This window comes from Bradyrhizobium sp. BR14999, assembly GCF_056106085.1.
Window position 1 is genome coordinate 1,695,685 of the sequence record NZ_CM148536.1, and the last position, 55,515, is coordinate 1,751,199.

54 protein-coding genes (2 of these 54 cut by a window edge) are annotated in these 55,515 nt (G+C 64.9%); 38 read left to right on the top strand and 16 right to left on the bottom strand.

Features of this window, described 5'->3' with window-relative positions:
* A protein-coding gene (locus ACR9YP_RS07830) for an adenylate/guanylate cyclase domain-containing protein (protein ID WP_438103368.1) crosses the window boundary here: on the top strand, positions 1-1,530 show its 3' portion. Its footprint begins 450 nt before the window's first position; only the last 1,530 of its 1,980 coding nucleotides appear in the window; the start codon falls outside the window, past its left edge; it ends in the stop codon at positions 1,528-1,530.
* 216 nt (positions 1,531-1,746) lie between these two features.
* Here the strand turns inward: ACR9YP_RS07830 and ACR9YP_RS07835 are convergent, their stop codons facing one another.
* Entirely contained in the window at positions 1,747-3,768 is a 2,022-nt protein-coding gene (locus ACR9YP_RS07835) for a YgiQ family radical SAM protein (protein ID WP_474219320.1), read from the bottom strand.
* A gap of 283 nt (positions 3,769-4,051) precedes the next feature.
* Here ACR9YP_RS07835 and ACR9YP_RS07840 point away from each other — a divergent pair, with 283 nt between their 5' ends.
* A complete protein-coding gene (locus ACR9YP_RS07840; RefSeq protein WP_164934848.1) occupies positions 4,052-4,189 on the top strand; it encodes a hypothetical protein in 138 nt (45 codons plus the stop codon).
* Positions 4,190-4,195: 6 nt separating this feature from the next.
* Here the strand turns inward: ACR9YP_RS07840 and ACR9YP_RS07845 are convergent, their stop codons facing one another.
* Both ACR9YP_RS07845 and ACR9YP_RS07850 read right to left on the bottom strand, forming a co-directional pair.
* On the bottom strand, positions 4,196-4,906 hold the full coding sequence (locus ACR9YP_RS07845) for a GntR family transcriptional regulator (protein WP_474219321.1): 711 nt from the start codon (positions 4,904-4,906) through the stop codon (positions 4,196-4,198).
* 11 nt (positions 4,907-4,917) lie between these two features.
* A complete protein-coding gene (locus tag ACR9YP_RS07850) occupies positions 4,918-6,330 on the bottom strand; it encodes an FAD-binding oxidoreductase (protein ID WP_438103364.1) in 1,413 nt (470 codons plus the stop codon).
* A gap of 180 nt (positions 6,331-6,510) precedes the next feature.
* Here ACR9YP_RS07850 and ACR9YP_RS07855 point away from each other — a divergent pair, with 180 nt between their 5' ends.
* From ACR9YP_RS07855 to ACR9YP_RS07875, 5 genes are all read left to right on the top strand, one after another.
* Positions 6,511-7,395 (top strand): dihydrodipicolinate synthase family protein, encoded by an 885-nt coding sequence (locus tag ACR9YP_RS07855; RefSeq protein WP_438103362.1) that lies wholly within the window; start codon positions 6,511-6,513, stop codon positions 7,393-7,395.
* 415 nt (positions 7,396-7,810) lie between these two features.
* Positions 7,811-8,995: a PepSY-associated TM helix domain-containing protein gene (locus ACR9YP_RS07860; RefSeq protein ID WP_438103360.1), complete on the top strand. Its 1,185-nt coding sequence runs from the start codon at positions 7,811-7,813 to the stop codon at positions 8,993-8,995.
* A gap of 75 nt (positions 8,996-9,070) precedes the next feature.
* Entirely contained in the window at positions 9,071-10,303 is a 1,233-nt protein-coding gene (locus ACR9YP_RS07865; protein WP_438103358.1) for a rhodanese-like domain-containing protein, read from the top strand.
* A gap of 323 nt (positions 10,304-10,626) precedes the next feature.
* A complete protein-coding gene (gene serA, locus ACR9YP_RS07870; RefSeq protein WP_438103357.1) occupies positions 10,627-11,871 on the top strand; it encodes a phosphoglycerate dehydrogenase in 1,245 nt (414 codons plus the stop codon).
* Positions 11,872-11,952: 81 nt separating this feature from the next.
* A complete protein-coding gene (locus tag ACR9YP_RS07875; protein ID WP_438103355.1) occupies positions 11,953-13,611 on the top strand; it encodes a tannase/feruloyl esterase family alpha/beta hydrolase in 1,659 nt (552 codons plus the stop codon).
* 33 nt (positions 13,612-13,644) lie between these two features.
* Here the strand turns inward: ACR9YP_RS07875 and ACR9YP_RS07880 are convergent, their stop codons facing one another.
* The gene (locus tag ACR9YP_RS07880; RefSeq protein WP_438103353.1) at positions 13,645-14,169 is read right to left on the bottom strand and encodes an AAA family ATPase; all 525 of its coding nucleotides are present in this window, start codon (positions 14,167-14,169) and stop codon (positions 13,645-13,647) included.
* Positions 14,170-14,207: 38 nt separating this feature from the next.
* Positions 14,208-15,359, bottom strand: a complete 1,152-nt coding sequence (locus ACR9YP_RS07885; RefSeq protein ID WP_474219323.1) for an ATP-dependent Clp protease adaptor ClpS — start codon at positions 15,357-15,359, stop codon at positions 14,208-14,210.
* A 139-nt stretch (positions 15,360-15,498) separates the two neighbouring features.
* On the opposite strand from ACR9YP_RS07885, the gene ACR9YP_RS07890 reads away from it, so the two are divergent.
* The 6 genes from ACR9YP_RS07890 (at position 15,499) to ACR9YP_RS07915 (ending at position 22,456) form a co-directional block, all read left to right on the top strand.
* Positions 15,499-15,939, top strand: a complete 441-nt coding sequence (locus tag ACR9YP_RS07890; protein ID WP_438103349.1) for a MarR family winged helix-turn-helix transcriptional regulator — start codon at positions 15,499-15,501, stop codon at positions 15,937-15,939.
* Positions 15,936-16,706: an enoyl-CoA hydratase gene (locus ACR9YP_RS07895; protein WP_438103347.1), complete on the top strand. Its 771-nt coding sequence runs from the start codon at positions 15,936-15,938 to the stop codon at positions 16,704-16,706. Before ACR9YP_RS07890 ends, ACR9YP_RS07895 begins: the two co-directional genes overlap by 4 nt.
* A 113-nt stretch (positions 16,707-16,819) precedes the next feature.
* On the top strand, positions 16,820-18,901 hold the full coding sequence (locus ACR9YP_RS07900; protein ID WP_438103345.1) for a methyl-accepting chemotaxis protein: 2,082 nt from the start codon (positions 16,820-16,822) through the stop codon (positions 18,899-18,901).
* A 138-nt stretch (positions 18,902-19,039) separates the two neighbouring features.
* Positions 19,040-19,981, top strand: a complete 942-nt coding sequence (locus ACR9YP_RS07905; protein ID WP_438103343.1) for a dihydrodipicolinate synthase family protein — start codon at positions 19,040-19,042, stop codon at positions 19,979-19,981.
* Positions 19,982-20,363: 382 nt separating this feature from the next.
* Positions 20,364-21,764: a selenium-binding protein SBP56-related protein gene (locus ACR9YP_RS07910; RefSeq protein ID WP_474219325.1), complete on the top strand. Its 1,401-nt coding sequence runs from the start codon at positions 20,364-20,366 to the stop codon at positions 21,762-21,764.
* Between the two features lie 83 nt (positions 21,765-21,847).
* Positions 21,848-22,456: a hypothetical protein gene (locus ACR9YP_RS07915; protein ID WP_438110439.1), complete on the top strand. Its 609-nt coding sequence runs from the start codon at positions 21,848-21,850 to the stop codon at positions 22,454-22,456.
* 3 nt (positions 22,457-22,459) lie between these two features.
* Here the strand turns inward: ACR9YP_RS07915 and ACR9YP_RS07920 are convergent, their stop codons facing one another.
* From ACR9YP_RS07920 to ACR9YP_RS07930, 3 genes are read right to left on the bottom strand one after another with little or no spacing between them, the layout of a single operon-like run.
* Positions 22,460-23,158, bottom strand: coding sequence for a DUF1045 domain-containing protein (locus ACR9YP_RS07920; protein ID WP_438103341.1), 699 nt, complete (start codon positions 23,156-23,158; stop codon positions 22,460-22,462).
* Between the two features lie 18 nt (positions 23,159-23,176).
* Entirely contained in the window at positions 23,177-24,370 is a 1,194-nt protein-coding gene (locus tag ACR9YP_RS07925) for an alpha-D-ribose 1-methylphosphonate 5-triphosphate diphosphatase (RefSeq protein WP_438103339.1), read from the bottom strand.
* Positions 24,367-25,038 carry a transferase hexapeptide repeat family protein gene (locus ACR9YP_RS07930; RefSeq protein ID WP_438103337.1) on the bottom strand — a complete coding sequence of 224 codons (672 nt, stop codon included), beginning with the start codon at positions 25,036-25,038 and terminating at the stop codon, positions 24,367-24,369. The genes ACR9YP_RS07925 and ACR9YP_RS07930 overlap by 4 nt, the downstream gene beginning before the upstream one ends.
* Before the next feature lie 174 nt (positions 25,039-25,212).
* On the opposite strand from ACR9YP_RS07930, the gene phnC reads away from it, so the two are divergent.
* The 5 genes from phnC (at position 25,213) to phnE (ACR9YP_RS07955) (ending at position 30,675) form a co-directional block, all read left to right on the top strand.
* Complete coding sequence (gene phnC, locus ACR9YP_RS07935) at positions 25,213-26,022, top strand: phosphonate ABC transporter ATP-binding protein (RefSeq protein ID WP_474219326.1); 810 nt, start codon at positions 25,213-25,215, stop codon at positions 26,020-26,022.
* A 60-nt stretch (positions 26,023-26,082) separates the two neighbouring features.
* Positions 26,083-27,018 carry a phosphonate ABC transporter substrate-binding protein gene (gene phnD / locus ACR9YP_RS07940; RefSeq protein ID WP_438103336.1) on the top strand — a complete coding sequence of 312 codons (936 nt, stop codon included), beginning with the start codon at positions 26,083-26,085 and terminating at the stop codon, positions 27,016-27,018.
* A 453-nt stretch (positions 27,019-27,471) separates the two neighbouring features.
* Positions 27,472-28,833 carry a group II intron reverse transcriptase/maturase gene (ltrA, locus tag ACR9YP_RS07945; RefSeq protein WP_474221005.1) on the top strand — a complete coding sequence of 454 codons (1,362 nt, stop codon included), beginning with the start codon at positions 27,472-27,474 and terminating at the stop codon, positions 28,831-28,833.
* 112 nt (positions 28,834-28,945) lie between these two features.
* Complete coding sequence (phnE, locus tag ACR9YP_RS07950; protein WP_438103334.1) at positions 28,946-29,830, top strand: phosphonate ABC transporter, permease protein PhnE; 885 nt, start codon at positions 28,946-28,948, stop codon at positions 29,828-29,830.
* Positions 29,827-30,675, top strand: coding sequence for a phosphonate ABC transporter, permease protein PhnE (gene phnE, locus ACR9YP_RS07955; RefSeq protein ID WP_474219327.1), 849 nt, complete (start codon positions 29,827-29,829; stop codon positions 30,673-30,675). Before phnE (ACR9YP_RS07950) ends, phnE (ACR9YP_RS07955) begins: the two co-directional genes overlap by 4 nt.
* 161 nt (positions 30,676-30,836) lie before the next feature.
* On the opposite strand, the gene phnF is transcribed toward phnE (ACR9YP_RS07955), so the two are convergent.
* Positions 30,837-31,565, bottom strand: a complete 729-nt coding sequence (gene phnF / locus ACR9YP_RS07960; protein WP_128931091.1) for a phosphonate metabolism transcriptional regulator PhnF — start codon at positions 31,563-31,565, stop codon at positions 30,837-30,839.
* A gap of 157 nt (positions 31,566-31,722) precedes the next feature.
* Between phnF and phnG the strand changes: the two genes are divergently transcribed.
* Genes phnG through ACR9YP_RS08005 form a run of 9 tightly spaced genes read left to right on the top strand, consistent with a single transcriptional unit; the run spans position 31,723 to position 38,649 of the window.
* Complete coding sequence (phnG, locus tag ACR9YP_RS07965; RefSeq protein ID WP_474221006.1) at positions 31,723-32,136, top strand: phosphonate C-P lyase system protein PhnG; 414 nt, start codon at positions 31,723-31,725, stop codon at positions 32,134-32,136.
* Between the two features lie 4 nt (positions 32,137-32,140).
* Positions 32,141-32,749, top strand: a complete 609-nt coding sequence (phnH, locus tag ACR9YP_RS07970) for a phosphonate C-P lyase system protein PhnH (protein ID WP_438103332.1) — start codon at positions 32,141-32,143, stop codon at positions 32,747-32,749.
* Positions 32,750-32,752: 3 nt separating this feature from the next.
* Positions 32,753-33,853 (top strand): carbon-phosphorus lyase complex subunit, encoded by a 1,101-nt coding sequence (locus ACR9YP_RS07975; RefSeq protein WP_438103330.1) that lies wholly within the window; start codon positions 32,753-32,755, stop codon positions 33,851-33,853.
* Positions 33,850-34,740: an alpha-D-ribose 1-methylphosphonate 5-phosphate C-P-lyase PhnJ gene (locus tag ACR9YP_RS07980; protein ID WP_438103328.1), complete on the top strand. Its 891-nt coding sequence runs from the start codon at positions 33,850-33,852 to the stop codon at positions 34,738-34,740. The genes ACR9YP_RS07975 and ACR9YP_RS07980 overlap by 4 nt, the downstream gene beginning before the upstream one ends.
* A complete protein-coding gene (phnK, locus tag ACR9YP_RS07985) occupies positions 34,733-35,545 on the top strand; it encodes a phosphonate C-P lyase system protein PhnK (RefSeq protein WP_474219328.1) in 813 nt (270 codons plus the stop codon). The genes ACR9YP_RS07980 and phnK overlap by 8 nt, the downstream gene beginning before the upstream one ends.
* An 8-nt stretch (positions 35,546-35,553) precedes the next feature.
* The gene (gene phnL / locus ACR9YP_RS07990) at positions 35,554-36,252 is read left to right on the top strand and encodes a phosphonate C-P lyase system protein PhnL (protein WP_474219329.1); all 699 of its coding nucleotides are present in this window, start codon (positions 35,554-35,556) and stop codon (positions 36,250-36,252) included.
* A gap of 12 nt (positions 36,253-36,264) precedes the next feature.
* The gene (locus ACR9YP_RS07995) at positions 36,265-37,422 is read left to right on the top strand and encodes an alpha-D-ribose 1-methylphosphonate 5-triphosphate diphosphatase (RefSeq protein ID WP_474219330.1); all 1,158 of its coding nucleotides are present in this window, start codon (positions 36,265-36,267) and stop codon (positions 37,420-37,422) included.
* Entirely contained in the window at positions 37,419-38,015 is a 597-nt protein-coding gene (gene phnN / locus ACR9YP_RS08000) for a phosphonate metabolism protein/1,5-bisphosphokinase (PRPP-forming) PhnN (protein ID WP_438103324.1), read from the top strand. The genes ACR9YP_RS07995 and phnN overlap by 4 nt, the downstream gene beginning before the upstream one ends.
* Before the next feature lie 22 nt (positions 38,016-38,037).
* Positions 38,038-38,649, top strand: coding sequence for a pyridoxamine 5'-phosphate oxidase family protein (locus ACR9YP_RS08005; RefSeq protein ID WP_474219331.1), 612 nt, complete (start codon positions 38,038-38,040; stop codon positions 38,647-38,649).
* 179 nt (positions 38,650-38,828) lie between these two features.
* On the opposite strand, the gene ACR9YP_RS08010 is transcribed toward ACR9YP_RS08005, so the two are convergent.
* Positions 38,829-39,560: an SDR family NAD(P)-dependent oxidoreductase gene (locus ACR9YP_RS08010; protein WP_438103323.1), complete on the bottom strand. Its 732-nt coding sequence runs from the start codon at positions 39,558-39,560 to the stop codon at positions 38,829-38,831.
* Between the two features lie 45 nt (positions 39,561-39,605).
* Between ACR9YP_RS08010 and ACR9YP_RS08015 the strand changes: the two genes are divergently transcribed.
* Positions 39,606-39,770, top strand: coding sequence for a hypothetical protein (locus ACR9YP_RS08015; RefSeq protein ID WP_438103321.1), 165 nt, complete (start codon positions 39,606-39,608; stop codon positions 39,768-39,770).
* Between the two features lie 181 nt (positions 39,771-39,951).
* Positions 39,952-40,155: a hypothetical protein gene (locus ACR9YP_RS08020; protein WP_128942870.1), complete on the top strand. Its 204-nt coding sequence runs from the start codon at positions 39,952-39,954 to the stop codon at positions 40,153-40,155.
* Here the strand turns inward: ACR9YP_RS08020 and ACR9YP_RS08025 are convergent, their stop codons facing one another.
* From ACR9YP_RS08025 to ACR9YP_RS08040, 4 genes are all read right to left on the bottom strand, one after another.
* Entirely contained in the window at positions 40,156-40,656 is a 501-nt protein-coding gene (locus ACR9YP_RS08025) for a DUF6496 domain-containing protein (protein WP_438103319.1), read from the bottom strand.
* 61 nt (positions 40,657-40,717) lie between these two features.
* The gene (locus ACR9YP_RS08030) at positions 40,718-41,500 is read right to left on the bottom strand and encodes an alpha/beta fold hydrolase (RefSeq protein ID WP_474219332.1); all 783 of its coding nucleotides are present in this window, start codon (positions 41,498-41,500) and stop codon (positions 40,718-40,720) included.
* A 4-nt stretch (positions 41,501-41,504) separates the two neighbouring features.
* Complete coding sequence (locus tag ACR9YP_RS08035) at positions 41,505-42,800, bottom strand: O-acetylhomoserine aminocarboxypropyltransferase (RefSeq protein ID WP_474219335.1); 1,296 nt, start codon at positions 42,798-42,800, stop codon at positions 41,505-41,507.
* 294 nt (positions 42,801-43,094) lie between these two features.
* Entirely contained in the window at positions 43,095-43,886 is a 792-nt protein-coding gene (locus tag ACR9YP_RS08040; RefSeq protein ID WP_438103317.1) for an IclR family transcriptional regulator, read from the bottom strand.
* Positions 43,887-44,028: 142 nt separating this feature from the next.
* Between ACR9YP_RS08040 and ACR9YP_RS08045 the strand changes: the two genes are divergently transcribed.
* The 7 genes from ACR9YP_RS08045 to ACR9YP_RS08075 all read left to right on the top strand — a co-directional run bounded on the left by ACR9YP_RS08045 (position 44,029) and on the right by ACR9YP_RS08075 (position 50,352).
* Entirely contained in the window at positions 44,029-44,994 is a 966-nt protein-coding gene (locus ACR9YP_RS08045; RefSeq protein ID WP_438103315.1) for a Bug family tripartite tricarboxylate transporter substrate binding protein, read from the top strand.
* Between the two features lie 3 nt (positions 44,995-44,997).
* Positions 44,998-45,615: a flavin reductase family protein gene (locus tag ACR9YP_RS08050; RefSeq protein ID WP_474219337.1), complete on the top strand. Its 618-nt coding sequence runs from the start codon at positions 44,998-45,000 to the stop codon at positions 45,613-45,615.
* 31 nt (positions 45,616-45,646) lie between these two features.
* On the top strand, positions 45,647-46,522 hold the full coding sequence (locus ACR9YP_RS08055; RefSeq protein ID WP_474221007.1) for a fumarylacetoacetate hydrolase family protein: 876 nt from the start codon (positions 45,647-45,649) through the stop codon (positions 46,520-46,522).
* A 3-nt stretch (positions 46,523-46,525) separates the two neighbouring features.
* Positions 46,526-47,329: a 2-oxo-hept-4-ene-1,7-dioate hydratase gene (gene hpaH / locus ACR9YP_RS08060; RefSeq protein WP_438103313.1), complete on the top strand. Its 804-nt coding sequence runs from the start codon at positions 46,526-46,528 to the stop codon at positions 47,327-47,329.
* 25 nt (positions 47,330-47,354) lie between these two features.
* Positions 47,355-47,747 carry a RidA family protein gene (locus ACR9YP_RS08065; protein ID WP_128931108.1) on the top strand — a complete coding sequence of 131 codons (393 nt, stop codon included), beginning with the start codon at positions 47,355-47,357 and terminating at the stop codon, positions 47,745-47,747.
* A 13-nt stretch (positions 47,748-47,760) separates the two neighbouring features.
* Positions 47,761-48,636: an amidohydrolase family protein gene (locus ACR9YP_RS08070; protein ID WP_474219339.1), complete on the top strand. Its 876-nt coding sequence runs from the start codon at positions 47,761-47,763 to the stop codon at positions 48,634-48,636.
* Between the two features lie 192 nt (positions 48,637-48,828).
* A complete protein-coding gene (locus ACR9YP_RS08075) occupies positions 48,829-50,352 on the top strand; it encodes a tannase/feruloyl esterase family alpha/beta hydrolase (protein ID WP_474219340.1) in 1,524 nt (507 codons plus the stop codon).
* 216 nt (positions 50,353-50,568) lie between these two features.
* Here ACR9YP_RS08075 and ACR9YP_RS08080 read toward each other — a convergent pair whose 3' ends face one another.
* Positions 50,569-51,576: an LLM class flavin-dependent oxidoreductase gene (locus ACR9YP_RS08080; protein WP_474219342.1), complete on the bottom strand. Its 1,008-nt coding sequence runs from the start codon at positions 51,574-51,576 to the stop codon at positions 50,569-50,571.
* Between the two features lie 199 nt (positions 51,577-51,775).
* Here ACR9YP_RS08080 and ACR9YP_RS08085 point away from each other — a divergent pair, with 199 nt between their 5' ends.
* Entirely contained in the window at positions 51,776-52,264 is a 489-nt protein-coding gene (locus ACR9YP_RS08085; protein ID WP_438103305.1) for a Crp/Fnr family transcriptional regulator, read from the top strand.
* A 468-nt stretch (positions 52,265-52,732) separates the two neighbouring features.
* Here ACR9YP_RS08085 and ACR9YP_RS08090 read toward each other — a convergent pair whose 3' ends face one another.
* Entirely contained in the window at positions 52,733-53,200 is a 468-nt protein-coding gene (locus ACR9YP_RS08090) for a nuclear transport factor 2 family protein (protein WP_438103304.1), read from the bottom strand.
* 1,132 nt (positions 53,201-54,332) lie between these two features.
* Here ACR9YP_RS08090 and ltrA (ACR9YP_RS08095) point away from each other — a divergent pair.
* Positions 54,333-55,515, top strand: partial view of a group II intron reverse transcriptase/maturase gene (ltrA, locus tag ACR9YP_RS08095; RefSeq protein ID WP_474217016.1) — the 5' portion only. 173 nt of this gene lie beyond the right edge of the window; the window shows 1,183 of its 1,356 coding nt (coding positions 1-1,183); its start codon is at positions 54,333-54,335; its stop codon lies beyond the right edge, outside the window.

The window sequence follows — 55,515 nt, forward strand, 5'->3', positions numbered from 1 at the left end:
AAGGTCGGCGTTGAGTTCGCCGATCTGCACGAGCGGAACCTCAAGAATATCGACCGCCCGGTGCGGGCCTATACCGTGATCAGGGATGGATCTGGTCCGGCCACTCAGACTGAACGCGCAAGACAAGGCGCGCTTTCAACGCCTCGTCGTTCTAGGGGGCGGATCCGAGGGCGTTTGACGCCTGTCGGCGCCGCGGTTGTCTCAATTGCAGTCCTCGGGGCGGTGGCCGGCGCCCTCGTCGTCTCGAAGATGTTTCGTACTGACGTTTTGCGGGAAGGGCAAAAGACACAAAAAGAAGCAGCGGTGCGGCCCGATATCGCTCCCCGCCTGTCGCTTGTCGTCCTGCCGTTCGCAAACCTCAACAACGATCCCGAGCAGGACTACTTCGCTGACGGTATTACGACTGACCTGACGACCGACATTGCGCAAATTCCTGGCGCATTTGTGATTGGGCGCGGAACGGCCTTTACCTACAAGAACAAGCAGGTCGATCTTAAGACGCTCGGCAAGGAGCTTGGCATTCGCTGGGCTGTACAGGGCGCGGTGCAGCGGGCCGGAGGTCAGGTCCGTATGAATGTGTCACTTTCCGACCTGTCGACTGGTCGAGACATCTGGTCTGACCGCTTTGACGGTGATCGGACAAATCTTGCGGCCTTGCAGGAGCAGGTCACGGCGCGGCTCGCCCGCTCTCTCAACGTCCAACTCGTCGAGGCCGAAAGCCGGCGCAGCCAAATAGACAGGCCAACGAATCCGGACGCTGTGGATTTCAGCATGCGCGGCTGGGCGAAGTTCTATGAACCTGGGGCCAAGGTAACGAACGCGCAGGCAAAAGACTTGTTCGACAGCGCGCTGCGCCTCGATCCGGACAACATCGATGCAAAGCTCGGCAAGGCCGCGTGCATAGCCCTTGACGTGCTCTCCGGATGGTCAACGTCCGTGGTCGAGGACAAGAGGATAGCGACCAAACTAATTGATCAAGTTCTTGCAAAACGCCCGGCAACCGCAACCGCGCACATAGTCAAGGGAAACATTTTGCAATACGGAAATCCCGAGGGAGCGCTACCTGAATACGACGCAGCTTTGGAAATCGACCCTAATTCGCCGCTGGCGTACGCATCAAAGGGGATCGTACTTGTTACGGCCGGACGCGCGCGCGAAGCATTTTCCCCGGTTCAGATCGCTTTGCGCCTAAGCCCCAAAGACCCGGCCGCTGGCACTTGGCACTTCTTCCTCTGTCACGCTCACGTGCATGTGCACCAATATAACGAAGCCGTTGAGGAATGCAGGCGCTCGATCAATCTGAACAAATTAAACTGGTTGCCGTATGCAGATCTGATTTCAGCTTATGGAGCTACTGGCCAATTGGAAATGGCCCAGCAAACGTTGGCCGAATTGAATGCAATCCGACCGGACTTCACGGTCCAGTGGTTCCAGCGAATAGGCTACGCACGTTCGAGCCATCCGCAGTTTCGTCGTGAGTACGACGACATCGTTGAGGGACTCAGAAAAGCTGGCGTTCGCGAGCAATGAGGCGACAACCGGTGTAGAGACCGGGCTCGCTCTATCCCACATACGTCCGATGATGCCATGATGCGCCTGTGTTGCCCGACGGGGCAACGACTTTTTGCCCGACGCGTCAACGTCTCTGCAAAGCGTCTAAGCCATTGATCCCGCTAGGGCCGGCTACTGTGCATGGGGTTGTTTCGATATTTTTTTGTTGCGGGCGCACGAAAGCTCACTCGCCCGCTACTTCATCACCCGCAGACCCTTGGTCGTGAACCGCTGCGTCCTGCCGCTCGGCCGCAGCGGACGCTTGGTGCCGGCGGCCTTGCCGGTGCCGGGGGGCTGGTGCGCGGGGACGAGCTGGTGCGGCTGCGAGCCGATCAGGTCAGTGCGGCCCATCTCCTTCAGCGCCTCGCGCAGCACCGGCCAATTGTCGGGGTCGTGATAGCGCAGAAACGCCTTGTGCAGGCGGCGCTGGCGCAGGCCCTTGATCGCCTCGACCTTGTCGCTGCCGCCGTGGCGGACGCCGCGCAAGGGATTGACGCCGGTGTGGTACATCGCGGTCGCCGTCGCCATCGGCGAGGGCAGGAAGGTCTGCACCTGATCGGCGCGATAGCGGTTCTTCTTCAGCCACAGCGCGAGGTTCATCATGTCCTCGTCGGTCGTGCCGGGATGCGCCGCGATGAAATAGGGGATCAGGTAATATTTCTTGCCGGCCTGCTCGGCGGCAGCGTCGAACATCCGCTTGAAGCGGTCATAGGCGCCGATGCCCGGCTTCATCATCTTGTCGAGCGGGCCGCGCTCGGTATGTTCAGGCGCGATCTTCAAATAGCCGCCGACGTGATGGGTGACGAGCTCCTTGATGTATTCGGGGCTCTCCACGGCGAGGTCGTAGCGCACGCCGGAGGCGACCATCACCTTCTTGATGCCGCGGGTCTCGCGCACCTTGCGATAGAGCCGGATCAGGTCGTCATGCGAGGTGTTGAGGTTCGGGCAGATTTCTGGGAAGACGCAGGACGGCCGCCGGCACGCCGCCTCGACCTTCGGATCCTTGCACGCCATCCGGTACATGTTGGCGGTGGGGCCGCCGATGTCGGAGATCACGCCGGTGAAGCCCGGCGTCCTGTCGCGGATCTTCTCGATCTCGCGCAGGATCGAGCCTTCCGAGCGGTTCTGGATGATGCGGCCCTCGTGCTCGGTGATCGAGCAGAAGGTGCAGCCGCCGAAGCAGCCGCGCATGATCGTCACCGAGAATTTGATCATCTCCCAGGCTGGAATTCGTGCTTCGCCATAGGAGGGGTGCGGCGCGCGCGCGTAAGGCAGATCGTAGACCGCGTCCATCTCCTCGGTGGTCAGCGGGATCGGTGGCGGGTTGAGCCAGAGATCGCGATCGCCATGACGCTGCACCAGCGGCCGCGCATTGCCGGGATTGCTCTCCCGGTGCAGCACGCGTGAGGCGCGCGCATAGGCCTCGCGGTCCTGCTCGACCTGCTCCAGCGCCGGCAGGCGGATCACGGTTAAGCCGCGTTGGCGCGTTGCCCCTTCATCGGCGGAATCGAGATCGTCGGCGTGCAGCTCGGAATAATCCTCCGGCACGCGGCGGAACAGCGCGACGCCCCTGATGTCGTCGAGATCGCGCGGCGCTTCGCCGGCGGCGAGCCGCTGCGCCACCTCGACCACGGCGCGTTCGGCATTGCCGTAGAGCAGCAAGTCCGCCTTGGCGTCGGCCAGCACCGAGCGGCGCACCTTGTCGGACCAGTAGTCGTAATGCGCGATCCGGCGCAGCGAGGCCTCGATGCCGCCGAGCACGATGGGGACGTCCTTGAACGCCTCGCGACAGCGCTGCGCGTAGACGATGGTGCAGCGGTCCGGCCGCTTGCCGCCTTCGCCGCCGGCCGTATAGGCATCGTCATGGCGCAAGCGGCGGTCCGCGGTGTAGCGGTTCACCATGGAGTCCATGTTGCCGCCGGTGACGCCGAAGAACACGCGCGGCTTGCCCAATGCCCTAAACGGCTCGGCCGAATGCCAGTCCGGCTGCGCGATGATGCCGACGCGAAAGCCTTGCGCCTCCAGCAGGCGGCCGATGATCGCCATGCCGAAGCTCGGATGGTCGACATAGGCGTCCCCGGTCACCAGCACGATGTCGCAGGCATCCCAGCCGAGCGCATCCATCTCGGCGCGGCTCATGGGAAGGAACGGCGCCGGCTTGCGCGGGCGCGCCTGCGCCATCAGGGGTTTTTCGGCGGTGATGATCTGGGTGTTCATGGGGGCTTACGGATAAGACGCCGAGGCCCCGAATTCAACCGACGGGCGCGTGAAAGGTCGGGGTTCCCCGGGGTGCCAGCCAAGCTTCAGCCGCCCGCGAGCAACTGCCGGACCTCGGCGATCGCGTCGTGGTTCACCTGCAGGAACCATCGGCCTTCGCGAACATTCTGATGGAGGGTCGATGCGGCCCGGGTCGCGCGCGCTCGCGTCCGGGTTTGACATTGCCCTGATCTTCGCCTCTGGCGATGGGGGAATTGTGAGCACGGTTATAGAGAACTTGCTGATGCGGAAGCAGAAGCTCGTGGAACAGCTCGAGACGACGCAGTCGGTCGAAGACCGCGACAGGCTCGAGCACCAGCTCGAACAGATCAACACCGCGCTGGATTTTCTGGACAGGCCGGGACCGAGGGAGGGACCGTGACGGCGCTCAATCCACCTTCGGCGCGTCCATCTGCGGCGCCTCCACTTTCAGTGCCTCTACTTTCAGCGCCTTGGCATAGACAACGCCCGAATTGGTGATGTGCGTCGTCATCAGCGCTTCGAAGGCCGCGAATTCGCCCCGCGCGAACAGATCGAGCAGCCTGCGATGCTCGTCGAAGGACGAGCGGGTGCGCACGTCGATCGGCGAGGTCAAATTGGTGCGGAGCGCGGCGACGCGGCCGGAGACGAGCTGATAGGATTCGGCGAGGTAACGGTTGCCGCAATGGGCGACCAGCGCCTCGTGAAAAGCGGCGTCGGCGCGGCCATAGGCGATGTTGTCTTTTACCGCGATCGCCGGCTCCATCGCGGCAATCGCTGCGTTCATTGTCGCGATTGCGCCGTCGCGATCGTGGCGGAAGGCGAGCTCGGCCGCTTTCGGCTCGAGCGCGATGCGGAAGGTGCAGAGCGCATGGATGTCCTCTGCGCTCGGCGTGAACACGAAGCTGCCGACCTGCGGCCGGATCACCACGAGCCCCTGCGCCTGCAATAGGCCCATCGCCTCGCGCACCGGCGTGCGGCTGACACCGAAGGAATTTGCCACCATCTCCTCGGAGATGGCGGCGCCGAGCGCGAACTCGCCGTCGATGATGGCCTGGCGCAGCCGCTGCATCACCCGCTGCGACAGCGATTTCGGCGTATCGAGCTTCAGCGACTTCATGGGCTCTCCGGTCAGATCACCTTGCCGGGATTGAGCAGATGCTCGGGATCGAGCGCGGCCTTCAGGGTTCGCATCAGCGCGATCTCGGCCTCGCTCCTGGCATGATCCAGCCATTTCTTCTTCAGCGTGCCGATGCCGTGCTCGGCGGAGACGCTGCCGCCCATCTCGCGCACCAGACCATAGATGATCGCGTCCATCTGTTCTTTCGGCTGCTGCTCGACGGAGAGACCCGTGACCCAGGCGACGAGATGCAGATTGCCGTCGCCGATATGGCCATAATAGACGCTCTCGCAGCCTTTGATGCCTCTCGCGAGCGCGGCCTTGCAGCGCGTCGCGAACTCGTCCATCCGCGCCACCGCAAGGCCGATGTCGTAGGAGATGTGCGGCCCCAGCACCTGGCCGAATTCGGCGCAGATGTCGCGCACGCGCCAGAAGGCTTGCGTTTGCGCCAGCGATTGCGCCACGGCGGCATCCGCCAGCAGTCCGCGCTCCATCAGCTCTTCCAGCCAGTTTTGGAAGCGCGGTGCATCTAAGCTCTCGTCGGTGCCTTGTGCCTCCACCAGCACGTAGAGGCCGTGGCCTGCTGCGACCGGCGGTTTTACGCCGGCGCGCGTCGTGATCACGTCCCAATAGTCCGGCCACATCACCTCGAAGGCTGACAGCAGCGGCCCGAGCCCGCTGCGCGCGGCGCCGAGCAGGGCGATCACCGCGGCATAGTCCTTCAGCGCGCAGAGCGCGGCCATGGTCGAGCGCGGTTTGGGAAACAGCCGCAGCACCACGCGGGTGATGATGCCGAGCGTGCCTTCGGAACCGATGAAGAGATGCTTCAGATCGTACCCGGCGTTGTTCTTCATCAGCTTGTTGAGGCCAGTGATGATGGTGCCGTCCGGCAGCACCACTTCGAGCCCGAGCACCAGCTCGCGCGTCATGCCGTAGCGGATCACGCGGTTGCCGCCGGCATTGGTCGAGAGATTGCCGCCGATCGCGCAGGAGCCGCGCGAGCCGAGATCGAGCGGGAAGAAGAAGCCGGCCTCATCCGCGGCCTTCTGGATGGTCTCCAGCGGCGTGCCAGCCTTCACCGTCATCGTCGCCGATGCAGGATCGATCTCCTCGATCCCGGTCATGCGCTCCAGCGAGATCGCGACCCAGCCTGTCTCGGGCGAGGCGCCGCGGCACAGCCCGGTCAATCCGCCCTGCGGCACGAAGGGAAGTCGCGCCTTCCGGCAGGTCAGAATCGCATCGGCAACGCCCTGCGCATCGAGCGGACGGATCACCGCGAGCGGTGTCTGTGGCAAGCTCGCGCTCCAATCGTTGCAATTGCGCGCCGGCACGTCGCTGCCGGTCAGCACCGCGGCCGCGCCGAGCTTGTTGCGCAATGCGCCAAGCAGTTGGTCAGGACGCTCATTCGGGGTCACCATGTCCATGCGAGACCTCCTCAGATCTGACTGCGCCTATGCGCGCCGCGACGGTGGAAAGGATTTGCCTCCTTCTTGTATGTAAGGTACAAGATCGAAAGTAAAGCAAAAACAAGGCTCGGAAAGCCCTCTCAAGGTCCATCAGGAGATCAGAGGCTTGGTCCGAGGTCGCAGCTAAAGGGTAGTGAGATGACGGAGGCAATTCGCGGGTTCTGGGTGGCGTCGGCGACGCCGCTGGCGACGGACGGCAGCGTGGACTCCGCAAAGCTCGCGGCGCATGCCAAGCAACTCTTCAGCAAGGGCGTCGATGGTGTCGTTCTGTTCGGCACCACCGGCGAGGGCACCTCGTTCAATGTCCCTGAGCGCGTTGCGACCATCGAAGCCATGCTCAAGGCCGGCATCGCGCCGGAGCGTATCGGCATCGGCGGCGGCTTCCCCGCTATTACCGACAGCATCGCATTGACGCGCGCCGTGCTCGGCCTCGGCCTGCGCCACGTCCTGTTGCTGCCGCCCTACTTCGATCGCAGCGTCACGCCTGATGGTATCGAGGATGCCTTTGCCGCGATCATCGACGGCATCGCCGACGACCGGCTGCGCGCCTATCTCTATCACATCCCTCAGACGTCGGGCGTTGCGATTCCGACCAACGTCGCCGCGAGCTTGCGCAAGCGCTATGGCAAGCAGGTCGCGGGCCTGAAAGACTCCAGCGGCGACTTCAAGCAGTTCCAGGCCTTCCGCGTAGCTAGCCCCGAGCTCGCCATCACCGTCGGCAACGAAGCCGATATCACGCGTGCGATCGCTGCCGGCGGCGCCGGCACCATCTGCGGCATGGCCAATGTCGTGCCCGAGCTGGTCAAGGGCATGGTCGAGGGCAAGGATGTCGAGGCGCGCATGCAGGCCGCGATCGACATCGTGCTGAAGACGCCGTCGTTCACCGCAACGCTGAAGGCGATCCTCGCGGCGCAGACGGGCGATGCCGGCTGGCTGCGCGTGCGTCCGCCGCTCCGCGCCTCGTCCGACGGCTCCGCGTTCCTGCGGAAGATCGACGCGCTGATGGCGCCTGCGATCGCGTGAGACCGCACAAAGTCGTGATACGTCGCCGCGAACGCGCGCACGACGTGTCGCGGTTGGCACGACGGCAATTGGAGATTGCCGTCCGCTGCCGCTCCGTTCTTAGAACCGTTCAACACTAGAGCGATTCAACTCCGCGGACGGTTCTCTTCGCGCACCGTGTCTGTTAGACGCGCCAGCTTCAATGCTGTGTCTGACTTGGAAGTGAATCGAACGTGCCTGCTCATCTGGACGGCCTGCGCGTGAACGGTCGTCGACCCCACGCCGGCAAGAGCCGTGCAGGTCTTCTCATCGCAGCGGCCGTGCCGCTGGTGATGCGCGTCGTTTCTCGCTGTCGGCGATGGTGAAGTTCTAGCGATGGGGCTGCAGCGCGCTGAAGCCGATTTGCGGGTCGTCCCGACCAGAGGGGGCGGTGCCGATGCGTGAGTCCTGGCGTGCCTTTAAGTCCATCCTGCTTCAGGTCCATTCCATCGCGGGGCTCGCGCTCGCGCTGCTGCTTGCCTTGATCGCGCTGACTGGCGCGATCATGAGTTTTGAGGACGAGATCGTCGACCATCTCAACGCTGGCATCATGCTGGTGGTGCCGCGGCCCGCGCCGGCGCTGATGCCGGACGAGCTGGTTGCACGGCTGAAGGCAACGCACGACGTCGGCAAAGTCTCGGCCGTCATGCTGTCGAGCGATCCGTCCGCGGCGGTGCGTGTCCGCTTCGGGCGCGACGAGCAGGGCGGGAGGCCGGCCTCGCTCTATGTCGACCCCTATGACGCACGCGTGCTGGGCTCGCCGCGCGGCGAGGAGTTTTTCGCGACCGTGCGCAGGCTGCATCGCTGGCTGCTCATCCCCGGCGACGCCAAGGGCTGGGGACGTCAGATCACCGGCGTCGTGGCGCTCGGCTTGATCGTCATGCTGGTCTCGGGCCTCGTGCTGCGCTGGCCGCGTCGTGCCGGCAGCGTGAAGATGTGGCTGAAGCCGAATCTCTCGCTTAGCGGCCGCGGCCTGCACCGGTCGCTGCATGCCATCATCGGCACCTGGGTCCTGCCGATCTATCTGGTGATGACGCTCACCGGGCTCTGGTACTCGTTCGACTGGTACAAGGATGGCGTCGTCTGGTTGTTGTCGCGGCCGCAAGGCCCGGCGGCGAAGATGATGCCCGCAAACCCGCCGCGCGCTGCCGGCCGTCCCGAGCCGGCGCAGCCGATCGGCTTCGATCAGGCATGGACGACGTTCCAGCGCGAGGAGGGCGGCCGCTTCGCTAGGGCTTTGCTGACGCTGCCGGCGAGCCCCGGCACGGTGATCCGGATCCGGTCGTGGGGGAAGGACATGACGCTCGAGGCCACGCGCGACGAGTTTCGTATCGACGCGGTCACCGGTCAGCTGGCTTCCGCGGAGCGCTATTCCGACAAGACGTTCGGCGAGAAGGTCATCGCGGCCATTTACGACATCCACCGCGGCGCCATCCTGGGCTGGCCCGGCAAGCTCGCCTTCATGATTGCCGCGGCCTTGATGCCGCTGTTCGCCGTCACCGGCATTCTGCTCTATCTGTCACGCCGCAAGCTGCGGCGCCCGGCGCAGCCGCCGCTGGGGCGGCTCGTTCCCGGCGAGTGAGCCGCGGCGAAGGCTAGCCAACGCGCTTGCAATGGTTCAAAAGCCCGTGGCCTGTCCTCCCCAAGGGTTCACGCCATGAAGCTTCCCACCGTCACGCCCGCCGAGATCCGCCGCGCGCTGCTCCTGCGCGAGGAGATCGCGCTGCTTGATCTCAGATACGAGGCGGCGTTCGCGACCGGTCATCCGCTGTTCGCCGCCAACATGGCTGCCGACCGGATCGCGGTCGAAGCCGAGGTCAGGCTGCCGCGCAAGGACGTGGCGATCGTGCTCTATGATGACGGCGAGGGGCTGGTCGCAACCGGCGCCGAACGGCTGGCCGCGCTCGGCTACAGCAGCATCCGCGTGCTCGAAGGCGGGCTAAAGGCTTGGCACGCGGCGGGCTACGAAGTGTTCGAGGACGTCAATTCCTATTCGAAAGCATTTGGCGAGCTGGTCGAGGCGCGCCGCCATACGCCTTCGCTCAGCGCCGACGAGGTGGCCAAACTCATTGCCGAGAAGGCCAACATCGCCATCCTCGATGTCCGCCGCTTCGACGAATATGCCACCATGAACATTCCGGGCTCGGTCAGCGTGCCCGGCGCGGAGCTGGTGCTGCGGGCCGGGCAGGCCGCGCCCGACCCTGAAACCACCATCATCGTCAACTGCGCCGGCCGCACGCGCTCGATCATCGGCACCCAGTCGCTGATCAATGCCGGCATGCCCAACAAGGTGCGCGCGCTGCGCAACGGTACCATCGGCTGGACGCTGTCGCGCCACACGCTCGATCACGGCGCCGACAGGCGCGGCGCGATCGGGCCGTTCGAAGGCGGCCCGGCCAATGCCCGCGACGTCGCCTATCGCGCCGGCGTTCGTCATATCGGCGCGAGCGAGGCGGCGGCGCTTGTCGTGCAGACCGATCGCACGCTCTATCGCTTCGACGTGCGCGACGCGGAGGAATATGCCGCGGGCCATCTGCCGGGCTTCCGTCATTATCCCGGCGGCCAGCTGGTCCAGGAGACCGACATGGCCGCGCCGGTGCGCGGGGCGCGTATCCTGCTGACCGACGACAAGGCCGTGCGTGCCGACATGACGGCGTCCTGGCTGGCGCAGATGGGCTGGGAGGTCTATGTGCTCGAAGGCGGCTATGACGGCGCGCTCGAAGTTGGTCCGCCGCGCCTGCTGCCCAAGCCCGACCCGGCGCTTCGCTACCGCCGGCCCTATGAAGGCACCGACGTCGCGCAAGCCGCGATGCAGGCCTATCTGGATTGGGAGTACGGTCTCGTCGAGCAGCTCCGCCGGGATGGAACGCACGGGTTTTATGTGATTTGACTCTGTTGGCGCGCAACAAATCTTCTTCGTCGTCCTGGACAAGCGAGCGCTTGGCAACGCGTAGCGTTGTCCGATAGCGAGCGCTGATCCAGGATCCATTACCACCGTCCCGTGTTGTCTGGGGATCTCGTGGCCCCAGATTGCCGGACACCAGGCGTCTGGGATAATGGGTCCTGGCTTTCGCCAGGACGACTTTGAAGCTGAGAGCGGTGCCCTCCCTGCTTACCGGCCGCCGCCATCCTCTCCCCGCATCCAATTCCTATTGTGCCGCGGACCGTCCGCGGTCTATGAGCTGCGGCAAAGCTGCTACTTACGGAGACACCATGCCAGCCCCAGGCCAAAGCCCCGAGCGGAATGCGAAGGCGCTGCTGCTCGAAGGCGTCAATGACAGCGCTGTCGACCTGTTCAAAAGCGCGGGCTTCACCAATGTCGAGCGCCTGACCAAGGCGCTGGACGGCGAATATCTGCGGCGGGCGCTCAAGGGCGTGTCGCTGCTCGGCATCCGCTCGCGCACCCAGATCACCGACGAGGTGCTTGGCGCCGCCGGCCAGCTACTCGCAGTCGGCTGCTTCAGCGTTGGAACCAATCAGGTCGATCTCACCGCGGCGCACAAGCGCGGCATTCCCGTCTTCAACGCGCCGTTCTCCAACACGCGCAGCGTCGCCGAGCTCGTGATCGGCGAGATCGTGATGCTGCTGCGGCGGATCTTTCCGCGCTCGGTGTCGGCGCATGAGGGCGGCTGGGACAAGTCGGCGACCGGCAGCCGCGAGGTCCGCGGCCGCACGCTCGGCATCGTCGGCTACGGTAATATCGGCTCGCAGCTCTCGACGCTCGCCGAAGCCATGGGCATGCGCGTGATCTACTTCGACCGAACCGACAAGCTCCGTCACGGCAACACCGAGCCGGTCGAGAAACTGGAAGAGCTGCTGGCGCAGAGTGACATCGTCAGCCTGCACGTGCCGGAAACGCCGGAGACATCAGGCATGATCGGCGAGAAGGAGCTGCGGGCGATGAAATCAGGCTCGTTCCTGATCAACAACAGCCGCGGCACCGTGGTCGATCTCGATGCGCTCGCGCGCGCCTTGCGCGATGGTCATCTCGCCGGCGCGGCCGTCGACGTGTTTCCGGTCGAGCCCTCCTCGAACGCGGATCGGTTCAAGAGCCCGGTGCAGGGCCTCGAGAACGTCATCCTCACGCCGCATATCGGCGGCTCGACCGAGGAGGCGCAGGAGCGCATCGGCGGTGAGGTCGCGCGCAAGCTGATCGACTATTTCATCACGGGATCGACCATGGGCGCGGTGAACTTCCCCGAGGTGCAGCTGCACTTGCGCCCCTCCGGCGCGCGCTTCAGCCACGTCCATCGCAACGTGCCTGGCATGCTGCGCCGGCTCAACGAAGTCTTCCTCCAGCGCGACATCAACATCGCCGCGCAATATCTGGAGACCGCCGGCGACCTCGGCTATGTCGTGCTCGACGCCGACCTCGGCGGTCAGGATTCAGCCGCGCTGCTCCAGCAGATCCGCGCCCTCGACGGCACGGTCGGCGCGCGGCTGGTGTTCGAGCACTAGCGCGTCATTGACGGCCGGCCGGAGGTCGCCTTCAATGCGGCTTCCTGACGGATCGAACGAGAATAGAAAACGGGGGGAACGATGGCGCAAATGCGTGCGAAGCTCTGTGTCTTGCTCGTAGGGACCGCGGCTGCGTTGACTGCGGGCAGCGCGTCGGCGGCGACGCTGGCGGAAGATGCAGATGCCGTCTGCAAGGCGCTCGTCGGCACTGACGCCGTGAAGATTGATTCCGCGGCGTTGCAGGCGCCGTCGCAACTCGCGGTCGCCGAGCGCGGGCCGACCCCGTCGGGACGCATCACGCCGGCCAATCCGCGCTTCTGCAAGGTGCTCGGACACATCGATCCCACCGATCCCAAGACGCCGCCGATCAAATTCGAGGTCAATCTTCCCGTCGAATGGAACGGGCGCTCGCTGCAATATGGCGGCGGCGGTTTTAACGGCGTGCTGATCACGGGACTTGCGCTGCCGCCGGCTTATCCGTTCGACAAGCCGTCACCGCTGGCGCGCGGCTTCGTCACCTATGGCACCGATTCCGGCCACGAGACCAAGCAGGGCGAGCCACCGCAGCTGTTCGCGCTCAACGATGAGGCGTTCGAGAATTTCGCTCATCGCGCCTACAAGAAGGTGCGCGATGCCGCCGTCGCGCTGATGCAGCGCGCTTACGGCAGGAAGCCGGACAAGATGTATTTCATGGGCTCGTCCGAGGGTGGCCGCGAAGGCCTCACCATGGCCCAGCGCTACCCCGACGATTTCGACGGCATCTTCGCCCGTGTGCCCGTGATCAACTGGGTCGGCTTGCAGCATGCCGGCACCCGCTCTGGTCTCGCGACCATGGGCGCGGGTTGGATCAATCCGGCACAGGTCAAGCTCGTGGGTGATGCCGTGCGCGCGGCCTGCGACAAGGCCGATGGCTCCGACGATGCGCTGGTGCAGGATCCGGTCGCCTGCAAGGCGGCGTTCAAGGTCGAGACGCTGCGCTGCGCGGCGGGCCAGAGCGGCGATCAGTGTCTCACTGAGGCGCAGATCAAGGCCGTGAACACGCTGCATGGCACCTACAAATTCCCGTTCGCGCTCGCCAATGGTCTCGACGATTATCCGGGTTGGGGCATCTCCGGCGAGGACACGCCGGCAATCGGCCCGACCGGCGGCTGGGTGGCCTGGTGGCTCGGCACCGCGCCGCCGGCGCAGCCGCCTGCGCCCAACAATGGCATCGCCTGGATCTATGGCGCCGGAGGCATTCAATATGTGTTCGCGCGCGATCCCAAGCTTGACGTCACCACCTACAAGCTGGAGGAGCACAAGGCGCGGCTGCTCGAAGTCTCCAAGCTGATGGATTCGACCGATCCCGATCTCAGCCGCTTCCGGATGCGCGGCGGTCGGCTGATCATGCTCGAGCACATGGCCGACTACGCACAGAGCCCCTATGCCGGCATCCGCTATTTCGAGAGCGTCGAGCGCAAGCTCGGCAAGGCCGAGACCGCCGAGTTTGCGCGGCTCTACACCGCCCCCGGTGTCGACCATGTCGGCTCCGGGGCGCCGGCCAATGTCGACATGCTGAGCGCGCTGGTCGACTGGGTCGAGAACGGCAAGGCGCCCGGCGATCTCGAAGTCACCGAGCAGAAGATCGAGGCGCCGTCGTTTGCGGTGACCCGCGCGCTGCCGCTGTGCCGCTGGCCAGCCTGGCCGCACTACAAGCGCGGCCCGTTGACGGAGGCCTCGAGCTTCACCTGTGCGCCCTAAAGGGAGGAGGCCGGCTGGCCTTCGCGACTAACTTCATCCCGCTGCCATCTCCTGCGCGCCGCCGAGCAGGCGCGCATTGAGGCGGCCGCCGGAGAACAGCATGTCATCGAGGGCCTCGTCGATATCGGCTGACGTTACGGAGTTGCCGCCATCGCGAGCGAGGCTGGCCTGCGCCAGCCGTCGCATCAGTTCCTTGATGAACGCGCAGCTCGTGCCCTCGCTGCGTCGGGCGGCCTCCGCGACGACCGCATCATTGAGCGGCAGTCCTTTGCCATAGAGCCGAGCCAGCTTGTTGCGGCCGGTCTCGTCAGGCAGGGGCACTTCGATCGCCTGGTCGATGCGACCGGGGCGACCGGCGAGCGCACTTTCGAGGTCCTCCGGCCGATTGGTGGTCAGGATGAACAGGATGTCTGCGTCCTCCTTCAGCCCGTCCATCTCGTTGAGCAATTTGTTCAACATGGACTCCTCACACGGCCCCATGTCGTCGCGGTCGCGGGCAATGAGATCGACGTCCTCGATCACGACCATCGACGGCTGAAGCAGCCGTGCCAGGCTCATATAGGCACCGAGAAGGCCGATTTGCTCGGCGGTGATGATCAGCGTCGTATGCCCGGCAAATGTGTTGCGAGATAGCGGATCGTGTGGGTCTTGCCCGTGCCGGGCGGCCCGTACAAAAGGATGCCCTTGCGTGTCGACTGGCCAAGCCGGCGCAACTGATCGCGCGTGCCGACGAAATTCAGCACGTTGCGATCGAGCAGCCGCAAGGTCCGCTCCGGGAGGATCACCTCGTTCCGCGACACCGGCGGCAACCGATGCACGGTGATGCCGCGCGAGTATCCGCGATAGTCAGAGTCGGCATCAAGCGAGAGGATTTTTCCGCGATAGGTGCGCGCGGCTTGCACGGCCTGTTCCAATTCGCCGAAGCATTGCTGGACGAGGACTGCGCCTGCGGTGCCCGCAGGCACAACGATTTCTAGTCGAATCCCCGGCTCGCGGCTGTATTCGCGGTGCGCGCAGAGCAATACCGCGTAGCGAAGACCATCCTGCTCGCACAGCCACAGACCGTTATCGAGGCACTTGACCGGGCTCTTCTCGCCGACATCGAGGTCAGAATATTGCAGCGGTGCAATCGCGAGCGCGTTGCGGCCTTCCCGAAGGAGCCGTGAAATCGACAGCGTTTCGTAGCGCTGTTCCTCGTTCAGCCCGAAAAGCCGGATCGCCTTGCCGAACAGGCGGTCGATCGCGGCCTGGAGATCTACCCGCATATGGCCGGGAAACTGACGGATCGTGGTCACGAGCTTGCTGCGTGGGACGCCGGTGAAGTGCCAGTCCAGCACCTCGCAGGCGTGTTCGAGCTCCTTTTCCGGTTCTTGCGGCGCATTCACGGTGTCTGCGGCGCGCATGCAGTCGTTGCATAGCCACACGGTACGGCTGCCGATGCGAACATCCGTCTGCCCTTTCGGCTTGCCGCAGAGCTCACAGGGAGTCCTGATCTCTTCCAGCGTGATCTTCAGGGGATGCTGGCCCAGCCAAATATATTGACTGGCCGACTTGAAAAGCGCCTCTGCGACGGATTGCGGGTAGGGACCGCAGGCGGCTTTCTCCTCGCGCTCGATCCGCATCATCAGAGCGGCTGCTTCGCGGTCCGACTTGCCAAAAACCTGGCGGAGCAGCCCGATGACGAACTCGTCCGGCGTGTCGTCATCGTTGTAAATCACGAGCTGAGCCGGCTCACGCTCGCCGCGCACATCGTCCGTCATGAAATAACTCCGCCACAACCAAAACTAGAACAGAACAAATAAGGAACATAAAAAGAGCCGGCGGTCAAGCGTGTGGCGCTTAGCAAGCTCTTTTGACAATCCCACCAACCCCGAATATATATTTCGCATGCGAACTAAAGTACCCCACCATCGGCTGATCTACCTGCTGAGCGTCGCGCAACGCCGGTTGCAGCGCTGGATGGCGGCTCGGCCCGAGAGCGAGGTGACGCCGGCGCAGGCCGGGCTGCTCTTCATCCTCGGCCGACAGGACGGCGTGCTGATGGGCGAGGCGGGCGCGGCGCTCGATCTTGGCCCGGCCGGCATTTCCGGCCTCGTCGACCGCACCGCGGCCGCCAAACTGATCGAGCGGCGAGCCGACCGCGAGGACGGCCGCGCCTGGCGGATCTGGCTGACGCCGAAGGGGCGCACCGCGCTGGCGCAGGCGAAAGCAGGCGCGGCGGAGGTCAACGCGGCGCTGACGGAAGGATTTACGGTTGCTGAGATCGACATCGTCGCGCGCTGGCTGACGAGCATTCAGGACAAGTTTCCAAGAGGAGTAGAGGAATGACCGAGCACGTCCGGATCGAGAGCAATGGCGGAATTCTCACGCTGACATTGGCGCGCCCCGACAAGAAGAACGCGCTCACGGACGCGATGTACGGCAAGCTCGCCGACAGCATCGAATCCGCCGAGTTCGATCCGTCGGCCCGCGTGATCCTGATCCGCGGCGAGGGCGACATGTTCACTGCCGGCAACGATGTCGGCGAATTCGCGGCGGTTGCTGCGGGCAAATCGGAAGGCAGCCGCAACGTCGTGCGCTTCATCCAGTCGCTGGCACGATGCACCCGGCCGCTGGTTGCGGCCGTGCAGGGCCGCGCCGTCGGTGTCGGCACCACGATGCTGTTGCATTGCGATCTCGTCGTGCTCGCCGACAATGCGCAATTGTCGACGCCGTTCGTCGGCCTGGCGCTGGTACCGGAAGCCGCCTCCAGCCTGTTGATGCCGGCGCGCATCGGCTATGCCCGGGCCTACGAGATGTTTGCGCTTGGCGAGACGGTGCCGGCGCAGGCCGCGCTGGAATGGGGCCTCGCCAACTGGGTGGTGCCGCTCGACCGGCTCGATACCGAGGCGCTCGCACTCGCCCAGCGTCTGGCCCGCCAGCCGGCCGGCGCGCTCATCGCCACCAAGCGGCTGATGCGCAATGGCGAGGCGCTGGTCGCGCAGATGAACGCGGAGGGCGAGCAGTTCGCGCAGCGCCTGCGCACCGCCGAAGCGCGCGAGGCATTCACCGCCTTTGCGGAGCGCCGTCCGCCTGATTTCACCAAGGTTGGGTGAAGGAACGCGGCCCTACCGGCAGGCACAACCGCGGGTATTTGATTAAAGCCTTAACCAAACCTTGGCATGTCGCGATGCAAGGTGGCCTATTCGTGACGAGTAGGCCCCGGCCCATGGCAATGTTTAAGAAATCGGTAAGCACGCTTCTCCTGGTGTTGATGGCGCTGCTGGCGGTTGGTGCGCTGACCAGCACGGCGATCCAGATGTTCGGCGCCTTCGGCCGCTACAGCGACAGTTTGGAAACCGAACGGCTCGCGAACGCCGACAAGGCGATCTTCCATGGCGTGCTGTCCTTGCGCAACAATCGCGGCGATGCTCAGAGCGCGCTGCTCGGCGAGGACGATCCGCGCGCCAAGCTGGGCGCCGCCGAGAAGGCAGAGCAGGCCGGCTTTGACGCCATCATGGCCGCGCTCTCCACCGTCGAATTCGCCCGCCGGGACGAGCTTGCGAGCACGTTGAAGCAGCGTTGGAGCGAGGCCGCGCCGAAATTCCAGCTGTTCTACGACGAGGCCAAGCTGCCGCGCGGCGAGCGCAAGGTGGAGCGCACCGCCGCCTGGTACGATGCCGTCACCAGGGTGATCGAGACCGCCAATCTCGCGTCCACCGCCGTGTCGAACCGCGCGTGGATGAACGATCCTTTCATCGCCCGCATGATCCAGGCCCGCCGCCTCGCCTGGCAGGTGCGCGACCGCTACGGCATCCAGTGCTCGACCCTGCGCCCGAACGTCAACAGCTCCAAGCCGCTGGACGAGACCCAGAAGCAGACCGTGGCCGGCTGGAACGGCATCGTCACAGCCGGCTGGACCGGCATGGAGGAGCTGCTGGCCGCGCCTGATGTGACCGCGGACCTCGCCAATGCGGCCAAGGAGGCGCGGGCCAAGACCAACGGTGTCCTCAAGCAGATCGGCGAGCTGACCAAAAGCTTCGACGGCAGCGGCCGTCCCGCGATGCCCGCCGCTGAATGGAACGCGCTTTGCCAGTCGCCGTTCGCGACCATCGTCGCCATCGCCAACAAGGCCCTCGACCAGTCGATCGCACGCGCGGAGACGGTTCAGCAGAAAGCCCTCACCAATCTGATCGTGCAGTCGCTCACGTTCCTGCTGGCGCTGGCCGTGACCCTGGCCGGCGTGTTCGTGGTGCGCAATCGCCTCATGCGCCCGGTGCGCGCCATTCTCGATGCCATAGCCCGCATCAGCGCGCGCGACTATGCGACTCCGGTGCCGCAATCCCGGCATCCCGACGAATTCGGCACCATGGCTGCCGCGCTCGAAAGCCTGCGCGAAAGCGCGGCCACCGCCGAACGCCTGGGCCAGGAGCGCGAATCGCAGCAGGCGCTCCAGCTCGCCCGCTCCGGCACCGTCGATGCAGCGTGCCACAGCTTCGACGATACGGTGCAGGCGGTCATCCAGAGCGTCGTAGCGTCGACGAGGGAGCTCGATGCCACTGCGACTGACGTGCGCTCGCTGGTTTCGGAATCGGGCAGCCAGACCGCGGCGGTCTCCTCCGCGGCCGAGCAGGCGACCAACAATCTCGAGACCATCGCGGCCGCGACCGAGGAACTCTCCGCATCCGTCGGCGAGATCTCCGCACAGGTGCAGTCCAGCGCCCGCGAGGCCCGCGAGGCCGTTGCGCAGGCCGAGCAGACCAATGCGACGGTGGAGATTCTCGACCAGACCGCAAGCCGCATCGGCGAGGTCGTGAAGATGATCAACGCCATCGCCGGCCAGACCAACCTCTTGGCCTTGAACGCCACCATCGAAGCGGCGCGCGCGGGCGAGGCCGGCCGCGGCTTTGCCGTGGTCGCCGGCGAGGTCAAGAGCCTTGCGGCGCAGACCGCAACCGCGACCGAAGAGATATCGCGCCAGGTTGAGGAAATCCAGGGCGCCACCGGCCAGGCCGTGGCTGCCATCCGTTCGATCGGCGGCGCCATCAGCGGCATTGACGAGAAGATGACGGCGATTGCCGCCGCCGTCGAGCAGCAGCGCGCGGCGACCACCGAGATCTCGCGCAACTTCCAGCAGGCCGCACAAGGCACCCGCGAGGTCACCGACACCATCGGCAGCGTCGCCAGGCTGAACCAGGAGACCGGCAACGCCGGCACGGTGTTGTCGGATTCCGTCAAGAAGATGTCGGCCGACGCCGATCGTCTCCGCGTCGCGGTCGAGGGCTTTTTGGGCGCCGTGAAGACCGCGTAGTCGCCTCGTAGTCTCCCTCAGTTCTTCCATCCAACGTCGCGCGGGCATTGCCGCCGGTCCGCGCGGCGGGTACATCTGTGCCGGCTCGCTTCGCGAGCGCTGAGACAGACGTAAGATACATCTGGGATGGAGAGTTCGATGCCGGTCACGCCACAACACAAGGTCCAGCGCCCCTATCGCGGCGTGTTCCCGGTCGCGCCCACCATCTTCGACGAGCGCGGCGAGCTCGACCTCGAGGGCCAGCGTCGCTGCATCGATTTCATGATCGATGCCGGCTCGAACGGCCTCTGCATCCTCGCCAATTTCTCCGAGCAGTTCGTGCTCACCGATGCCGAGCGCGAAACGGTGATGCATGCGGTGCTGCAACATGTGGCGGGCCGGGTTCCCGTGATCGTCACCACCACGCATTTCAGCTCGGCGGTCTGCGCCGCGCGCAGCCGGCAGGCCGAGGCGGCCGGCGCTGCCATGGTGATGGTGATGCCGCCCTATCACGGCGCGACCTTCCGCGTGCCCGAGAAAGGCATCGTCGAATTCTTCAAGGTGCTCTCGGACGCGATCAACATTCCCGTCATGATCCAGGATGCGCCGGTGGCCGGCACGCCGCTCTCCGTCGAGCTGCTCGCGCGGCTGGCACGGGAGCTCGCCAACATCCGCTATTTCAAGATCGAGGTGCCCTTCGCCGCCGCCAAGCTGCGCAGCCTGATCGAGGCGGGCGGCAAGGACATCGAGGGCCCCTGGGACGGCGAGGAGGCGATCACGCTGCTGGCCGATCTCGATGCCGGCGCCACTGGCGCGATGACCGGCGGCGGCTATCCCGACGGCATCCGCCAGATCATCGATCCCTATTTCGCCGGCAAGCGCGAAGAGGCGAAAGCCGCCTATGAGCGCTGGCTGCCGCTGATCAATTACGAGAACCGCCAATGCGGCCTGATCGCCTGCAAGGTGATGATGCAGGCCGGCGGCGTCATCAAGTCGGACACGGTGCGCCATCCGCTCCAGCCGCTGCATCCGGCGACGCGCGCGGGGCTGCTGGAGCTGGCCAAGGAGCGCGATGCGCTGGCGCTGCGGTGGGGGAAGTAGGGCGCAAATATACTCCGCTGTCGTCCCGGCGAAAGCCGGGATCCATAACCACGGCATTTGGTTTGGCGAAGATTCGGAGTTACCAGCTCGCGCCATAACCGCTCCCTGGGAGTATGGGTCCCGGCCCCCGTGCGCAATTGCGCACTAGGCCGGGACGACATCGAGGGTGAGGTACGCGATTGCCTCATCTCATCAGCCCATCTCGCCGGATGGCGTCGAATTAACGCGATTCCGCCCGTTTCCCGCAGCCCGGCGATGACATATTATACGTTCGCCAACCAGGGCCCTGCGGAGCAATCCCGAGACATCGCGTAACACCTCTTCATTATGCCGTTATCCCGAGCCAGGTTGGAGCGAACCGACAGAACAGGGAGGCAGTGCCATGACGATGAGGCCGGATCCCACCTTTCACGCATCGCCCAAGCTTGCGATGGAAGCACCAGCGGAGAACTTTGCCTACACGCTGCTGCTCAGTCCAGATTTCTCAAAACCTGATGCTCTCGCGGTCATCGACGCCAAGCCGGGATCGCCGACCTACAGCCAGATCGTCCACACCGTGACGATGCCCAACAAGGGCGATGAGTTTCATCACTTCGGCTGGAATGCCTGCTCCTCCGCCTTGTCGCCACTCGCCGGACATGCCTTCATCGAGCGGCGCTATCTCATCATCCCCGGACTGCGCTCGTCGCGGATCTACATCATCGACACCAAGCCGGATCCGACCAAAGCCAAGATCCACAAGATCATCGAGCCCGAGGAAGTCTTCAAGAAGACCGGTTACTCGCGGCCGCATACCATCCATTGCGGGCCGGACGGCATCTATGTGAGCACGCTGGGCGGCGGCGGCAAAGACGGCACCAACGGTCCTCCAGGCGTTTTCATCATGGATTGCGAGACGTTCGAGGTCCTGGGACGATGGGAGATCGACCGTGGTCCGCAGACGCTGCACTATGATTTCTGGTGGAACCTGCCGCGCGACTACATGGTGACGAGTGAATGGGCGTTGCCGCCGCAGTTCGAGAACGGGATCGTCCCGGAAGATCTGCTTGCGAATAAATATGGCCATCGTCTCCACTTCTGGGATCTTCGCGCCCGTCGCAACGTCCAGACCATCGACCTCGGCGCCAATCATCAGATGGCGCTGGAAGTACGGCCGGCGCATGATCCGGTTCGCGAGTACGGCTTCGTCGGCGTCGTGGTCGACACCACCAATCTCGAAGCATCGATCTGGACCTGGTGGCGAGACGGCGGGACATTCCACGTGGAGAAGACGGCGACGATCCCGCCCGAGCCCGCGCCAAAGGAGAAGCTCCCGCCGCTGCTGCAGGGCTTTGGTGCCGTGCCGCCGCTGGTGACCGATATCGACCTGTCGATGGACGATCGCTTTCTCTATGTCTCGTGCTGGGGCACGGGTGAAATGCGCCAGTACGACGTCAGTGATCCGCGCAAGCCAAAGCATGCAGGCTCGGTCCACATCGGCGGCATCGCGCGCCGCACCCCCCATCCCAACGGCAAGGCATTCGCGGCCGGCCCGCAGATGGTCGAGATCAGCCGCGACGGCAGGCGTGTGTACTGGACCAATTCGCTCTATTCCACCTGGGATGACCAGTTCTATCCAGACGGAGTTCCGGGCGTGGAGGTCATGGCCAATGTCGGTCGCGACGGCGGCCTCGAGCTCGACAAGGATTACTTCGTGAGCTTCCCCGACGGATATCGTGCGCACCAGATCAGGCTGGAGGGCGGCGATTGTTCGACGGACTCCTTTTGCTACCCGTCGGCCTAGATTGGGGACACGCGAGCCCGGCGCTTGGCTGGCTCTGGCTCGCGCTTGTTGCGAGCGGTCTCTATCACGGGATCAATCCGGGGATGGGATGGCCGCTCGCCGTTTCGGCCGGGCTCATGGACAAGAGCTCGCGCGCGCTCTTCCGTGCATTGTTGGCTCTGGCGGCCGGACATCTCCTGGCAACGCTTCTCGTTCTGCTGCCATTCGCGCTGCTGCTCGTGCTGGCCGAGTGGCAGCGCTCGATCCAGATCGGTGCGAGCCTTCTCGTCATCGGCTTTGGCGTCTATCGGCTGATCGAGCGGCGTCATCCGCGCACGCTGGCCCGAATTCCGCCAACGCAATTGGCGCTCTGGTCATTTGCCGTTGCTATCGCTCACGGCGCCGCCTTGATGCTCGTACCGATCTATCTCGGTCTCTGCCAAGCCTTCGACCTCGATGCCGGCCATGAGGCCGCCGGTGTGCTGATGAAGGCAAGTCTTGTGAAGGCAAGTCTCGGGATGGCGGTGCTGGTGTCTCTGGTGCACGTTGCCGCCATGATCGGCGCGGGCGGATGTCTGGCGTGGCTGGTCTACCGCTATCTGGGATTGAGGTTTGTCTCGCGAAGCTGGTTCAATCTGGATCTGATCTGGGCGGCCAGCCTCATCGTGGTTGGCGTCGTGGCGCTCACCTTCAATCTCTCGAGCTGGCGGTGAAGCCTACCGCGTCAAAGCCCACTCGCCGACGACGCGAAAGCGAGCCTTGGGATCATCCTGCTTGAACAGCGCGATGCGATCGATCGTCAGCGCATTGAGCTTCAATGTCGCAAACCGCGCCCGCAACATCTCCAGAATCGGCCCGCGGCGCTCGGCGTCCAGCCGTCCCGTCAGCGTCATGTGGAAGCGGAATTCTTCCATGACGTAAGGGTAACCCCAGCGGTCGAGATAGTCGCGGTGCCGCTCGCTGAGCTTCTCGGGCCTGCGACGCGCGCGGTCTTCCGCCGTCAGCTCGGTTCGAAAGGAATCGAAATCGCTGACGCAATCGGCGGCGAGCTGCTGGAGCGTGTGGACGGGCTCAGCCGGAATGACGGCAATGAAGCCGCTGATGGAATCGACGACCGGTCGGATCGCCGGGATCGGCCGCGGCTTGCCGGCGAATGCCGCACAGGCCGCCGCAAGCTCGGCCTCGGTTCTGCCGGCCGCCAGCGTCATCGGCGCCTTCAGCGTGCCGTGGAAGCCGTATTTGCGGGGATCGGCGGTGACGTCGCGCCAGTCGGCGGCGACATGCAGTGCCTCGCGCGGAAACGGCACCTCGTCGCCGGTGTAGGTATCGTAGCCGAGCAGCTCGGCGCCAAAGCGGGAGAGGGCGCTGTCGGCGCCGGCGGCAAAATAGATCGCGTAGCGGGAAAAACCTGTCATTGCCTCAGCATAGCCAATTCATGCCGCAACGACAGTCTCGCGTGGCATCGCCGCCGCTGTGAGCAGCCGCGTCGCATCGGTGAGATGCACGAGCTTGCCGCCTGATATCACCGCGATCAGCCGCGGCCGCAGCTTCACGCTGTCGTCGACCAAAAGAATGTCGGCGCGGCGTCCTTCCGCGAGGATGCCGCGATCGGTAAGGCCGGTTGCACGGGCAGGCCCGGCAGAGACCAAATCCCAGGCGTCGGTCAGAGGCAGCACGCCGTCGGCGGCGAGCCGGAATGCGGCCAGCAGCTGTGCGGGATAGTAATAGTCCGACGCCAGCACCGAGCAGAGGCCCTTGGCGATCATGTCCGATGCCCTGGTCCAGCCGGTATGGCTGCCGCCGCGCACGACGTTCGGCGCGCCATAGACGATGGCATCGCCGTGACTTGCTGCCGCCCGCGCCGTCTCCTCGTTGACCGGAAACTCGGCGATCATCGCACCGAGCTCGCGAAACTCCTGGCGCATCGCCGGCGTCGCGTCGTCATGCGAGAGCATCCGCACTGCGACGGCCTGGGCGGCAGCGGCCAGCCGCGACACGGAGGCTGGAACGTCGGCAGCGCGTGCCACCACGCGTTCGACCAGCCGGTCAAATTCCTCGCTCGATAGCCCGGTGCGCTCGACCATGCGATTGCGCTTGCGTGGCTTGGCCATATCGGCAACGGTGCCGTCCATGTGGTCATTGAAGGCGAACAGGTCGACGCGGCCTTCCGCGAGCCACTGGCTGATCTCGGCCTCTGCATCGAGATTGTAGGTCTCATGCCGGAGGTGGAAGCGGGTGTCGGCGGCGAATTGCGGACGCTGCCGCTCGATCGCCTCCATCAGGCCGCGCGCATTGTCGGCGCTGCGCAGGCCCGGCTCCCACGAGCAGGTCGTGGCGTGGAACACCGTGGTAATGCCGTTGCTGATCGCTTGGCGGTCGCTGTCGGCGAGCGCGACGTCGATCGGAAAATCGACGCCGGCGCGCGGCATCATCTGGCGCTCGAAGGCATCGCCATGCAGATCGACGATGCCGGGCAACACCAGCAGGTTGCGGGCGTCGATGGCGAGCCGCGCGCGGCCGCGGGAAGTATCGACCTGCGCGATATCAGTTCCGGACACGAGAAGGGAGGTTTCGACGAGCTCGGCGCCGATCAGGGCCCGGCCGCCTTCAAGGAAAATGTCTGTCACGCGACCGCGCTTCGTTTGCTGGCAGGAGAACCGGTGAAAGAGCTCGCCCGTGCTTCGTATGTCGCGAGGAAATCTTCAATCCCGAGCTTGCGGAAATCGGGCAGCGCTTCACGCAATTTGTCGTGATCCCAGTCCCACCAGGCGAGCTTGGCGAGCCGTCCGGCGATCTCCTCCGAGAACCGCCGCCGCACGATGCGGGCCGGATTGCCGGCGACGATGGTGTAGGCCGGCACGTCCTTGGTGACGATGGCGCCGGCCGCGATCACCGCGCCGGTGCCGATGTTGCGGCCCGGCAGCACGATCGCGCCATGACCGATCCAGACGTCGTGACCGATATGGACGTGATGCTGGCGCCGCCAGTCGAAGAACTCGGTGTCGTCGCTCTCGCCCTCGAAGTAGGCGCTCGAACGATAGGTGAAGTGCGCCTGCGTCGCGCGGTGCATCGGATGATTGCCGGGATTGATCCGCGTCATCGCGGCGATCGAGCAGAATTTTCCGATCGTCGTGTAGGTGATCTGGGCGTCGTTGACGACATAGGAGTAATCGCCCATCGTCACTTCATGCAGGATCGTGCGTGCGCCGACCTCGGTGTAGGCGCCGAGCCTAGCCTCGTGCAGCTTGGCCGAGGGATCGATGGTCGGCTGAATCGAAAGAGCTTTGGCGGCCATGTCGTATCCGAAGCGCGAGGGTGGGGCGTTCCTCTTCGAGCGGCTTGATGACAATGTCATGACGCGGCGATGACAGGGGATGACGTGTGTTGGATCGCCGCACCGCAACGCGGATGTCACACAAGTGTTAAGCGCCGGCGTTAGCGGTGGGCTCCAGTTAATCTGGAGTGCTGCATGCTGGTGGTGGAAGGTCTGACGTGTCGCTTCGGTGCAAAAGCCGCGGTGGACGACGCTTCGTTTCAAGTCTCCCCCGGCGGCTTCGTCGGTGTGATCGGACGGTCCGGCGCCGGCAAGTCGACCCTGCTGCGGACCATCAATCGGCTGGTGACGCCGACTGAGGGGCGCATCCTGTTCGACGGCATCGACGTCACCGCGCTGCGCGGCAAGGAGTTGCGGCAGTGGCGGGCGCGTTCGGCGATGATCTTCCAGCAGTTCAACCTGGTCGGCCGGCTCGATGTTCTCACCAACGTCCTGATGGGGCGCCTCGCAACGATGCCGGCTTGGCGCTCGCTGTCGCAGCTCTGGCCCGAGCAGGACAAGGCTCTGGCGATGTCCGCGCTGGAGCAGTTCGACATCGCCGCGCTCGCCGCCCAGCGCGCCGACCAGCTCTCCGGCGGCCAGCAGCAGCGTGTCGCGATCGCCCGCGCGCTGGTGCAGCAGCCCGATATCATCCTCGCCGACGAGCCGATCGCCTCGCTCGATCCGCGCAACACCAAGATCGTGATGGATGCGCTGCTGCGCATCAACAAGCATTTCGGCATTACGGTGCTCTGCAACCTGCATTCGCTCGATCTGGCGCGCAGCTATTGCCACCGCCTGATCGGCATGGCCGCGGGCCGCGTGGTGTTCGACGGCGCGCCGTCGGCGCTGACCGATCGCGTGGCGCGCGAGCTCTACGATCTCGAAGCCGCCGACGTCATGGGCGGCATGCCTGTCCCGGCGCCCGAAGGCGTTCCGGCGCTCGGGACGGCCGCGGCGGCCTGAGCCTCGCCTGTTTAGTTCAAGTCTTTGCGTCAACCGACCTCAACCGATGAAGAGGGTATCATGATCACTCGCAGATTAATCCTCGCCGGCGCCGCCGCGCTTGCGTTCACGACCTCCGCCTCCGCGGACGACTGGAAAACCAAATATCCGGAATTGACCTTCGCGGTCGTGCCGGCGGAGAACGCCTCCGGCGTCACCGAGCGCTGGGCGCCGTTCATGAGCTATCTCTCCAAGGAATTGGGCGTGAAGGTCACGTTGCGCATCGCCAACGACTACGCCGCCGTCATCGAAGGCCAGCGCGCCGGCAACATCCATATCGCGAGCTACGGCTCGGCCTCGTTCGCGCGCGCACGTCTGACCGGCGTCAAGACCGATGCCTTCGCCAACGACATCAACGCCGACGGTTCGACCGGCTACTATTCGGTGTTCTTCGTCAAGGCGAGCAGCGCCTACAAGAAGGTCGATGACCTCAAGGGCAAGAATCTCGGCCTCGTCGATCCGAACTCGACCTCCGGCAACAATGTGCCGCGCTTCGAGCTCGACAAGATGGGCATCCACGATGCCGACAGCTATTTCAGCAAGGTCGTCTTCACCGGCAGCCACGAGAACGCGATGCTGGCGCTGGCGCAGGGCACGGTCGACGTTGCCGCCAACCAGTGGACCAGCGATGACGATTCGACGCTGGCGCAGATGCTGACCAAGGGTATGCTGAAGAATGCCGATGGCTCGGCGATGAAGAAGGACGACTTCCGCATCATCCACAAGTCGGCGCCGATCATCAACGGTCCCTACGCCTACAACTCGGATCTCCCGGAAGATGCCAAGGCCGCCATCGCCAAGGCGTTCTTCGACGCTCCGAGTAAGGACAAAGCAGCATTCGACCGTCTCTCCGACGGCCAGAAGAAGGGTTTTCATCCCGCCACCACCAAGGACTGGGATGGCACGATCGAGCTGATCAAGTTCGTCGATGCGCTGCGTAAGAAGAAGGCGTCCTGATCTCAGGACGAGCTACTCGAGCCGGGTCGACGGACCCGGCTCTTTCTCTTTGTGCGCCCAGCATGGGCGCACTCTTATGGGTGAAAGTCCCATCGTAAGCTGATCATGGCGAGCGAAGTGAAGCGCAACTGCATGAGGGCGACCGAATGTGGGGAGGAAGCGTGGATCGAAGCTGCGGGCCGATGGACAAGAACCGGATAGAAGGCGCTGCCGACCAGGGCGAGCGGGCAAAGGACCGCGAAGCTCTCATGATCAAAGGGAAGCGGCGTAGATCCGGCGGTCGTGCAGTGAAGGAGTGCGTTCTTACCTGGGGAGACCTTGCCTCACGTCCGAAAGGGCGACGGTGTCGAGCCGGAGCGAGGGGGCAGCAGAGGTCGTAGTAGCCGGGGGTACGGCGAGGAGCCCGCATCCCGGCGAAGGACCGAACGAGGAGGAGTGTTAGGCACCATGCCGATGTGGGGAGCACCGCGTCAGATGCCTGCGCAAGCAGGGCGGCTCGAGGAAGGACGCGGTGAAGCCGCGTGGGCCTCGGGCAGTGACGAAGCTCGCCGCCCGCGGCCTGCAAAGCAAAGCACGGGGTCGGCGCTGCTATTGGCGGCGCTGACGAGAGAGAACCTGCAACGGGCGTTGCAACGGGTGCGGGCCAACAAAGGCGCAGCCGGTGTCGATGGTCTGGATGTTGATCAGACTGCCGAACATCTGCGTACGGCGTGGCCCGTCATCCGGGAACAGCTGTTGCAGGGGACGTACCGGCCCAGTCCGGTACGTCGGGTGACCATTCCCAAGCCTGAGGGTGGCGAGCGCGAGCTTGGCATCCCCACGGTGACGGATCGGTTGATCCAGCAGGCGCTGCTGCAAGTGCTGCAGCCCATCCTTGATCCCACCTTCAGCAAGCATAGCTACGGCTTCCGCCCGGGTCGAAGCGCACATGAGGCCGTCCTTGCGGCGCAGTCATATGTGCAATCGGGGCGCCGGATCGTGGTGGACGTGGACCTGGAGAAGTTCTTCGACCGGGTCAACCACGACATCCTCATGGACCGTCTTCAGCAACGGATCGCAGACCCCGGAGTGATCCGGCTGATCCGGGCGTATCTGAACAGCGGGATCATGAGCGATGGCCTGGTTCAGCAGCGGATGATGGGCACGCCGCAAGGCGGGCCGCTATCGCCGCTGCTGGCGAATGTCCTGTTGGATGAAGTGGACAGGGAGCTGGAACGTCGAGGCCATTGCTTCGTGCGCTATGCCGACGATGCGAACGTTTACGTCCGCAGCCGCCGGGCTGGTGAGCGGGTGATGGCGCTGCTTCGGCGGCTCTACGGCAAGCTGCGTCTGACGGTCAACGAGACCAAGAGCGCAGTGGATTACGTGTTTGGTCGCAAGTTCCTGGGCTACAGCTTTTGGGTGGCTCCGGGCGGCGTGATCAAGCGCAAGGTCGCCGTCAAACCGCTGATGACGTTCAAGCAACGTATCCGGCAACTGACCAGCCGCAGTGGCGGGCGCAGTCTGCCGGACGTGATGGACCGCCTGCGGTCCTACGTTCTGGGCTGGCGGGCTTACTTCCGGCTGGCGCAAACGCCAAAGGTCTGGCGCGAGCTGGACAAGTGGCTGCGCCATCGGGTGCGTGCAATCCAGCTCAAACAATGGAAACGCGGCAAGACCATGTACAGGGAACTGATGGCGCTTGGGGCCAAACCGGATGTGGCGCGGCAGGTGGCGGCGAACAGCCGGCGCTGGTGGCGCAACAGCGGCATGCTCCTCAACGCCGCGCTGACCCTCGACTGGTCCAACCGGCTCGGACTACCCCGACTCTCATGACCTCAACTTCTCGAACCGCCCGGTGCGGACCCGCATGCCGGGTGGTGTGGCAGGGGAGCGACCATACAAGGTCGCCCCCTATGCCGATTTACAGGCCACTCTCCCTGACAAGATGACCGTCGCGGTTTCGATCCTCCCCGAGCAGCAGCTTGCCGTGCTCAACGCCGCCTATCGCCAGGCGGTCGCGCGCAGGCGATGGCGTCTCCTGTTGGGAGCCGGTATCTTTGCCGCAGCGCTGGTTCTCGCCGCGATCGGCGCCGAGGTGAATTTGCGCACGCTGTTCACCTATTTCGGCAACTTCATCAGCTATTTCGACCGCATCCTCACGCTCGACAGCGGCCAGCGGGTCTGGACCGATATCGGCGAGTGGCTGTGGGGCTGGCGCAAATGGCTGAGGATGCTGGGCGAGACGCTGCTGATCTCCTATGTCGGCACGCTGATCGGCGCGACCTTCGCCTTTGCCCTGAACTTCTTCGCGGCGGAGAACACCTCGCCCGCGCCCTGGCTGCGCTTCGTCGTGCGCCGCCTGCTCGAATTCGCCCGCACCGTTCCCGGCATCGTGTTCGCACTGGTGTTCGTCATCGCCTTCGGGCTCGGACCCATGGCCGGCGTGCTCGCGATCGCGATCCACTCCACCGGCGCGCTTGGAAAATTGTTCTCGGAGATCGTCGAGAATGCCGACATGAAGCCGGTCGAGGGAATCCGCTCGACCGGTGCGAGCTGGCTCTCCTGCATGCGCTTCGCCGTGGTGCCGCAGGTGACCGCAGGTTATGCCAGCTACGCGCTGCTGCGCTTCGAAATCAATGTCCGCGAAGCCTCGGTGATGGGTTTTGTCGGCGCCGGCGGCATCGGCCAGGAGCTCGTCGTCGCCATCCGCAAGTTCTACTACTCGGACGTCAGCGCCATCCTGCTCACCATCATCGTCACCGTCTTCATCATCGACATCACCACCGGCTGGCTGCGCGGCCGCCTGTTCGGCAAGGAGGCGCGGACGTGACGAAGCCGCAGCAGGTCGACACGCGAGAGATCCGCGCGCGCTACCCCGATGTATTCGACCGGCCGGCCTCGGCGCGGCTTGCAACGCCCGCGATGATCGTCGCGGCGTTCGCGATCCTCACCTACGGCCTGGTCGATCTCGACTTCTCGCCGTCGCGGTTCCTCGCCGGCCTCAGCCAGCTCGGCTGGATCAGCCTGATGATGATCCCGCCCGATCCCGGCTCCTCGCTGCCGGTCTATCTGAAAGCGCTGGGCGAGACGCTGTCGATCGCGCTGCTCGGCACGACGCTGGCGGCGCTGTTCGCGCTGCCGGTCAGCCTGCTCGCCGCGCGCAACGTGGTACCGTCAATCATCCTGCGTTTCCCGGTTCGCCGCTTCCTCGATTCGATCCGCGGCGTCGACACGCTGATCTGGGCGCTGGTGTGGATCAATGTGGTCGGGCTCGGCCCGTTCGCCGGCGTGCTTGCCATCGCCGTGTCGGATTTCGGCGCCTTTGGAAAACTGTTCTCGGAGGCGATCGAGGGCGCCGACCAGAAGCAGGTCGAAGGCATCCGCGCCTCCGGCGGCAGCGCGCTGCACGAGATCCGCTTCGGGCTGCTGCCGCAGGTTTTGCCCGTGATCGCCGGCCAAGTGCTCTATTTTATCGAATCCAACACCCGCTCGGCCACCATCATCGGCATCGTCGGCGCCGGCGGCATCGGCCTCCAGCTCGCCGAGCAGATCCGCGTGCTGGAATGGCAGAAGGTATCGTTCCTGATCCTGATGATTTTGGTCGCGGTTGCCGCGATCGATTTCATCTCGGGCAAGCTGCGCTTTGCGATTATCGGGCGACGGGCAGTGGCATAGCTCTTCCTTCTCCCCTTGTGGGAGAAGGTGGCGCGAAGCGCCGGATGAGGGGTATGTCTCCACAAGCTCAGATCTGGATTTGTGGAGACATACCCCTCACCCGTCTCGCCGCTATCGCGGCGAGCCACCCTCTCCCACAAGGGGAGAGGGAAAAGAGTCCCCTACGACTCCACCAGAAACTCCACCCGCTCCGCCGCAAACCGCGAGTGCTTAGTCACCAGCGGCTTGCCGTCGAGAGCGTGGTCGGTCGCATCGACCACCAGGATCGGACGTCCCAGCGCAAGATCGAGCCGGGCGGCGTCCGTCGCATCAACGATGCCGGCGGTGATCCGGGTCGCGCCGCGGCGGTAGTCACGAATGCCGTAGTGCTCCAGCAACTTCGTCATCGAGCGTGTCGTGGCGAACACGGCGCCCGCGCCCGGAAACAATTCCGCCGATAGCCAGGTGGTGGAGACGCAGATCGGCGTGCGGTCGGCGAGGCGGATCGCCTCGATTCGCACCAGCGGCGCGCCGGTCTTCAGGCCGAGCTCGCGCGCCAGCTCGCGGGTTGCGACATCGTCGGACGCCTCGATCAACTGGCCGCGCGGCTCGCGGCCGCCGGCGCCGACGATCTCGGAGAAGCGCGTGCGCGAGCGCAGCGGATAGGCGAGCTTCTGCGCCTCGACATAGGTTCCGCTGCCGCGCTCGGCCCGCACCAGGCCGCGCTCGGCAAGCGCGGCCAGCGCGCGCCGCACGGTGTGGCGGTTCACGCGGTAGGTTTCGGCGATCTCCATCTCGCCCGGTAATTTGTCGCCGGCGGCAAAGCGGCCGTCGGCGATGCCGCGCTCGATGCCGTCGGCGACGAGGCGCCACAACGCGACGCCCGACGATGCAGTGTCTTGCATGCTCATATCGCCGGTCAGCCTAGCCCAGAAATCACGCCTTTGTCACGAAACAGTCATGGCGCTCCCTTATGAAGTTGTCTAGTATCATAGACAACTTAGAATCGGCAAGTTCGGTGAATCCGTGACCCAGCACAACAACCAGCAAGCCCAGCGCAAGGCCGCGATGGCCGTGCTGGCGCACGCGGAGGCGGGCGAGATCGCCGCTCGCCTCCGCAACTTAAGCATCCCGGCCCATCAGGATCTGCGCGAGGGCGAAAACGGTCTCGTCATGCTGCGCGGCCGGGTCGGCGGCGACGGTGCGCCGTTCAACCTCGGCGAAGCCACGGTGTCGCGCGCTGCGGTCCGGCTTGCCAGCGGCGAGGTCGGCTTCGGCTACACGCTCGGCCGTGATGGTGAGAAGGCGCGGCTGATCGCGCTGTGCGACGCGCTGGTGCAGTCCAGCGATTTCGGCTCAGCCGTCGAGCGCGACGTGATCGCGCCTTTGCGCGCGCAGCTTATGACGAAGCGCCAGCAGGCGGCGGCGCAGACTGCCGCGACGAAGGTTGATTTCTACACCATGGTGCGCGGTGAGGGGTGAGATCATGACCACGATTGCGGAACTGCCGCCGGGATTTGCCGACAAGGTGTTGTCGGCGCAATCGACCTTCCGCTCGGTGATGGACGCGATGGCGCGGCCGGGTTCGGTCCAGCGCATCGTGCCGACAGCCGGAACGCCCCATACGATGATGCGCGGCACCGCTGCGATCGCGCTGACGCTGTTCGACCACGACACGCCGCTCTGGATCGATGCGCGCATGGCGCAAAATTCCGACGTGGTGAAGTGGCTCAAGTTCCACACCGGCGCGCCGGTGGTGCAGGACTCCTCGATTGCGAGCTTCGCATTGATCGGCGCCGGCGCCGCGCTTCCGCCGCTCGAGCGCTTCGCGCTAGGCACCAACGAATATCCGGATCGTTCGACCACACTGATCCTGCAGGTCGATAGCCTGGGCTCGGGACGCAGCTTCGAGCTGCGGGGACCCGGCATCGACGGCGTCGCCACGCTCCAGGCGTCGGTCAAGCCGTTCGACCTGTTCGACCGCCTGCGGTTCAACGAGCCGCTGTTTCCGCGCGGCCTCGATGTGGTGCTGGTCGCCGATGATGCCGTGATTGCGATCCCGCGCACCACGCGCGTCGCGAACAAGGGAAGCTGAAGCATGTATGTCGCAGTCAAAGGCGGCGAACGCGCCATCGAGAACGCCCATCGCCTGCTTGCCAATGCGCGGCGCGGCGACCAAGGCGTTCCGGAAGTCACGCTCGACCAGATCTCGGAGCAGCTCGGCCTCGCCGTCGACCGCGTCATGAGCGAAGGCTCGCTCTATGACCGCGAGCTCGCAGCGCTCGCGATCAAGCAGGCGCGCGGCGACCTGATCGAGGCGATCTTCCTGGTCCGCGCCTTCCGCGCCACGCTGCCGCGCTTCGGCGTGAGCGAGCCGGTCGACACCGGCGCGATGCGCGTGCAGCGGCGGGTGTCCTCGACCTTCAAGGACATTCCGGGCGGCCAGATCCTCGGGCCGACCTTCGATTATACCCACCGCCTGCTTGATCCCTCGCTCGCCGAAGGCTTTGTACCGGAAGCGCCGGCGACAGCCGAAGCCTCGACCGCGGCCACGCCGCGCGTGACTGATATTCTCGGCCGGGACGGGCTGATCGAGTCTTCGCCGCATGCCGAAGACGGTGCCAGCGTCGGCGATCTCACCCGCGAGCCGCTGAATTTTCCGGCGGACCGCGATCTGCGCCTGCAAAATCTGGCGCGTGGTGACGAGGGCTTTCTGCTGGCGATGGGCTATTCCACCCAGCGCGGCTATGGCCGCAACCATCCCTTCGCCGGCGAGATCCGCTTCGGCGAGGTCGAGGTCGAATTCTTCGCCGAGGAGGTCGGTTTCGCCGTGCCGCTCGGCGCGATCGAGCTGACCGAGTGCCAGATGGTCAACCAGTTCAAGGGATCGGCGACGGAAGCGCCGTGCTTCACCCGCGGCTACGGCCTCGCCTTCGGCCAGAGCGAGCGCAAGACCATGTCGATGGCGCTGGTCGACCGCGCACTGCGTGCCCGCGAGCTTGGCGAGGAGGCGCTCGCCCCGGCGCAAGATGAGGAATTCGTGCTGTCGCATTCGGACAACGTCCAGGCGACCGGCTTCGTCGAGCATCTCAAGCTGCCGCACTATGTCGACTTCCAGTCCGAGCTCGGCCTGCTCCGCAAGCTGCGTCAAGAATTTGCCGATGCCAATGCTGAGCCCATGAAGGAGGCCGCGGAATGAACGCGCCCGCCTACAATTTCGCCTATCTCGACGAGCAGACCAAGCGGATGATCCGCCGTGCGATCCTCAAGGCGATCGCGATCCCCGGGTATCAGGTGCCGTTCGCCAGCCGCGAAATGCCGATGCCCTATGGCTGGGGTACCGGCGGCGTGCAGGTCACCGCCGCGATCCTGGGACCTGAGGACGTGCTGAAGGTGATCGATCAGGGTTCCGACGATACCACCAACGCGATCTCGATCCGCAAGTTCTTCGCCAAGACCGCGGGCGTCGCCACGACGACGGCGACGGATGAGGCGACCGTGATCCAGACCCGTCACCGCATTCCGGAGACGGCGCTGAATGAAAACCAGGTGGTGGTCTATCAGGTGCCGATCCCGGAGCCGCTGCGCTTCCTCGAGCCGCGCGAGACCGAGACGCGGCGCATGCATGCGCTCGCCGAATACGGCTTGATGCATGTGAAGCTCTATGAGGACATCGCCCGCTTCGGCCATATCGCGACCGCCTATGCCTATCCGGTGAAGGTGAACGCGCGCTATGTGATGGATCCCTCGCCGACGCCGAAATTCGACAATCCCAAGATGGACAATTGTCCGGCGCTGCAATTGTTCGGCGCCGGCCGCGAGAAGCGCATCTATGCGATTCCGCCCTACACGCAGGTGGTGTCGCTCGATTTCGAGGACCACCCGTTCGAGCCCTACCGCTTCAACGCGCCCTGCGCGCTGTGCGGCGCCGAAAATTCATATCTCGACGAGATCGTCACCGACGACAGGGGCGGACGCATGTTCGTCTGCTCGGATAGCGATTATTGCGAGGGACGGCAGGCCGCCGGCCATCACGGCAGCCTCAGCGCCGCGCCGTACAAGGAGAAGGCGGGCTCACATGGTTGATCAAGATTTGGCTGATCTCGATACGCCCGAAAATGACCAGCCGCTGCTGGTCGCGGAGGCGCTCAGCAAGTCCTTCGGCCGCATCGCCGCCTGCCGCGACGTTTCCTTCGCGCTCTATCCCGGCGAAGTGCTGGCGATCGTCGGCGAGTCCGGCTCGGGCAAGTCGACGCTGCTGCAAATGCTGTCGGGCCAGCTCGCGCCGAGCGCCGGCCACGTCTCCTACCGGATGCGCGACGGAATCACTCGCGATCTGACCACGCTGGGCGAAGCCGAGCGGCGCTTCCTGTTCCGCACTGACTGGGGCTATGTGCACCAGGATCCCGCGCAGGGCCTGCGCATGGCGGTCTCGGCCGGCGCCAATGTCGGCGAGCGACTGATGGCGGTCGGCTGGAATCATTACGGCCGTATCCGCGATACCGCGTCGGACTGGCTGACGCGCGTCGAGATCGACGTCGCGCGCATCGACGATGCGCCGCGCACCTATTCCGGCGGCATGCGCCAGCGCCTCCAGATCGCGCGCAACCTCGTCACCGGGCCGCGGCTGGTGTTCATGGACGAGCCGACCGGCGGCCTCGATGTCTCCGTGCAGGCCCGCCTGCTCGACCTCCTGCGCAGCCTGGTCGCCGAGCTGCACCTCGCCGTCATCATCGTCACCCACGATCTTGCGGTGGCGCGCCTGTTGTCGCACCGCGTAATGGTGATGAAGGGCGGCCGCGTCATCGAGACCGGTCTCACCGACCAGGTGTTCGACGATCCCCGCGAGCCCTATACGCAACTCCTCGTCTCCTCGATTCTCCCGCCATGAGCTTTTCGATGACCGCAATGATCGACGTTGCCGATGCCCAAAAGACCTTTACGATGCACCTGCAAGGCGGCATCGAATTGCCGGCCGTGCGCGGCGTGACCTTCCACGTCGATCCCGGTGAGTGCGTCGTGCTGTCGGGGCCATCCGGCGCCGGCAAGTCGTCGATCCTGAAGATGATTTTTGGCAACTACCGCTGCGATAGCGGCCGCATCGGCATTCGTCATCGCGGCGCGCTGATCGATCTCGCCAGTGCCGAGCCGCGACAGGTGCTCAACGTTCGCCGTTCCACCATCGGCTATGTCAGCCAGTTCCTGCGGGCGGTGCCGCGGGTTGCCACCATCGACGTCGTGGCCGAGCCGCTGATCGTCAACGGCCTGGCGCGCGCTGAAGCGCAGCAGCGCGCAGGCAGCCTCCTGCATCGCCTCAACATCCCCGAGCGGCTCTGGCGGCTTCCGCCCGCGACCTTCTCCGGCGGCGAGCAGCAGCGCGTCAACATCGCGCGCGGCTTCATCTCGGATTTGCCGATCCTGCTGCTGGACGAGCCGACCGCCTCGCTCGATGCCGCCAACCGCGCCGTCGTGGTCGAGCTGGTCACTGAAAAAAAGCGCCAGGGCGTCGCCATGGTCGCCATTGTCCACGACGACGAAATCCGTCATCTGATTGCCGACCGCATCGTCGACGTCACCAGCTTTGCCGCCGCGGCCTGAAGGAAGAGGGAAATGAACGCCAAGCCGAAGGACACCGTCATCGCCAACGCCAGGATCGTGCTGGCCGACCGGGTGATCGAGCAGGGCTGGCTTGCTCTCGCGGGCGGACGCATCGCCGAGATCGGCGAGGGCAGGGCGCCCGCCGGAGCCGAGGATGCCGGCGGCGACCTTATCATGCCGGGTCTGATCGAGCTCCACACCGACCATCTCGAGGCGCATTACGTGCCGCGGCCAAAAGTGTTCTGGAATCCGGTCGCCGCCGTCATCTCGTATGACGGCCAGCTCGCGACCTCGGGCATCACCACCGTGTTCGATTCGCTCCGGGTCTGGCGCGAGGAGGGCGCGGAGGAAGTCGACGGCCGCGCCGGCGTGCTCGCCGCCGCAATCACGACCGCGCGCGATGCCAGCCTGTTGCGTGCCGACCATTTCCTGCATCTGCGCTGCGAAATCCCGATGCCGAGCGTGGTCGAGGAGGCCAAGGAGCTGATCGACCGTCCCGACGTCAAGCTGATGTCGCTGATGGATCATACCCCCGGCCAGCGCCAGTTCCGCGACGAGGTCAAGCTGCGCGACTATTATCGCGGCAAGGGCGGCGGCAAGACCGACGCCGAGCTCGACGAGCTGTTCGCAAAGCGCTTCGAGTACCAGAAGCAATATGCCGCGACCAACATGCGCGAGATCGTGGCGCTGGCGCATCAGTACAAGATTCCGCTGGCGAGCCATGACGACACCACCGAGGAGAACGTAGCGGACGCCGTGCGCGACGGCGTCGCCGTGGCGGAGTTCCCCACCACGCTGGAGGCCGCCCGCGGCCTGCACCAGTCCGGCATCGACATCCTGATGGGCGCGCCCAATGTCGTGCGCGGCGGCTCGCACTCCGGCAACATCGCCGCCGTCGATCTCGCGCGTGAAGGCCTGCTCGATATCCTGTCGTCGGATTACATCCCGTCGAGCCTGCTGATGGGTGCGCTGCAACTACCCGAACATGTGCCTGCGATCGATCTGCCGTCGGCGATCCGCACCGTGACCAAGGCGCCTGCCGATGCGGTCGGACTCACCGATCGCGGCGAGGTCGCGATCGGCAAGCGCGCCGACCTGATCCGCGTGCATGTTGCCGGCAGCGTTCCCGTCGTCCGCAGCGTCTGGCGCGAAGGGAGCCGTGTCGCATGAGCGAAACCGCGGCCATGGCGCAGGGCTTGGCAGGCGGGACTGGTCCCGGGCGGCTGGTGCTCGTGATCGGTCCCAGCGGCGCCGGTAAGGATACGCTTTTGCGGCTCGCACAGGCGGCGTGTAGCGAGGATCACGATATCTTCTTTCCACGCCGCGTCGTGACGCGGGAATCCTCCGGTCACGAAGACAATGTCGCGCTCGGCCCCGACGAATTCCGCCGCGCGCAGCAGCATGGCGATTTCGCCGTACACTGGGAGGCGCACGGACATTGCTACGCGCTGCCGCTCGAGATCAACGACGATATCCGTGCCGGACGCACGGTCGTCGTCAACGTCTCGCGCACGGTGATCGGCGCGTTGCGCCAAACCTATGCCAATGTCGTGGTGGTCGCGATCACGGCGCCGCCGGACGTGCTGGCGCAGCGGCTTGCCGCGCGGGCGCGGCATAGCGACGGCAACATCGCGGAGCGGCTGTCGCGCAGCGTCGATGATGCGCAGGCGCAGGCCGATGTCACCATCCTCAACGCCGGCAGCGCGGAGTATCATAGCCGCCAGCTCCTGCGGGTGATCAGGAACGAAGGCTGGCAGGAATAACCAGCGCAACCAGGAGAGTGGAATGTCGGTGATCGAAACGGTCGAACAGCTGGAGGCCATCTACGGCGTCACCAACGATGCCTCGACCGTGAAAGTCGCCGACCATGTCACGCCGCTCTATCGGATCTTCATTGAGAAGGCGCCGTTCGCGGCGCTTGCGACCATTGGACCGGAGGGGATCGACTGCTCGCCGCGCGGCGACCTGCCCGGCTTCGTCCGCATTCACGACTCCAAGACGCTGATGTTGCCGGACCGGCGCGGCAACAACCGGGTCGATTCCTTGCGCAACATCGTGCGCGATCCCAGGGTGTCGCTGATGTTCCTGATTCCCGGCTCCGGCAATGCGGTCCGGGCCAACGGCCGCGCCCATCTCTCGATTGATCCCGAGCTGCTGGCCTCGTTCAAGGTCGAAGGCAAGGCACCGCGCAGCGTTATGGTGATGAGCGTGGACGAGATCTATTTCCAGTGCGCCCGCGCCATCGTCCGCTCCGACCTCTGGAATCCCGACAAGCGCGTCGATCCCAAGACCCTGCCGACGCCCGGCCAGATCCTGGCCGAGATGAGCGAGAACAGAATCGGCGGCGAAGAATATGATCGCGCCTGGCCCGCGCGCGCCGCCGCGACGATGTGGTGAGTCTCCGTTCTCTCTCGTCTCCCTCGCCCCGCTCTTGCGGGGAGAGGGCGGGGTGAGGGGCTCTCTCCGCGTATGAGATCGTCGATAGACCTGTACCCCCTCACCCGGATTGCATCTTCGATGCAATCCGACCTCTCCCCGCAAGCGGGGCGAGGTGAAGAGGGCGCCGGCCGCTCCCGCTAATTAAACGCCATGCCGCCGCTCAGCGCGATGGTCTGCCCGGTCATGTAGGCATTATCGACCAGCAGCATCGCGGCCTTCGCCACCTCCGCCGCCGTGCCAAAGCGGCCGAGTGGGATGCGGCTGACGAGTTGCGACTGGCCGCTCATCATGTCGGTCTCGATCAATGACGGCGCCACCGCATTGACGGTGATGCCTTGCTTCACGAGGCGCGCCGCATAACCTCGCGTGAGGCCTTCCAGACCGGCCTTGGATGCATTGTAATGCGGCCCGATGGCGCCGGCACCGCGCGCGGCGCCCGAGGAGATGTTGACGATGCGCCCCCACTTCCTCGCGCGCATCGACGGCAGCACCGCCTGCGTGCACAGGAAGACGGATTTCAGATTGACCAGGATGGTCCGGTCGAAATCGTCTTCGGTGAGATCATCGACGCCGCGCGTGATGGCGATGCCGGCATTGTTGACGAGGATGTCGATCGGCCCAAGCCCGGCCGTGGCGCGCTCGACCATGCCGGCTACGGCCTCGCGCTGCGAGACGTCGGCGGCGATCACGATCGCGCGGCCGCCCTGCCTGCCGATCTCACCTGCGAGCTGCTCGGCCTGGCCGATCTGCTCGCGGCAGTTGATCGCCACGGCGGCGCCTGCATCCGCCAGCGCGCGACAGACGGCCGCGCCAATGCCGCGCGAGCCGCCGGTGACGAGCGCCGTGCGCCCCTTTAGGTCTTCCGCCATCTCTGGACCTCCCAAATTCTGCGTCGTAGCGGCGAGAAGCCTATCATGCTGGGCCGGGCGCACGTGTTGAACTCATCGCGAGATGAATCCGGCTGTCAGCGCTTCCTGCGGGAGAAGCGCCCGGGCCTGCCGCTGCCAAATATGGATAGCCATTTCATTGACCAATCGCGGCAATCGCTCGATATTCGCAGCATCGAAACTGCTCCTTGAGCCGAAGCTGCGATATGAGAACCGATCACCAGCGAAATCCAGGCAACATGCATGCGTGCATGACGCGTCGCTGTTTCTCGGCGGCCACCGGCGCCTGTTGTTGTTGCTGACCGCCTCCTAGCAGCATCCAATATTGCAAATCGCAAGACAGGAACGCCGAAACCTCGGCGAACGAGCAGTCATGTCCCAAACCCAATCGAACGCCTACATCATCGAAATCCAAGACCGCGCCGCCGGCATCATCACCAGAGACGCGCGTGGCTTCCGCTTCTTCTCCTCGGAGCGCCTGTTCGACAGTCTCGAAGGCCGTCAGTTCCGTTCGGCGCGCGAGGCCGAGCGCGCCGCCCACGCGGTGTTGTCCGAGCGGAGCCGGCGCCTGAGCTGATCAGCGCCGGCGCGTCCTGGTGCGTGCCGCCTTCTTGGCGGCGGCGGAGCGGGCCTTGGCGCCCTTGGTGCGGCTCGCTTTCCGCGCAGCGGCCGAACGCGACGCCGCGGTTCGCACGCTCGCGGCGCGCTTGGCCTGCTTCGACAGCGCGCTGCGCGACGCTGTGGAGCGCGGCTCCTTCTTCAGGACGTTCTCGACGGCGCGCGATACGCGCGGCCGGCGCTTCGGGGTGCGTTTGCCCTGACCGGCCTCGTAGGCATATTTGGCGCTGCGGCGCGTCGACTTCTTGGTGCGCCCCTTGCGCGGCGGCGGCAGATCGACGCCGGCGCGGCGCGCCTCGGACAGGCCGATGGCGATGGCTTGCTTTGTCGACCGCGCGCCATGCTTGCCTTTCCTGATCTTGTCGATTTCGTCCTTGACGAATTCGCCGGCCTGCGTGCTTGCCGATTTGCCGGCGCGCTTGTCCTGCTTGGCTTTGCGGATGATTTCCTGTCTTGGCATGGGTCGAGTTCCCTTTGAAATCACAGGGATGCAACGCGCAAGGCAGCCGATTGATCCTTTTTCAGTTCCTCAGCGCCGCCAGCAATTCATCCGGGCGCTCGGCCATGATCATGTGTCCTGCGCCCGGCACGATGACGGTCTTCGCCTGCGGGATCGCCGCCGCCAGCGCCTTGCCGGCTTTCGCCGGAGTCATCATGTCCCGCTCGCCGAGAATGAGCGTGGTCGGCACCTTCACGCTCGCGGCGGCTTGAAGCGCATTCGCATAGGCATTGCAGGCCGACAGATCCCTGAACAGCACGCCCGGCTCGCAATGCTTCAACACGGCCTGTGCGCCGCCATGCATCCAAAGGCCCGGCGCGAGGCTGCCGCCGAGCTCGGCCTTGAAGCCGAGGCCCCAGATCGAGACCATGTCGACGGCATCCTGGTCGTTGGCTTCGGCGGCCTTCAGCAGATCCGGGCCGACCGTCATGGTCGCGGCGGTGCCGATCAGGCTCAGCGCGGAGACCTTGTCCGGATGCCGCGCCGCCGTCTCCAGCGAGATTAGCGAGCCCATGGAATGGCCGATCAGGTGCGCCTTCGCGGCTCCTGCCGCATCCAGCAGCGCCGCCGTCCAGTCGGCCATCTCAGCGATGGTCGACAGCGACGGACCGGCCGAGCGGCCGTGGCCGGGCATATCAGGCGCCAGCACCGAAAAGCCGTGATGGGCGAACCAGCGCGTGTGCAGCGCCCAGGTCGAATGGTCGAAGCCGGCGCCGTGGATGAAGACGACCGCAGGCAGGGTATTGTCGAAGTCGCGGCCGCCGGTTGCGACAAACACCTCAGTGCCGTTGACGGAGAGCTTCATGGCGTCAGACCTTTTGCGAAATGCGCAGCGCTTGGGCGAGATCGTCGATGATGTCGGAGGCCGTCTCGATGCCGACCGAGAGCCGCACCAGCTCCTCGCCGACTCCGGCGGTCTTGAGCTGTTCGGCGTCCATCTGCTGATGCGTGGTCGAGGCGGGGTGGATCACCAAGGTCTTGGCGTCGCCGACATTGGCGAGATGGCTGATCATGCGCAGCGACTCGATGAACTTGCGCCCGGCGGGCCGCCCGCCCTTGATGCCGAAGGAGACGATGGAGCCGGCGCCGCGCGGCAGCAGCCTCTTTGCAAGCTGATAGTCAGGGTGGTCCTCCAGCGAGGGATGCAGCACCCAGTCGACCGCCTTGTTGACCTTCAGCGCGTCCAGCACGAGGTGCGTGTTCTGCATATGCCGGTCCATGCGCACGCCGAGCGTTTCCACGCCCTGCAATAGCTGGAACGCGTTGGTCGGGGAGAGGCAGGCGCCGAAATCGCGCAGGCCCTCGGTGCGCGCGCGCATGATGAAGGCCGCGGTGCCGAACTGCTCGTCAAACACGATGCCATGATAGCCGCCATAGGGCTCGGTCAGCACGCCGAATTTGCCGGAGCCACGCCAGTCGAAGCGGCCGCCGTCGACGATGGCGCCGCCGATCGCGATACCGTGGCCGCCGATCCACTTGGTCGCCGAATGCATGACGATGTCGGCCCCGAGTTCGACGGGGCGGCTGAGATAGGGCGTGGCGAAGGTGTTGTCGATCAGCAGCGGAATTTTCGCATCATGTGCGATCGCCGCGACCTCAGGGATGTCGAGCACTTCCAGCCCGGGATTGCCGATGGTCTCGCCGATCACCAGCCTCGTGTTCGGCTTGATCGCCGCGCGGAACGCGTCGAGATCGCGCGGCTTGACGAAGGTGGTGGTGATGCCGAAGCGCGGCAGCGTGTGTGCCAAGAGGTTGATGGTGCCGCCATAGAGCGAGCTCGACGCCACGATGTGGTCGCCGGCGTTCAGAAGCGTCGCGATGGCCAGATGCAGCGCGGCCATGCCGCTGGCGGTGCAGATCGCGCCGACGCCGCCTTCGAGCGCCGCCAGCCGTTCCTCCAGCACGCCGGTGGTCGGATTGGAGATGCGGGTGTAGATGTGACCGGCGCGCTCCAGGTTGAACAGCGCGGCAGCGTGGTCGGAATCCTGGAACACATAGGACGTGGTCTGGTAGATCGGCACGGCGCGAGCGCCGGTTACGGGATCCGGATGCTGGCCCGCATGCAGGCTCAGGGTCTCGAAGGCAGGCGGTTTGGGCGCGGGCATGCGTGGCCTCGTTGGTCGGGTCGGCGATGGCGGTCCTTGTGCCACAAAACGAAGCGCGGCGTCAGCCCATTGACAGTGATGGATGCCGGCATGCAGCGACGACGCGTGATGGAGCCGCGGCCGCAACGGCAGTGCGCTCCCTCGCCCCGTTCTTACGGGGAGAGGGTTGGGTGAGGGGCTGCTTCCGCATTCACGGTGGCAGTTGAATTCGCGGAGACTCCCCCTCATCCGCCGCGCTTCGCGCGTCGGCCTCTTCCCGCAGGCGGGGAGAGGCGAAGTCGCGCCGCCGGCGCCTTAGCCGCGAATGACCTGCTCGATGATCCCAGCCTCGCGCAGCAGAATCTCCGCGACCTCCTGCTCGCGGCGGGGGCCGAGCCTCGTCCGCACGGCAGAGACCGTCATCGCAGCAGCCGGCTGTCCGTCCGAGCTCTTGATCCAGGTCGAGATCGATTTCGTGCCCTGCACGAGGCCAATCTCCCGCATGTAGTAGCCGCGCCGCCGCGCCGTGGTGATCTCGCCCATCACGGTCGCGACGTCGGTCTGGTAGGCCTCGAACCTCTTCTCGTTGGCCGCGACGATTTTGCGCGCGTCCTGCGCCGGCATCGCGGCGAGGATGGCGACGCCGGCGCTGGAGACGCCGAGCGGCCGGCGCGCGCCGACCTCGATCGACAGCACCTGAATCGGATAGACGCCGATCCTGCGATCGACGCACAGCGTGTCGTTGCCGGTCCGCACCGTCAGGAACAGCGTGTCGCCGATCTCGGCGGAGGCGCGCCGCAGCGACGGATTGGCGGCGATCAGCAGCCGCGACGGCCGCGGCCGCGCGAGCGCCAGCTCCGGCACCTGGTTGCCGATCGCATAGCGGCCGGTCCGCTCGTGCCGCTCGACGATGCCTTCCTCGATCAGCACGTGGACGATGCGATGCACGGTCGGGCGGGTGAGGCCGGTCGCCCGTACCACCTCGGCCAATGGCACACCGTCTTCGCGGCCTGCGGCCAGAATGCGCAGCACCGCGAGCGCGCGCCGGATTGCCTGGGCGCCCTGCCGCGGTTCCCTAGCGTTGCGGTCGAAGCTCGTCCTGTCCATAATATGGACAAGAACGCCACAATTCACTCGACAGGACAAGCGCGCATCTGGAGATTTCGCTCCGATCGAGATGCCTTTCGAATTGCCTTGCGCAACGTCGCGGCATCCGACGTGGAAATGGACGCGCCGCCGGGAGGTTAACATGAGATTAATCTGGATTGCCATCGCTGCTGCAGTTGCGATGCTGGCAGGGCCCGCATCAAGCCAGGAATGGCCGGCGCGCAACGTCAAGCTGATCGTGCCCTATCCGGCCGGCGGCAATGTCGACAGCGCGGCGCGCATCATCGCCGACAAGCTCCAGGAAAAGCTCGGCCAGCCCTTCATCATCGAGAACAAGGCCGGCGCCGGCGGCATGATCGCGGGCGAAGCCTTCGCGAAATCCGCGCCCGACGGCTACACGCTGTTCGTTGGCGCCAACGGCCCGGTGCTGTTCGCGACCGAGATCAACAAGCGCGAGGCCTATAATTGGAAAAAGGACTTCCTGCCGATCTCGACCATTTCGATGACGCCGCTGGTGCTCGAGGTGCATCCGTCCGTGCAGGCCAATACGTTCAAGGAATTCATCGATCTCGCCAAGCGCGAGCCCGGCAAGCTGACCATGGCCTCGCCGGGGCCTGGCACCACCAACCATCTGCTCAGCGAGCTGATGCAGTCCAACCTCGAGCTGCAATGGGTCACCGCGCACTATCGCGGCAACGCGCCGGCGATCAACGATCTGCTCGGCGGCCAGGTGCAGTTCGCGTTCGACCAGCTCACGGTCAGCCTCCAGCACATCAAGGCCGGCCTGTTCCGCGCGATCGCCGTCACCAGCCCGCACCGCCTGAAGTCGCTGCCTGACGTGCCGACCTTTGCCGAGCTCGGCTACAAGGACTTTGACGGCCAGACCTTCACCGGCCTGTTCGCGCCTGCGGGCACGCCGGCACCGATCGTCGACAAGCTGCACCAGACGCTGGTCGCGATCCTGAAGGACCCGGCCGTGGTCGACAAGTTCGAAAAGCTCGGTGGGGAGGCTACAGTGATGACGCCTGATGAGTTCAAGGCCTATCTCGCGCGCGAGGACGCCAAATGGATTCCGGTGGTGCGCAAGGCCAACATCAGGGCGGATTGATCGATGCGGATCGATCCCAGCGAGCTCGGCGCCGAGCGCATCTACCGCCTGATGACCGGCATCGTGGTGCCGCGTCCCATTGCCTGGGTCACGAGCCTGTCGCGTTCCGGCGTGCTCAACCTCGCGCCCTTCAGCGCCTTCACCTTTGTCTCGCAGAAGCCGCCGATGCTCGCCATCAGCGTCGGCCGCAAGGGTGCCGATTACAAGGACACGGCGCACAACATCCTCGATACCGAGGAATATGTGATCCACATCGCCGCTACCCCGCTGATGTCCGCGGTGCATGACAGCTCGGTCGAGCATCCGCCTGAAATCAGCGAGGTCGACCATCTCGGGCTCGAAACGCTGGCCTGCGAGCTCATCAAGGTGCGTCGGCTCGCCGCCGCGCCGGTTGCAATGGAATGCCGCTTTCGACAGTGCCTGGAATTCGGCGAGGCCCGCAGCCGGCTCATCGTCGGCGAGGTCGTCATGTTCCACATTCGCGACGGCCTCGTGAAGGACGGCAAGATCGAGACAAAGGCGCTCGATCCGATCGCGCGCATCGGCGGGCCGCGCTATGCCCGGCTCGGCGAGATCGTGACGCTGAACACCGTCTTCCAGACTCCCAAATCGACCGACTGAGCGCGCTGGCCCCGGCCGCGCCCGCGACATCATTGGAGAACGACGATGCGAACTCGTAAGCTATCTCGTGGACGGAGAGCCACGCTACGGCGCGGCCGTCGAAGGCGGTGTCGTCGATCTGACCAAGCGGATCGGCCGTGACTTCTCTGATGTAAAAGCGCTGATCGCTGCCAACGCGCTTGCCGATGCGCAGGAGGCGGTCGCCGGGCAAAAGCCAGACTACGCGCTGGAAAAACTCGTCCTGCTGCCGCCGGTGCTGGCGCCGGAAAAGCTCTGGTGCATCGGCGTCAACTACGCCGAGCGCAACGCCGAGTACAAGGACAATTCGGACCTGCCCAAATATCCGAGCCTGTTCGTGCGCAGCATGTCGTCGATGACTGGCTCCGGCCAGCCGATCGAGAAGCCTGAGGTCTCCGACCAGCTCGACTATGAAGGCGAGCTCGTCATCGTGATCGGGCAGGGCGGCCGTCACATCCCGCGGGAAAAAGCGTGGTCGCACATCTTCGGCATGACGCTGTGCAACGAGGGCACGATCCGCGACTGGCTGCGCCACGGCAAGTTCAACGTCACGCAGGGCAAGAATTTCGACCGCTCCGGCAGCATCGGCCCGTGGATCGTCACCGCCGACCAGCTCGACCCGCGCGGGCCGCACGACATCATCACGCGCGTCAACGGCGAGGTGCGGCAGCAGGACACCACCGAGCGGCTGATGTTCCCGTTCGACTTCCTGATCTCCTATCTCTCCACCTTTGCCACATTGAAGCCCGGCGACATGATCGTGACCGGCACGCCGACCGGGGCGGGCGCGCGCTTCGATCCGCCGCGCTGGCTCAAGGTGGGCGACGTCGTCGAAGTCGAATCGAGCCGCATCGGCGTGCTGCGCAACACCGTGGCCGCGGAGCAATAGATCATGCTGGATGCTGCGACGATCGAGCGCCTCGCCGCGCGCCTCGATGAAGCCGAGCGCACCAAGGCGCTGATCCCGATGTTCACGAAAGAATATCCGGACTTCAGCATCGAGGATGCCTACGCGGTCCAGCGCGCCTGGACGAAACTTCAGCTCGGCCGCGGCCGCGTCATCAAGGGCCACAAGATCGGCCTGACCTCGAAGGCGATGCAGAACGCGGTCGGCATCAATGAGCCCGATTACGGCGTGCTGTTCGCCGATATGTTCTATGCCGACGCCACGCAGATTCCGTTCGACCGCTTCCACGCACCGCGCATCGAGGTCGAGCTCGCCTTCGTGCTGAAGGCCCCGCTGCGCGGGCCCGATTGCACCATCTTCGACGTGCTCAACGCCACCGACTATGTCACGCCGGCGCTCGAGATCCTGGAGACGCGCATGCACCGCGTCGATCCCGAGACCGGCAAGACCCGCAAGGTGATGGACACGATCTCCGACAATGCGGCCAACGCGGCGCTGGTGCTCGGCGGCCGGCCGTTCCGCCCTCTCGATGCGGACCTGCGCTGGATCGGCGCGCTCCTGTTCCGCAACGGCGAGGTCGAGGAGACCGGGCTTGCCGCCGGCGTGCTCAATCATCCCGCCAACGGCATCGCCTGGCTCGCCAACCGCCTCGCGCCGCATGACGAATATCTCGCGGTCGGCGAGGTGGTGCTGGCGGGATCGTTCACGCGGCCGGTCGACATCCGGCGCGGCGACACCTTTCATGCCGATTACGGCGCGTTCGGCTCGGTGTCGTGCCAGTTCGTCTGAACCAACAACAAGAAGGGAGCGCACCATGAGTGGTCAATCGCGGCGCAAGAGCATCCATATCGGCGGCTTCAAGCATGCCAATCCGATCCCGAACGCCTGCCGCATCGGCAATCTCGTGATGTCGGGCGTCATCCTCGGCCGCGATGCGGCTGGCGTCATGCCCGAGAGCCTGGACGCGCAATGCGCCAACATGTTCGCGCATATGAAGGCGACGGTGGAGGCCGCCGGCGGCACCACGGATGACATCATCAAGATGACGGTGTGGCTGAAGGACCGTTCGCAACGCGGTCCCGTCAATGTCGAGTGGCTCAAGATGTTTCCGGACGAGCATTCGCGACCGGCGCGCCACGCGCTGCCGATGGACAACATGGACGGCGGCGCGCTGGTGCAGTGCGACTTCACCGCCGTGATCGACTGAGGGAGTTTTGCGCATGCCGACCTATCTGCCGTTCGATCCCAATCCGCGCCGCCCGGTCAAGGCGCCGCCGCCGAGGACCGTGGACAGCCAGTTTCACGTGCTCGGGCCGATCGACAAATATCCGGAGCGCCCCGGTGCGGCCTATCGGATGCCGACCGCGACCTGGGAAGCGGCGCTGCGCATGCACAAGGCGCTCGGCATCGAGCGCGGCATCATCGTGCAGACCACCACTTACGGCGCTGACCATGCCGTCGTGCTCGACGGCCTCGCTGCGATGGGCCCGAACTATCGCGGCTGCGCCAACGCCTTGGTGTTCGCGGAGGCGAGCGACTTCTATCTGGCCAAGCTGCACGACGCCGGAGTGCGCGGCGCGCGCTTCAGCTTCCGCCAGGAGCTCGGCGCCGTGCTGTCGGACGCCGATTTCGCCCGCGCCATCGCCCGCATCCGCGAGCTCGGCTGGTACGTCAAGATCCAGCCCGAGAAGGACGGCATCATGTCCAGCGTCGCCAAGTACGAGAATCTCGACGTGCCCGTGCTGATCGACCACATGGCGCGCCCCGATCCCGCAGCCGGCAAGGACGATCCGAATTTGCGCAAGATGCTGGAGCTGCTCGGCAAGGGCAATTTCTGGGTGATGCTGTCGCTCGGCGAGAAGACCTCGAAGACTGGGGCCCCCTACGACGACGTGATCCCGATCGCGCGCGCCTATATCGAGGCAGCGGTCGACCGCTGCGTCTGGGCCAGCGACTGGCCGCACCCGGTCTCGGTCAAGCAGCCGCCGAATGATGCCGATCTGCTCGAGCTGCTGTACCGCTACGCGCCCGACCAGGCGGAGCTGGAAAAGATCCTGGTGCACAATCCGGCGAAGCTGTTCGGCTTTCCGGATTAACCGGGGCGTTCACGATCGGGGGGCCGCATGTTGATTATCTCGGCACTGCGAAGGCTGCATCACCGTTCCTGGCTGAGTGCGGCGCTTGCTTTCGTGGGGTGCGCCGTCTCTATCGCAACCGCGGCAGCGGGCAGCGACACCGGCTCGCCCGTAACCACATGCGATCGGCTCCAATCGGAGTCCGGTCCGGCGATGCGCGTCAGCGAGGCCCAGCTGCGTCCGGCGGCCGATGGACTGGCCGCCCATTGTGAAGTGATCGCTTATCTGGACGAGCGAACCGGCGCCGAGGGTCAGAAGTTCGCCATTGGTCTGCATCTCAGATTGCCGGAAGCATGGAACGGTCGCTTCGTGTTCCAGGGGCAGGGAGGCACTGACGGTGTTCTCGGCAGCGGAGATGCGCAGCCCGGCGGCGGACAGCCGAGCGCGCTCAATCAGGGATACGCGACGGTCACGACGGATGCTGGACACAGCAATGCGCCGGGTCCCCTTGGTGGCGCCAAATTCGGCCTCGACCCGCAGGCGCGCATCGATTTCGGCTATCGCGCCGACGATGTCGTGACGCGGCAGGCCAGGCAATTCATCCGGGCCTATTACGGCCGCCTGCCAAGCTACTCCTATTTCCTGGGTTGCTCCAACGGCGGGCGGCACGGAATGGCGATCACGCAGCGCTTCCCGGATCACTTCGATGGCGTTGCCGCCGGCGCACCGGCCTTTCGAATGCCGGAGAAGGGTCTTGCGGGGGCCGCTTCGACGCAAGGCTTTGCGGCGATCTCGCCGAAAGCTTCGGACGGCCGCCCCATTCTGGCGCAGGCTCTGTCCCAGGCGGACATGGAATTGCTCTCCAGGGCGATCGTTCAGTCCTGTGATGAAGGCGATGGTCTCGCCGACGGCATCATCGACAATGTGCCTGCCTGTCGTTTTTCGCCGCGTACGCTGCAGTGTACCGCCGAGAAGACGGCAAGCTGTCTCTCCGCCGCGCAGGTGGCAGCTCTCGAAAACCATTTCCAGGGGCCAACTACGGCGCAGGGACGTCGGATCTATGCGCCATATCCCTATGACTCGGGAATCGCCACGGCTGGATGGCGGCGCTGGATTCTCGGCACGGCACCCGACAGCCGCGTCAACGCCTTCAACGTGTCCTTTGGCGCGACCCTGGCCTATCTCTACATGACCCCGCCTCAATCGCCCCTGGCTAATGAAGCGGAGGCCGTCTACGACTTTTACCGCACCGTGGATGTCACAGCCGCCCATGCGAGAATTTTCGGCACGAGCGCGGCGATGCCTGAGACCTCCGTGCAGGCGATCTCCGCAAATTCAGTCGATCTCTCCGGTTTCCGTCAAAGGCGCGGCAAGCTGCTGCTCTATCACGGCGTCAGCGATCCGACGTTCTCTGCGCTGGATACTCTGGACTGGTACAAGCGGCTCACGAATGCTGCGGGCGGGGAGAAGGAGACGGCCGAATTCGCCCGCCTCTTCCTCGTGCCCGGCATGAACCATTGTTCGGGAGGCCCTGCCACCGACAGCTTTGACGTTCTGACCCCACTGGTGACCTGGGTCGAGCAGGGCCGCGCGCCTGACAGCATCGAGGCTCGCGCGGGCGCGACGACGCCCTGGCCGGAACGCAGTCGGCCCTTGTGCCCCTATCCTCGCCAGGCCCGCTATCTCGGCAGTGGCAGCATCGAGAAGGCTGAGAACTTCACCTGCGCCGCCCCCTAAAGCGAGATGGCTTTCGACTGCATCGATTACTGCGGCGGCTCGTTCACCTCTCCCGCTTGCGGGAGAGGTCGGCGCGAAGCGCCGGGTGAGGGCTTTCTCCTCTTGGGGATCGTCCCATTGCGGAAACACCCTCTCCCCGACCCTCTCCCGCAAGCGGGAGAGGGAGTGCACCTTCGTCGTTGCAGCAGCCAGGCCTGATCTGACAGCCTCCAGCGCTCACGCCTCCTGCCGCCTCGCCAGCCGATCCCGCACCTCCGCCGCGATCTCGAACGAGCGCAGCCGGGCTGCGTGGTCGTAGATCTGCCCGGTGGTCATCAGCTCGTCCGCGCCGGTCTCGGCGATCAGCGCCTTCAGCTTCTCCTCGACCATCGCGGGCGAGCCGACCGCGGAGCAGGACAGCGCTTGCGCAACGCCGGCCTTCTCCGCCGGCGACCACAGCGCGTCCATGTCGCCAGTCGGCGGCGGGAGCGGCCCCGGCGTACCGCGGCGCAGATTGATGAACTGCTGCTGCAGCGATGAGAACATGCGCTGCGCCTCCTTATCGCTGTCGGCCGCGAAGACATTGACGCCGATCATCGCATAGGGCTTGTCGAGCTGCGCCGATGGCTCGAAGCGAGCGCGATATTCGCGCAGCGCCGGCATCATCATCTGCGGCGCGAAATGCGAGGCGAACGCGAACGGTAGCCCGAGCATCGCGGCAAGCTGCGCGCCAAAGGTGCTCGATCCCAGAATCCATAGCGGCACCCTGGTCCCCATGCCGGGCACGGCGCGGATCGCCTGGTTCGGCTGCACATCGCCGAGCAGCGCCTGCAATTCCAGCACGTCATGCGGAAAGTTCTCGGCAGCCGTGGCGAGATCGCGCCGCAACGCCTTTGCTGTGAACTGGTCGGTGCCCGGCGCGCGCCCGAGCCCGAGATCGATCCGCCCGGGATAAAGCGACTCCAGCGTGCCGAACTGCTCGGCGATCACCAGCGGCGAATGGTTCGGCAGCATGATCCCGCCGGAGCCGACCCGGATCGTCTTGGTCCCGCCCGCGACATGGGCGATCACCACCGACGTCGCCGCGCTGGCGATCCCCGTCATGTTGTGATGCTCGGCCAGCCAGAACCGCTTGTAGCCCCAGGCCTCCGCATGCTGCGCGAGATCGAGCGAATTGCGAAACGCCTGCGCGGCGTCGCCACCTTGGCGGATGGGCGCGAGGTCGAGGATGGAGAAGGGGATCATGTGCGGGGGTACCGGTGTGGAGGGGCTGGGCAATCATGCGCATCTTGCAAGAAACACATGTAGTGGCCGCGCGCAGGATGGGTAGGGCACTTGCGAATCCACCCATCATGTTTCGCCTTCGAACTGTTGATGGTTTTCGCGTCCGCTCATCCTACGAGCTCTGCTTGCCGCTGATGGCGATGGAGCGTATCCTTGCGCGATGGCTGTCAGCGCTCCCGATCTGAAAGCGTTCCTGCTCGCGACGCCGTTCTTCGGCGGTCTTCCGGACCCAAGCCTCGATCTCCTGATTTCGATGCTGGTCGAGCGCCGCTTCGATGCCGGAGCAACCGTCGTGGCGGAGGGTGAGCCGGGACGCTCGATGTTCATCGTCGAATCCGGTCGGCTCTCGGTGAGCAAACGGACCAATAAGGGGAGCGTCATCCCGATTTCCGGTCTGGAGCGAGGCGATTTCTTCGGCGAGATGACGCTGATTGAAATGCAAAATCGCTCCGCCACCGTGGTCGCGGAGAGTCCGACCGTGCTGTACGAGCTGACCGCCCAAAAGCTCTACGCTTGCTACAAGGCCGACATCCACGCCTATGTGATCGTCCTGCAGAACATCAATCGCGAGCTTTGCCGAAGGCTACGCCGTGCTGACGATCGCTTCGCCGCACAGCAGGTAAGCGAAGAGCAAACCCCTGCGAGATGAAACTCTATCTGCGATGCAGTTCGTAGCCCGGATGGAGCGAAGCGCAATCCGGGGTCCGTCCCGCAGTGCAGGTGTCTCGGATTACGCTTCGCTCCATCCGGGCTACGCCACTCATCTCATCGCGCTTTAGACGTCACGACTTATCGTGCGCGTACTTCTCCAGAAGCAGCCGATTATATTCATCTCTCACGGCTCTCCGCGAGACATGCCCTTTTCGGTCTTTGGCAATCTTCAGAAGATCAGGATCAGTCGCTACCCGTGATTTCCGCCTAAATCTCGCAAGGAGTGGGGTCGCAGGCGCCAACGTCCTTCCCAAACAGCCGGTCAAACCATCCCATTGTGTCCTCCCGGACAGACCGCGGATTGTGACACTATCACCACGAATTTGGGAGGCAAACGGACAGTGCGACTGCATCTTTTCGAAAAGCTCGCGCCACATCGTCCGTAGCCCATTCGAAAAAATTTGGTTTATGGCTGAGGCGCAGGAATTGGAAGAATGCTCGTTATCTTCCAACCGTCACCCGTCTTCACCAGCACTTGATTCATCAGAAACCGTGTAGGCTGCGCAGTCTGCCCAGACGGTGAAATCATGAAGGTCACCGGCACGTAGAGTTGCGCGACTCCCGTCTGCAATTCGATCACCTTCAGTTCGTCCATCTTCGGGTCGAGGGACCAAGTGCCTTGATACAAGGCCTCGAAACGCTTGAGTGCTGCGTCGTGGCCCCAGATAGCCGCGCCACGCGTGATCCACAAAAACTGAGCCGAATCGTGCAAAAGCTCGCCAACCTCCTTGAGGTCGTGAGCGTTTTGTGCGGCGACAAATCTTGCAAAAAGAGCCTTCACTTCGTCCTCGCTGCCCGCGCGAACTACGTCAGCCGTAGTCAGTAGCGAGAATAAAACGAAGAAAGCAAAACGGCTTCGTGCGCGGAAGGTCATGATCGTCCTCCCTTGATGTCGCGGTGGAAATGATGCGCTCGCGGTTATCAGTTGCAACAAGAAATTACCCCAGCGAGGGTCCAAACACCACGTGATTTCAGGCGACATGGCCGTTCAGTAGAACTCCCGCTTCGAGTCAATAGCTGATGTCGGTCGCGACGATTTTGTCCCGTCGGGCAACACACTCGCCTCCCGCAAAATCCCGTCAATCCCCCGCCACAAAAATATTCCACTTTACCGAAATTCGGAATTTCGGCATTCTCCCTGTCATCCCGGTCCGGGGAGAGGGACGATCGTACGTCGTAACGAAACGTGGACCGGGGTGCGGTGGACGCGGCAGCGTCGGGCACGCGAAGGTGGGGCCAGGGCGAGATGAACCTCGTGAGGTCCTTTCTGCGTGCGGACGGACGGCGCCTCTGGTCCGGCGGAGCCTTATGGGCGAAGCCGGATCGCTGCGTACGGCAAAACCATGTGGTCCTGACCGTCGTTGCTACGGTCAAGCCTTGCGGAGATGCTTCTGGGCTCAACCGGGTCGCGACGCATCGTCAATTCGCAAGGTGACGGAGGCCAGAAGGAACTCGGCTCCGGGGAGAGCAGGCATAAGCCGTCAAACCATCGCGCAGGGAAGGCCGGGTGTTTTCCGGCCCACCTGTTCTCCGCCTGCGCATTTGCGTGTGCAAATTCTTCGCGCAGCGGACCATGGGTGCCAGCCGGCACCCGGCCTTCCCTGGTGTGCCCGGCATGGGCTTCGACTTGGAGGTGAAAGTCCTTCCGTGAGCTGATCACAGCGAGCGAAGTGAACCGCAGAGTGTCGGACCGCGAGGCCGGCGTGAAGGAAGCGGGGAGCGAAGCTGCGGGCCGACGAACAGAAATCGGATATGAGGCGGAGCCGAGCAGGGCGAGCGGGCCAGGAGCCGCAAAGCCGTTGTGATCAAGGCAGGCGACGTAGATCCGGCGGTCGTGCAGCGAAGGTCGAAGGTCTTACCCGGGGAGATCTCGCTTGCACCTGAAAGGGTGACGAGGGTTGCAAGGCCTTCGGAGCGAGAAGTCAGCAGAGGCCGTAGTAGCGGCTTAAAGCCGTGAAGGGCCGAACGATGGGAAGGGCGAAACGCCCACAAACCTCGGGGGAATTATGCCACAGAAGCCGGAAGCCCCGGACGCACGATCGACCGCTGCGGTGAAGCCGCAGCGGCCGGCCGGGCGCGTGGAAGCGCCCCTGACTGGAAGTGGAGACGAGCGCCCAGGAAGCAGCGATCTGATGGAGAAGGTGTGTGAACGCCAGAACCTTCAGGCCGCACTGAAGCGTGTTCGGCAGAATGCGGGCAGTCCCGGCATCGACGGGATGACGGTGGAGGAGCTACCTAACCATCTGCGCGTGCACTGGCCGCTCCTGCGCGAGAAATTGCTCGCGGGGCAGTACCAGCCGCAGCCAGTGAAGCGGGTGGCGATCCCGAAGCCCGGCGGGGGCGAGCGCGAGCTCGGCATCCCCACCGTGCTCGACCGGTTCATCCAGCAGGCCCTGCTGCAGGTTCTGCAACCGCAGTTCGACCCAACCTTCTCGGATGCAAGCTATGGCTTCCGGCCCGGACGGAGTGCGCACGACGCGGTGCGTCGCGCGCAAGCCTATGTGCAGGAAGGCCGCAGCTTCGTGGTGGATATCGACCTGGAGAAGTTCTTCGACCGGGTCAACCACGACATCCTGATGGGAAGGCTGGCCAAACGGATCGCGGACCGTCGGGTGCTGCGGCTGATCCGCCGCTACCTCAATGCGGGCGTGCTCGCAGACGGGGTGGTGATCGAGCGGGGTGAGGGGACGCCGCAAGGCGGTCCGCTGTCTCCGCTATTGGCCAACGTGCTGTTGGACGAAATCGACAAGGAGCTGGAGCGGCGCGGGCATGCCTTCGTCCGCTACGCCGACGATCTGAACGTCTACGTTCGGACGCAGCGTTCGGGCGAGCGGGTGATGACCTCACTGCGCAAGCTGTTCGGGAAGCTGAAGCTCCGCGTCAACGAAACCAAGAGCAAGGTACGACGCGCCACGGCATCGAAGTTCCTCGGCTTCTCCTTTTGGGTGGCTGCGGGACGGACGATCAGGCGGCGCGTCGCACCACAGGCCATCGAACGCATGAAAGAGCGCGTGCGCGACATGACCCGGCGCAGTGCCGGACGCAGTCTCGCACAAATGTGCAAGCCGCTCGGCAAGTATCTGACAGGGTGGAAGGGGTACTTCCGCCTTGCAGAGACGCCCGGCGTCTTTGCCGACATCGACGGGTGGATCCGGCATCGTCTGCGGGCGGTTCAGCTCAAGCACTGGA

Excerpts from the sequence above, each read along its gene's own strand:
- ACR9YP_RS07835 (WP_474219320.1), bottom strand. The coding sequence starts at position 3,768 with ATGAACACCCAGATCATCACCGCCGAAAAACCCCTGATGGCGCAGGCG.
- ACR9YP_RS07840 (WP_164934848.1), top strand. The coding sequence starts at position 4,052 with ATGCGGAAGCAGAAGCTCGTGGAACAGCTCGAGACGACGCAGTCGGTC.
- ACR9YP_RS07845 (WP_474219321.1), bottom strand. The coding sequence starts at position 4,906 with ATGAAGTCGCTGAAGCTCGATACGCCGAAATCGCTGTCGCAGCGGGTG.
- ACR9YP_RS07850 (WP_438103364.1), bottom strand. The coding sequence starts at position 6,330 with ATGGACATGGTGACCCCGAATGAGCGTCCTGACCAACTGCTTGGCGCA.
- ACR9YP_RS07855 (WP_438103362.1), top strand. The coding sequence starts at position 6,511 with ATGACGGAGGCAATTCGCGGGTTCTGGGTGGCGTCGGCGACGCCGCTG.
- ACR9YP_RS07860 (WP_438103360.1), top strand. The coding sequence starts at position 7,811 with ATGCGTGAGTCCTGGCGTGCCTTTAAGTCCATCCTGCTTCAGGTCCAT.
- ACR9YP_RS07865 (WP_438103358.1), top strand. The coding sequence starts at position 9,071 with ATGAAGCTTCCCACCGTCACGCCCGCCGAGATCCGCCGCGCGCTGCTC.
- serA (WP_438103357.1), top strand. The coding sequence starts at position 10,627 with ATGCCAGCCCCAGGCCAAAGCCCCGAGCGGAATGCGAAGGCGCTGCTG.
- ACR9YP_RS07875 (WP_438103355.1), top strand. The coding sequence starts at position 11,953 with ATGGCGCAAATGCGTGCGAAGCTCTGTGTCTTGCTCGTAGGGACCGCG.
- ACR9YP_RS07880 (WP_438103353.1), bottom strand. The coding sequence starts at position 14,169 with ATGAGCCTGGCACGGCTGCTTCAGCCGTCGATGGTCGTGATCGAGGAC.
- ACR9YP_RS07890 (WP_438103349.1), top strand. The coding sequence starts at position 15,499 with ATGCGAACTAAAGTACCCCACCATCGGCTGATCTACCTGCTGAGCGTC.
- ACR9YP_RS07895 (WP_438103347.1), top strand. The coding sequence starts at position 15,936 with ATGACCGAGCACGTCCGGATCGAGAGCAATGGCGGAATTCTCACGCTG.
- ACR9YP_RS07900 (WP_438103345.1), top strand. The coding sequence starts at position 16,820 with ATGGCAATGTTTAAGAAATCGGTAAGCACGCTTCTCCTGGTGTTGATG.
- ACR9YP_RS07905 (WP_438103343.1), top strand. The coding sequence starts at position 19,040 with ATGCCGGTCACGCCACAACACAAGGTCCAGCGCCCCTATCGCGGCGTG.
- ACR9YP_RS07910 (WP_474219325.1), top strand. The coding sequence starts at position 20,364 with ATGACGATGAGGCCGGATCCCACCTTTCACGCATCGCCCAAGCTTGCG.
- ACR9YP_RS07915 (WP_438110439.1), top strand. The coding sequence starts at position 21,848 with ATGGGATGGCCGCTCGCCGTTTCGGCCGGGCTCATGGACAAGAGCTCG.
- ACR9YP_RS07920 (WP_438103341.1), bottom strand. The coding sequence starts at position 23,158 with ATGACAGGTTTTTCCCGCTACGCGATCTATTTTGCCGCCGGCGCCGAC.
- ACR9YP_RS07930 (WP_438103337.1), bottom strand. The coding sequence starts at position 25,038 with ATGGCCGCCAAAGCTCTTTCGATTCAGCCGACCATCGATCCCTCGGCC.
- phnC (WP_474219326.1), top strand. The coding sequence starts at position 25,213 with ATGCTGGTGGTGGAAGGTCTGACGTGTCGCTTCGGTGCAAAAGCCGCG.
- phnD (WP_438103336.1), top strand. The coding sequence starts at position 26,083 with ATGATCACTCGCAGATTAATCCTCGCCGGCGCCGCCGCGCTTGCGTTC.
- ltrA (WP_474221005.1), top strand. The coding sequence starts at position 27,472 with ATGTGGGGAGCACCGCGTCAGATGCCTGCGCAAGCAGGGCGGCTCGAG.
- phnE (WP_438103334.1), top strand. The coding sequence starts at position 28,946 with ATGACCGTCGCGGTTTCGATCCTCCCCGAGCAGCAGCTTGCCGTGCTC.
- phnF (WP_128931091.1), bottom strand. The coding sequence starts at position 31,565 with ATGAGCATGCAAGACACTGCATCGTCGGGCGTCGCGTTGTGGCGCCTC.
- phnG (WP_474221006.1), top strand. The coding sequence starts at position 31,723 with ATGGCCGTGCTGGCGCACGCGGAGGCGGGCGAGATCGCCGCTCGCCTC.
- phnH (WP_438103332.1), top strand. The coding sequence starts at position 32,141 with ATGACCACGATTGCGGAACTGCCGCCGGGATTTGCCGACAAGGTGTTG.
- ACR9YP_RS07975 (WP_438103330.1), top strand. The coding sequence starts at position 32,753 with ATGTATGTCGCAGTCAAAGGCGGCGAACGCGCCATCGAGAACGCCCAT.
- ACR9YP_RS07980 (WP_438103328.1), top strand. The coding sequence starts at position 33,850 with ATGAACGCGCCCGCCTACAATTTCGCCTATCTCGACGAGCAGACCAAG.
- phnK (WP_474219328.1), top strand. The coding sequence starts at position 34,733 with ATGGTTGATCAAGATTTGGCTGATCTCGATACGCCCGAAAATGACCAG.
- phnL (WP_474219329.1), top strand. The coding sequence starts at position 35,554 with ATGACCGCAATGATCGACGTTGCCGATGCCCAAAAGACCTTTACGATG.
- ACR9YP_RS07995 (WP_474219330.1), top strand. The coding sequence starts at position 36,265 with ATGAACGCCAAGCCGAAGGACACCGTCATCGCCAACGCCAGGATCGTG.
- phnN (WP_438103324.1), top strand. The coding sequence starts at position 37,419 with ATGAGCGAAACCGCGGCCATGGCGCAGGGCTTGGCAGGCGGGACTGGT.
- ACR9YP_RS08005 (WP_474219331.1), top strand. The coding sequence starts at position 38,038 with ATGTCGGTGATCGAAACGGTCGAACAGCTGGAGGCCATCTACGGCGTC.
- ACR9YP_RS08010 (WP_438103323.1), bottom strand. The coding sequence starts at position 39,560 with ATGGCGGAAGACCTAAAGGGGCGCACGGCGCTCGTCACCGGCGGCTCG.
- ACR9YP_RS08015 (WP_438103321.1), top strand. The coding sequence starts at position 39,606 with ATGCTGGGCCGGGCGCACGTGTTGAACTCATCGCGAGATGAATCCGGC.
- ACR9YP_RS08020 (WP_128942870.1), top strand. The coding sequence starts at position 39,952 with ATGTCCCAAACCCAATCGAACGCCTACATCATCGAAATCCAAGACCGC.
- ACR9YP_RS08025 (WP_438103319.1), bottom strand. The coding sequence starts at position 40,656 with ATGCCAAGACAGGAAATCATCCGCAAAGCCAAGCAGGACAAGCGCGCC.
- ACR9YP_RS08030 (WP_474219332.1), bottom strand. The coding sequence starts at position 41,500 with ATGAAGCTCTCCGTCAACGGCACTGAGGTGTTTGTCGCAACCGGCGGC.
- ACR9YP_RS08035 (WP_474219335.1), bottom strand. The coding sequence starts at position 42,800 with ATGCCCGCGCCCAAACCGCCTGCCTTCGAGACCCTGAGCCTGCATGCG.
- ACR9YP_RS08040 (WP_438103317.1), bottom strand. The coding sequence starts at position 43,886 with ATGGACAGGACGAGCTTCGACCGCAACGCTAGGGAACCGCGGCAGGGC.
- ACR9YP_RS08045 (WP_438103315.1), top strand. The coding sequence starts at position 44,029 with ATGAGATTAATCTGGATTGCCATCGCTGCTGCAGTTGCGATGCTGGCA.
- ACR9YP_RS08050 (WP_474219337.1), top strand. The coding sequence starts at position 44,998 with ATGCGGATCGATCCCAGCGAGCTCGGCGCCGAGCGCATCTACCGCCTG.
- hpaH (WP_438103313.1), top strand. The coding sequence starts at position 46,526 with ATGCTGGATGCTGCGACGATCGAGCGCCTCGCCGCGCGCCTCGATGAA.
- ACR9YP_RS08065 (WP_128931108.1), top strand. The coding sequence starts at position 47,355 with ATGAGTGGTCAATCGCGGCGCAAGAGCATCCATATCGGCGGCTTCAAG.
- ACR9YP_RS08070 (WP_474219339.1), top strand. The coding sequence starts at position 47,761 with ATGCCGACCTATCTGCCGTTCGATCCCAATCCGCGCCGCCCGGTCAAG.
- ACR9YP_RS08075 (WP_474219340.1), top strand. The coding sequence starts at position 48,829 with ATGCGCGTCAGCGAGGCCCAGCTGCGTCCGGCGGCCGATGGACTGGCC.
- ACR9YP_RS08080 (WP_474219342.1), bottom strand. The coding sequence starts at position 51,576 with ATGATCCCCTTCTCCATCCTCGACCTCGCGCCCATCCGCCAAGGTGGC.
- ACR9YP_RS08085 (WP_438103305.1), top strand. The coding sequence starts at position 51,776 with ATGGCTGTCAGCGCTCCCGATCTGAAAGCGTTCCTGCTCGCGACGCCG.
- ACR9YP_RS08090 (WP_438103304.1), bottom strand. The coding sequence starts at position 53,200 with ATGACCTTCCGCGCACGAAGCCGTTTTGCTTTCTTCGTTTTATTCTCG.